This is a genomic window from Bradyrhizobium liaoningense (assembly GCF_018130825.1).
In the GTDB taxonomy this organism is placed as follows: Bacteria; Pseudomonadota; Alphaproteobacteria; order Rhizobiales; family Xanthobacteraceae; genus Bradyrhizobium; species Bradyrhizobium liaoningense_B.
Genome location: NZ_JAFCJS010000012.1, coordinates 171421 through 215621 on the forward strand (window position 1 = coordinate 171421; position 44201 = coordinate 215621).

General features: G+C 64.4%; 40 protein-coding genes and 2 pseudogenes (1 of these 42 running past the window's edge). 21 read left to right on the forward strand and 21 right to left on the reverse strand.

The genetic code is table 11. The annotated features are described in order from the left end of the window. Positions 1–73: the 3' end of an HlyC/CorC family transporter gene (locus tag JQ603_RS35530; RefSeq protein ID WP_212347470.1), read on the forward strand. The gene continues 1232 nt to the left of window position 1, outside the view; only the last 73 of its 1305 coding nucleotides appear in the window; its start codon lies off the left edge, out of view; its stop codon occupies positions 71–73. Between the two features lie 30 nt (positions 74–103). Here the strand turns inward: JQ603_RS35530 and JQ603_RS35535 are convergent, their stop codons facing one another. Then, complete coding sequence (locus tag JQ603_RS35535) at positions 104–373, reverse strand: BolA family protein (RefSeq protein WP_433996671.1); 270 nt, start codon at positions 371–373, stop codon at positions 104–106. A 105-nt stretch (positions 374–478) separates the two neighbouring features. On the opposite strand from JQ603_RS35535, the gene JQ603_RS35540 reads away from it, so the two are divergent. Continuing rightward, the gene (locus JQ603_RS35540; RefSeq protein WP_018643492.1) at positions 479–1111 is read left to right on the forward strand and encodes a J domain-containing protein; all 633 of its coding nucleotides are present in this window, start codon (positions 479–481) and stop codon (positions 1109–1111) included. 168 nt (positions 1112–1279) lie between these two features. Here JQ603_RS35540 and JQ603_RS35545 read toward each other — a convergent pair whose 3' ends face one another. Continuing rightward, entirely contained in the window at positions 1280–2374 is a 1095-nt protein-coding gene (locus JQ603_RS35545; protein ID WP_212347476.1) for a citrate synthase/methylcitrate synthase, read from the reverse strand. Between the two features lie 83 nt (positions 2375–2457). Between JQ603_RS35545 and JQ603_RS35550 the strand changes: the two genes are divergently transcribed. Next, a complete protein-coding gene (locus JQ603_RS35550; RefSeq protein WP_212347479.1) occupies positions 2458–3675 on the forward strand; it encodes a citrate/2-methylcitrate synthase in 1218 nt (405 codons plus the stop codon). Between the two features lie 180 nt (positions 3676–3855). Here JQ603_RS35550 and JQ603_RS35555 read toward each other — a convergent pair whose 3' ends face one another. Next, positions 3856–4509 carry a DedA family protein gene (locus JQ603_RS35555; protein WP_212347482.1) on the reverse strand — a complete coding sequence of 218 codons (654 nt, stop codon included), beginning with the start codon at positions 4507–4509 and terminating at the stop codon, positions 3856–3858. Between the two features lie 295 nt (positions 4510–4804). Here JQ603_RS35555 and cobS point away from each other — a divergent pair, with 295 nt between their 5' ends. From cobS to JQ603_RS35590, 7 genes are all read left to right on the forward strand, one after another. Continuing rightward, positions 4805–5803, forward strand: a complete 999-nt coding sequence (gene cobS / locus JQ603_RS35560; RefSeq protein WP_172786549.1) for a cobaltochelatase subunit CobS — start codon at positions 4805–4807, stop codon at positions 5801–5803. Between the two features lie 3 nt (positions 5804–5806). Further along, positions 5807–6217, forward strand: a complete 411-nt coding sequence (locus JQ603_RS35565; protein ID WP_212347485.1) for a GNAT family N-acetyltransferase — start codon at positions 5807–5809, stop codon at positions 6215–6217. After that, positions 6214–8121 (forward strand): cobaltochelatase subunit CobT, encoded by a 1908-nt coding sequence (gene cobT, locus JQ603_RS35570; protein ID WP_212347488.1) that lies wholly within the window; start codon positions 6214–6216, stop codon positions 8119–8121. The genes JQ603_RS35565 and cobT overlap by 4 nt, the downstream gene beginning before the upstream one ends. Continuing rightward, a complete protein-coding gene (locus JQ603_RS35575; protein ID WP_212347491.1) occupies positions 8118–9188 on the forward strand; it encodes an esterase-like activity of phytase family protein in 1071 nt (356 codons plus the stop codon). Before cobT ends, JQ603_RS35575 begins: the two co-directional genes overlap by 4 nt. Before the next feature lie 73 nt (positions 9189–9261). Then, positions 9262–9951 carry a hypothetical protein gene (locus JQ603_RS35580; RefSeq protein ID WP_212347494.1) on the forward strand — a complete coding sequence of 230 codons (690 nt, stop codon included), beginning with the start codon at positions 9262–9264 and terminating at the stop codon, positions 9949–9951. Between the two features lie 142 nt (positions 9952–10093). Further along, positions 10094–11206: an NADH:flavin oxidoreductase/NADH oxidase gene (locus JQ603_RS35585; RefSeq protein WP_212347497.1), complete on the forward strand. Its 1113-nt coding sequence runs from the start codon at positions 10094–10096 to the stop codon at positions 11204–11206. A gap of 215 nt (positions 11207–11421) precedes the next feature. Then, entirely contained in the window at positions 11422–11829 is a 408-nt protein-coding gene (locus JQ603_RS35590; RefSeq protein ID WP_212347500.1) for a hypothetical protein, read from the forward strand. A 48-nt stretch (positions 11830–11877) separates the two neighbouring features. Here the strand turns inward: JQ603_RS35590 and JQ603_RS35595 are convergent, their stop codons facing one another. The 3 genes from JQ603_RS35595 to JQ603_RS38375 form a co-directional block, all read right to left on the reverse strand. Beyond that, positions 11878–12123: a PilZ domain-containing protein gene (locus JQ603_RS35595; RefSeq protein ID WP_026312067.1), complete on the reverse strand. Its 246-nt coding sequence runs from the start codon at positions 12121–12123 to the stop codon at positions 11878–11880. A 337-nt stretch (positions 12124–12460) separates the two neighbouring features. Continuing rightward, the gene (locus JQ603_RS35600; RefSeq protein ID WP_212347503.1) at positions 12461–13807 is read right to left on the reverse strand and encodes a DUF2235 domain-containing protein; all 1347 of its coding nucleotides are present in this window, start codon (positions 13805–13807) and stop codon (positions 12461–12463) included. 120 nt (positions 13808–13927) lie between these two features. After that, positions 13928–14062: a hypothetical protein gene (locus JQ603_RS38375; protein WP_260387632.1), complete on the reverse strand. Its 135-nt coding sequence runs from the start codon at positions 14060–14062 to the stop codon at positions 13928–13930. A 374-nt stretch (positions 14063–14436) separates the two neighbouring features. Here JQ603_RS38375 and JQ603_RS35605 point away from each other — a divergent pair, with 374 nt between their 5' ends. After that, positions 14437–14715 (forward strand): DUF1488 domain-containing protein, encoded by a 279-nt coding sequence (locus tag JQ603_RS35605; protein ID WP_212347505.1) that lies wholly within the window; start codon positions 14437–14439, stop codon positions 14713–14715. Positions 14716–14981: 266 nt separating this feature from the next. Then, positions 14982–15530 carry a hypothetical protein gene (locus tag JQ603_RS35610; RefSeq protein ID WP_245004073.1) on the forward strand — a complete coding sequence of 183 codons (549 nt, stop codon included), beginning with the start codon at positions 14982–14984 and terminating at the stop codon, positions 15528–15530. 265 nt (positions 15531–15795) lie between these two features. Here JQ603_RS35610 and ftsZ read toward each other — a convergent pair whose 3' ends face one another. The 6 genes and pseudogenes from ftsZ to rpmB form a co-directional block, all read right to left on the reverse strand. Beyond that, entirely contained in the window at positions 15796–17052 is a 1257-nt protein-coding gene (gene ftsZ, locus JQ603_RS35615) for a cell division protein FtsZ (RefSeq protein ID WP_212347511.1), read from the reverse strand. A 55-nt stretch (positions 17053–17107) separates the two neighbouring features. Then, positions 17108–17725: a hypothetical protein gene (locus JQ603_RS35620; protein ID WP_212347514.1), complete on the reverse strand. Its 618-nt coding sequence runs from the start codon at positions 17723–17725 to the stop codon at positions 17108–17110. A 181-nt stretch (positions 17726–17906) separates the two neighbouring features. Then, positions 17907–18035: pseudogene (locus JQ603_RS35625) on the reverse strand (phospholipase effector Tle1 domain-containing protein); the annotation flags it as partial. Positions 18036–18133: 98 nt separating this feature from the next. Continuing rightward, positions 18134–20623: a S8 family peptidase gene (locus JQ603_RS35630; protein ID WP_212347516.1), complete on the reverse strand. Its 2490-nt coding sequence runs from the start codon at positions 20621–20623 to the stop codon at positions 18134–18136. Between the two features lie 15 nt (positions 20624–20638). After that, entirely contained in the window at positions 20639–21637 is a 999-nt protein-coding gene (locus JQ603_RS35635; RefSeq protein WP_212347517.1) for an AAA family ATPase, read from the reverse strand. A 275-nt stretch (positions 21638–21912) separates the two neighbouring features. After that, on the reverse strand, positions 21913–22221 hold the full coding sequence (gene rpmB, locus JQ603_RS35640) for a 50S ribosomal protein L28 (protein WP_212347519.1): 309 nt from the start codon (positions 22219–22221) through the stop codon (positions 21913–21915). Positions 22222–22704: 483 nt separating this feature from the next. Here rpmB and JQ603_RS35645 point away from each other — a divergent pair, with 483 nt between their 5' ends. The 5 genes and pseudogenes from JQ603_RS35645 (at position 22705) to JQ603_RS35665 (ending at position 29630) form a co-directional block, all read left to right on the forward strand. Continuing rightward, a complete protein-coding gene (locus JQ603_RS35645; protein ID WP_245004089.1) occupies positions 22705–23559 on the forward strand; it encodes a DUF3108 domain-containing protein in 855 nt (284 codons plus the stop codon). Between the two features lie 784 nt (positions 23560–24343). Continuing rightward, entirely contained in the window at positions 24344–27748 is a 3405-nt protein-coding gene (locus JQ603_RS35650; protein ID WP_212347523.1) for a helicase-related protein, read from the forward strand. A 10-nt stretch (positions 27749–27758) separates the two neighbouring features. Then, positions 27759–28028 (forward strand): annotated as a pseudogene (locus JQ603_RS35655) (RNA-binding S4 domain-containing protein); the annotation flags it as partial. A 132-nt stretch (positions 28029–28160) separates the two neighbouring features. Then, a complete protein-coding gene (gene fdxA, locus JQ603_RS35660; RefSeq protein WP_018643465.1) occupies positions 28161–28499 on the forward strand; it encodes a ferredoxin FdxA in 339 nt (112 codons plus the stop codon). A 345-nt stretch (positions 28500–28844) separates the two neighbouring features. Beyond that, positions 28845–29630: a CarD family transcriptional regulator gene (locus tag JQ603_RS35665; RefSeq protein ID WP_212347525.1), complete on the forward strand. Its 786-nt coding sequence runs from the start codon at positions 28845–28847 to the stop codon at positions 29628–29630. Between the two features lie 190 nt (positions 29631–29820). On the opposite strand, the gene JQ603_RS35670 is transcribed toward JQ603_RS35665, so the two are convergent. Genes JQ603_RS35670 through cyoA form a run of 7 tightly spaced genes read right to left on the reverse strand, consistent with a single transcriptional unit; the run spans position 29821 to position 36737 of the window. Then, entirely contained in the window at positions 29821–30354 is a 534-nt protein-coding gene (locus tag JQ603_RS35670) for a response regulator transcription factor (RefSeq protein WP_212347527.1), read from the reverse strand. Then, the gene (locus tag JQ603_RS35675) at positions 30344–31744 is read right to left on the reverse strand and encodes an ATP-binding protein (RefSeq protein WP_212347529.1); all 1401 of its coding nucleotides are present in this window, start codon (positions 31742–31744) and stop codon (positions 30344–30346) included. The genes JQ603_RS35670 and JQ603_RS35675 overlap by 11 nt, the downstream gene beginning before the upstream one ends. After that, positions 31716–32564 (reverse strand): SURF1 family protein, encoded by an 849-nt coding sequence (locus JQ603_RS35680; protein ID WP_212347531.1) that lies wholly within the window; start codon positions 32562–32564, stop codon positions 31716–31718. The genes JQ603_RS35675 and JQ603_RS35680 overlap by 29 nt, the downstream gene beginning before the upstream one ends. Next, positions 32561–32941, reverse strand: a complete 381-nt coding sequence (gene cyoD, locus JQ603_RS35685) for a cytochrome o ubiquinol oxidase subunit IV (RefSeq protein WP_212347532.1) — start codon at positions 32939–32941, stop codon at positions 32561–32563. Before cyoD ends, JQ603_RS35680 begins: the two co-directional genes overlap by 4 nt. Beyond that, a complete protein-coding gene (gene cyoC, locus JQ603_RS35690) occupies positions 32938–33567 on the reverse strand; it encodes a cytochrome o ubiquinol oxidase subunit III (protein ID WP_212347535.1) in 630 nt (209 codons plus the stop codon). Before cyoC ends, cyoD begins: the two co-directional genes overlap by 4 nt. Then, positions 33568–35565: a cytochrome o ubiquinol oxidase subunit I gene (cyoB, locus tag JQ603_RS35695; protein WP_212347538.1), complete on the reverse strand. Its 1998-nt coding sequence runs from the start codon at positions 35563–35565 to the stop codon at positions 33568–33570. 11 nt (positions 35566–35576) lie between these two features. Further along, complete coding sequence (gene cyoA / locus JQ603_RS35700; RefSeq protein WP_212347541.1) at positions 35577–36737, reverse strand: ubiquinol oxidase subunit II; 1161 nt, start codon at positions 36735–36737, stop codon at positions 35577–35579. Between the two features lie 181 nt (positions 36738–36918). Between cyoA and JQ603_RS35705 the strand changes: the two genes are divergently transcribed. Then, positions 36919–38247 carry an MFS transporter gene (locus tag JQ603_RS35705; RefSeq protein WP_212347544.1) on the forward strand — a complete coding sequence of 443 codons (1329 nt, stop codon included), beginning with the start codon at positions 36919–36921 and terminating at the stop codon, positions 38245–38247. A gap of 181 nt (positions 38248–38428) precedes the next feature. Here JQ603_RS35705 and JQ603_RS35710 read toward each other — a convergent pair whose 3' ends face one another. Then, on the reverse strand, positions 38429–39820 hold the full coding sequence (locus tag JQ603_RS35710; RefSeq protein WP_245004074.1) for a M48 family metalloprotease: 1392 nt from the start codon (positions 39818–39820) through the stop codon (positions 38429–38431). Positions 39821–39953: 133 nt separating this feature from the next. After that, positions 39954–40724, reverse strand: coding sequence for a thermonuclease family protein (locus tag JQ603_RS35715; protein ID WP_433996670.1), 771 nt, complete (start codon positions 40722–40724; stop codon positions 39954–39956). A 400-nt stretch (positions 40725–41124) separates the two neighbouring features. On the opposite strand from JQ603_RS35715, the gene JQ603_RS35720 reads away from it, so the two are divergent. The 3 genes from JQ603_RS35720 (at position 41125) to JQ603_RS35730 (ending at position 43989) form a co-directional block, all read left to right on the forward strand. Beyond that, positions 41125–42330, forward strand: coding sequence for an ABC transporter substrate-binding protein (locus tag JQ603_RS35720; RefSeq protein WP_212347549.1), 1206 nt, complete (start codon positions 41125–41127; stop codon positions 42328–42330). Between the two features lie 115 nt (positions 42331–42445). Beyond that, positions 42446–43234 (forward strand): enoyl-CoA hydratase, encoded by a 789-nt coding sequence (locus tag JQ603_RS35725; RefSeq protein WP_130365957.1) that lies wholly within the window; start codon positions 42446–42448, stop codon positions 43232–43234. A 2-nt stretch (positions 43235–43236) separates the two neighbouring features. Beyond that, entirely contained in the window at positions 43237–43989 is a 753-nt protein-coding gene (locus JQ603_RS35730; protein ID WP_212347551.1) for a hypothetical protein, read from the forward strand. Positions 43990–44201: the final 212 nt, after the last annotated feature.

Genomic DNA, 44201 nt, shown 5'->3' on the forward strand with positions numbered 1-44201 from the left:
CCGTATTTCACCGGTGCCGCGCGAGGCGGAGCTGGAAGAACCCAGGCCGAGAAGGGCCGGAACGTCGTTTTGATTTCCCCCCTCCAGGGGAGGGTGAAGAGCTTCAACCTTCCCCCGGCGCCTGCGCGTGGATCGCGAGCGCATGCACGCTGCCGGAAAGTTCCGCGGCCAGCGCCGAATTTATCATGCGATGGCGCTCGACCCGGGTCTTCCCTTTGAAGGCATCAGACACGATATAAACACGAAAGTGCGTCTCGCCGCTCGGTCGATGACCGGCGTGGCCCTCATGCAAATGTGACTCGTCGACGACTTTGAGGCTTTCCGGGGTGAAAGCTTCCTGCAACTTGTTGCTGATAGTATCTTTCATAACCATGAGCGCCATTAAAGCGCGTCATCGTGCCCCGTCAATCTCCGGGGTGTCATGCTAATTGCAATGTCAAGACTTGAAGGTTTTTGCATTGCGTAGTCAAAGTCAGCCATGCCGATCGATTCATCAAAGTTCTTCGACTCCATCCGCGTGAAGCCGCGAGGCAAGCAGCCGGAAGTGAAGCCGCGCGACACCGTGGTCAACTGCGAGTGGGCGGGTTGTGCGAACAAGGGCGCGCATCGCGCGCCGAAGGGCCGCGAGAACCAGCGCGAGTACTGGCACTTCTGCCTCGACCATGTGCGCGAGTACAACCAGAACTACAATTTCTTCTCCGGCATGAATGCCGACGCCGTCGCGCGCTACCAGAAGGACGCGCTGACCGGCCACCGCCCGACCTGGAAGATGGGCGCCAATGGCGGCAAGAAGGGTGCGGAAGCCGAGATCGACATGGCGTCCGATCCATTCAGCATGTTCTCCGAGATCAACGGCCGTGCCAACTGGCGCAAGGGCCCGGACGCCCAGCCCAAGGCCGAGACGCGCAAGGTGATGAACGCCGAGCGCAAGGCGCTCCAGGTCATGGGCCTCGGCCCCGACGCCACGCTCGCCGACGTCAAGAGCAAGTACAAGGCGCTGGTCAAGCAGCACCACCCCGACGCCAACGGCGGCGACCGCTCCACCGAGGATCGCCTGATCGAGATCATCAAGGCGTATAATTATCTGAAGACGGTGGTGCGGGAGGCCTGAGGTCTCCTTCGGCATTCTCTGGTGTCGTCCCGGACAAGCGCAGTATCGTAGGGTGGGCAAAGCGAAGCGTGCCCACGCATTTTTGCGATCGAGAGAGATGGTGGGCACGGCGCAAGTGCGCCTTTGCCCACCCTACAATTCCGTGCTCGCGGAGACATCCGCGATCCCTCACATCTCCGGCATCGCCCCGACATAGGACGAGCTCGGCCGGATCAATCGCCCCGTCCGCTGCTGCTCGCGCGCATGCGCGGTCCATCCCGCTGAACGTGCCACCGCGAAGATCGGCGTGAACGCCTGCCGCGGAATCGCCAGCGCATCGAGCAGGATCGCGGTGAAGAACTCGACATTGGTCTCCAGCGGCCGGTCCGGATTCTTCTTGCGCAGCGCGCTGCGGATATAGGCCTCGACCTCGCCGGCGAACGGCAGGTCGGTGCCGTTGGACGCCAGCGCCTCGACCGCGGTCTTGAGCACGTCGGCGCGCGGGTCGCGCACGCGATAGACGCGGTGGCCAAAGCCCATCATCCGCTCGCCACGCGCCAGTGCCGCATCCACCCAGGGCTGGATGCGCTCGCGCGAGCCGATCGCATCCAGCATTTCCAGCACCGGTTCCGGCGCGCCGCCATGCAGCGGACCCGTGAGCGCGCAATAACCCGCGGTGACCGCAGCAAACAGGTCAGCCTGCGTCGAGGCCACCACGCGCGCGGTGAAGGTCGAGGCGTTCATGCCGTGGTCGCTGGCGGTGACGAGGTAGGCGTCCAGCGCCGTGACCTCGCGCGCTGCGGGCGAGCGCCCGTGCAGCATGCGCAGCGTGTCGGCGGCATGGCTCACATTCGGATCGGGCGCGACCGGCTCGAGCCCCTTGGCGCGGCGGACCAGCGCGCCCGCGATCACCGGGAACGCGCCGACGATGGTCGCTTCATGTTCGAGGCCGTGCTCGGCGCGAAGGCCCGCGACCGCCGCGCGAAACCCGTCGACGATGCCCATGCCGCGCGTCGCCGGCAGCAACTCGTCCAGCCGCGCGAAGGCGCGCTCGCGCGCGGTGCCCAGGCTCGCCCGCACATTGGCTTCGCTCAAGGTCGTCTTGCTGGCGCCGTTCCAGAGCCGGGCGGTGACGCCCTCGAAGCTCGATTTGGCGGCGAGGCGGCCGACATGCTCGCCGGCGATAATCAGCTCGCCGCGCTCGCCGTCGACATGGCTCAGCACGGTCTCGGCCGCGGGAACGCCGTCCAGCCCGATCTGGCTTTTGGTGAGGTGGATGTTCATGGCCCAATCTCCCTTTTGTATTGCACGCAGGGGAAAGGTCGGGCCTCTCGACAGATTGATCAATCTTGATTACATAAATCAATATGAAAAATTCGGAAGGCCTCTACCTCTCCGCCCGGGAGGCCGCCGCCGAGCTCGCGATCTCGCCGGCCACCCTCTACGCCTATGTCAGCCGCGGCCTGATCCGCTCCGAGCCGACGCCGGACTCGCGGAAAAATCGCTACCGCGCCGAGGACGTCCGCGCCCTGAAGGAGCGCCGGGTGCCGTCGCCGGAGCCGCGCGGCCTGCGCAGCTTCGATGCCGACCTGCCGGTGATGGACACGGAGATCTCGACCATCACCGAGGACGGCGCGATCTATCGCGGCGTCAATTGCGTCGATCTCGCCGAGAACGACACGCTGGAGCACACCGCGACGCTGCTCTGGGACGTCGCCGGCGTCGATCCCTTCGCGCCGGATAATCAGCCGGAGATATCCGCGGAGATGCGCGCCATCGCAGAGGCCGCGCGCCGCGCTGCGCCGATCGACCGCGCCATCGCCGTGCTGGCGCTCGCCACCAGCGCTGATCCCCGCGCATTCACCCGCGCCCCCGACGGCCGCGCCATGGTCGGCGCGCGCATCGTTCGCCTGCTGGTGGCGACGGTGCTCAATGCCGAGCCGTCGGCCGAGCCGCTGCATCAGCAGGTCGCGCGTGCCTGGGCGCCCGATAACAAGCATGCGCCCGACCTGATCCGCCGCGCCCTGGTTCTGCTCGCCGATCATGAATTGAACGCCTCGACCTTCACCGCGCGCTGCGCGGCCTCGACCGGCCTCAACCTCTATGATTCCGTGATCGCCGGCCTCGCCGCGCTGAAGGGGCCGAAGCATGGCGGCGCCGGTGTGCTGGCCTCGCAGCTGGTCAAGACGCTGGTCGATCGCGACGTCGCGCCCGTGGTGCGCGAACGCGTCGCGCTCGGCGAGCGCTTTGCCGGCTTCGGCCACGGTGTCTACAAGCGCGGCGATCCCCGTGCGCAATCGCTGCTGAATGCCCTGTCGCGCGCCGGCGCGCCGCGCAAGTTCACCAAGGAAGTGCCGGAGCGGATCGTCGAGGCGACCGGCGAGCTCGTCAACATCGACTACGCGCTCGCAGTATTGGTGCACGCTTTACGCCTGCCGGCCGGCAGCGAGCTCGCACTGTTCGCCATGGCCCGCAGCGTCGGCTGGATCGCCCATGCCAGCGAGCAATTGCAGTTCGGCAAGCTGATCCGCCCGCGGGCAAGGTATGTGGGCCCGGCGCCGGGGCGGCGGGTGGGGACGGGATAAGTGCCGCCTGCCACCCTCCCCTGGAGGGGGAGGGTCGATCGCGCGAAGCGCGAGCGGGGTGGGGTGACGGTCTCTCCGCGATGAGCAGTGCCCGTGTGGAGAGATCACCCCACCCCGGCTCACATTTCGCTACGCTCAATCTGAGCCGACCCTCCCCCTCCAGGGGAGGGTAAGAAGAATCTACCGCGGCTTCGGTTCCGCGACACCACCGTTCCGCCGGCGATAGATCCAGACCACCACGCCCAGCACGATCGCAAACCCGACCACGCTCAACATCCAGATATGCTTGCCGACATGCTCATGGTGGTGCAGCCCGGCATATTCGTGCAGCGCCGTCACCGCCAGCACGCCCGGCAGCACATGGGCGGGGGCCCAGACCAGGATCGCCGGGATGTTCACCGCATAGAATCTTGCGGGCGCCATGCCGAGTGCGCCGGCGGTCACCGGCACGAAGGCGCGGATCGGCGGCACGAAGCGGGCGAAGAACACGGCCCAGGTGCCGAAGCGGTGGAAGAAACTCTCGCTCTCCTCGACCACGCGGGGATAGTTGGTCAGCGGCCAGGTGCTGAGGATTTCGCGCTGCCGCCGGTGCCCGATCCAGTAGGCCGAGCCGTCGCCGAGCACCGCGCCGAGCGCGGCCGCCAGCAGCACCCATGGCAATTTCAGTTCGCCGCCCGGAATCAGGGCGCTGAGCGCCAGGATGATGGTCGAGCCGGGGATCACCGATCCCACCACCGGCACGGCCTCCAGAAGGGCCGCCAGGAACAGGGTCAGATAGGCCAGCCACGCATGGGCCGAGACGAAGGCGATGAGGGGATCGAGGAAGGACGTCACGTCGTCTCTGTGGCGGGCTAGGGCTTTTCGGTTTGGACCCTACATAAGTCAGGAGAGGCGGTGAAAGTGCCATTTGCGTGGGCAGCCCCGTTACCCCGCCCGAAATTCGAGCGTGATTCGCAAGGCAGCCCTCCAAAAACTGCGTTCCTCACCTATCTAAATGAAAAGACAACGGAACTTTGATTGAGGGGCGGGCTTCTGCCGGCACGTTGTCTCTGATAGGTTCGCACCCGCACCCAGCCGCAGCCAACGTGCAATAACTGGTCTCGGGATCGCCCGGGACCTCGGAGGATTGATGACGACCGCCGCCCTGTCCAAAGTTGAGGAAGTTTCCGGTCAGCCCGACATGAAAGTGTCGGTCCGCCAGGTGTTCGGGATCGACAGCGATCTCGAAGTGCCGGCCTATTCCGAAGTCGATCCTCACGTGCCCGAAGTCGATTCCGATTATCGCTTCGACCGCGCCACCACGCTCGCCATTCTCGCCGGCTTCGCCCGCAACCGCCGCGTGATGGTGACCGGCTATCACGGCACCGGCAAATCCACCCATATCGAGCAGGTCGCCGCCCGCCTGAACTGGCCCTGCGTGCGCGTCAACCTCGACAGCCACATCAGCCGTATCGACCTCGTCGGCAAGGACTCGATCGTGGTCCGCGACGGCAAGCAGGTCACCGAATTCCGCGACGGCATTTTGCCCTGGGCGCTGCAGAACAACGTCGCGCTGGTGTTCGACGAATACGACGCCGGCCGCCCGGACGTGATGTTCGTGATTCAGCGCGTGCTCGAAGTCTCGGGGCGCCTGACGCTGCTCGACCAGAACAAGGTGATCAAGCCGCACCCGGCGTTCCGGCTTTTCGCCACGGCGAATACGGTTGGCCTCGGCGACACCTCCGGCCTCTATCACGGCACCCAGCAGATCAACCAGGGCCAGATGGACCGCTGGTCGATCGTCACCACGCTGAACTATCTCAGCCATGACGAGGAAGTCGAGATCGTGCTGGCCAAGGCCAAGCACTATCGCACCCAGGAAGGCCGCGACATCGTCAACAAGATGGTCCGCCTTGCCGATCTCACCCGTAACGCCTTCGCCAATGGCGATCTGTCGACGGTGATGAGCCCGCGCACGGTGATCACCTGGGCGGAAAACTCCGACATCTTCGGCGATATCGGCTTCGCCTTCCGCGTCACCTTCCTCAACAAGTGCGACGAGCTCGAGCGTCCGCTGGTCGCCGAGTTCTACCAGCGCTGCTTCAACGCGGAGCTGCCGGAATCGGCAGTCAACGTGGCGCTCAGCTAGGCCATGCCAACCATCTCCGTCGAGCGCACCATTGGTACCACCAAGAAGGCTGTGCTCGCCGGGCTCGGCGCTTACAACGACGAGAAGTTTGGCAAGCAGAAGGTCAAGAGCATCGCGGTGTCGTTGAAGGACGGCCGCAAGATCGTCGGCGGCATCGTCGGGCACCTCTGGTCCACGGTTCTGTTCATCCAGTATTTCTGGATCGACCAGAAGCAGCGCGGCAAGGGGCATGGCACGAAGCTGATCGCGGCGATCGAGGACGAGGCAAGACGGCTCGGCGCGATCCGGGTCCATGTCGATACGATGAGTTTCCAGGCGCCGGGCTTCTATCGTACCTGCGGGTACGATGAATTCGGCACCATCGACGGCTATCCCGGCGGCGTGACGCGCCATTCGTTTACGAAGTCGCTATGAGCACATCATCATCCAACTCCAAATTCCGTAACAGCAAGGAAGCGCCGACCGAGCCGTTCAAGCGCTCGGTCGCCTCCTGCCTCAAGGCGATCGCCAAGTCGCCCGAGCTCGATGTCAGCTTCGCGGCCGAGCGGCCGGGCCTTGCGCCCGGCAAGGCGCGGCTGCCGGAGCCCGCGCGCAAGATGACCAAGCGCGATGCTGCCATCGTGCGCGGCCACGCCGATTCCATCGCGCTCAAGATCGCCTGTCACGATCCCAAGGTTCACCGCAAGCTGATGCCCGGCAATCCGCAGGCGCGCGGCGTGTTCGAGGCGGTGGAGCAGGCTCGCGTCGAGGCGATCGGCGCGCGCCGCATGGCGGGCGTTGCGAAAAACCTCACCGCGATGCTCGACGACCATTTCCATCGCGGCAAGTTCGACGAGATCACCGACCGCGCCGATGCGCCGCTGGCCGATGCGCTGGCGATGCTGGTGCGCGAGCGCCTCACCGGCATGGCGCCGCCGACGGCGGCGAAGAAGATGGTCGATCTCTGGCGGCCCATTCTCGAAGACAAGATCGGCAGGCGGCTCGACCGGCTCGACGGCGTGGTCGAGGACCAGGCCAGGTTCGGCGATGCCGTGCATGATCTGTTGTCGGCGCTCGAGCTCGGCGACGAGCGCAACGCCGACAGCGAGGACAATGAGGACAACGACGAGAACCAGGACGGCGACAACGACCAGTCCGGCGCCGAGGGCTCGCCTGATTCCGATGCCGCGCAGGAGATGAGCGCCGACCAGGCGCAGGCGACCTCGGAGGAGATGAGCGAGAGCGCGATGGAAAGCGCGCAGGCCTCGACCTCCGATACCTTCGACGACGGCGAGCTCGGCGACGACGAGACGCCGGGCGAGGCGACGCGTCCGAACGCGCATGGCAGGAACGAGCCGCGTGGGCCGGAATATCACGCCTTCGCGCCGAAATTCGACGAGGTCATCGCCGCCGAGGACCTCTGCGACCATGACGAGCTGGAGCGCCTGCGCGCCTATCTCGACAAGCAGCTCGCGCATCTTCAAGGCATCGTCGCCCGGCTCGCCAACCGGCTGCAGCGCCGCCTGATGGCGCAGCAGAACCGCGCCTGGGAGTTCGATCTCGAAGAGGGCATTCTGGACCCCGCGCGCCTGTCGCGCGTCGTCACCGATCCCTATCATCCGCTGTCCTTCATGCACGAGAAGGAGGCGACGTTCCGCGACACCGTCGTGACGCTGTTGCTCGACAATTCCGGCTCGATGCGCGGACGCCCGATCACGGTCGCCGCGACCTGCGCCGACATCCTCGCGCGCACGCTGGAGCGTTGCGGCGTCAAGGTCGAGATTCTGGGCTTCACCACGCGCGCCTGGAAGGGTGGGCAATCGCGTGAGGCGTGGCTTGCCGCCGGCAAGCCGGCCAATCCCGGCCGTCTCAACGATCTCCGTCACATCATCTACAAGTCCGCCGATGCCCCGTGGCGTCGTGCGCGGAAAAACCTTGGCCTGATGATGCGCGAGGGTCTCCTCAAGGAGAACATCGACGGCGAGGCGCTGGACTGGGCGCACAAGCGCCTGCTGGCGAGGGCCGAGCAGCGCAAGATCCTGATGATGATCTCGGACGGTGCGCCGGTCGACGATTCCACGCTGTCGGTCAATCCCGGCAACTATCTCGAGCGGCACCTGCGCCACATCATCGAGGAGATCGAGACCCGCTCGCCGGTCGAGCTGATCGCGATCGGCATCGGCCATGACGTCACGCGCTACTACCGCCGTGCGGTGACGATCGTGGACGCGGAAGAACTCGGCGGCGCCATCACCGAAAAGCTCGCCGAGCTGTTCAGCGAGACCAACACTGTACCAACCCAGCCGGCCGGTCGCCCGCGACGCAAACTGCATTCGTGAGCACGCATCCATCCCGCCGCAGCTTTCTTGGCCACGCGGCGGCGGGATTTTCCACTCTTGCACTATCGCGCCTTGCGCAGGCGCAAGCCACGACCGAGCCGCCCCCGCGCCCGCTCCAGGTCGAGCATGCCGTCGCTGAGCCCGTCAGCCTCGAGGTCAATGCGCGCCCCATCCCGAATTTCGAGCCGCGCGACCGCTCGCGCACGCGCTTCGGCTCGCTGGACTACCGCAGCGGCCTGGTGCTGACCTCGTCCTATCGCGGTTTTGGCGGCCTGTCCGGCATCCGGCTCGATGCGAAAGGTGAGCGCTTCCTCGCGATCTCCGACCAGGGCGGCTGGTTCACCGGCCGCATCCGTTATTCCGGCGGCAAGATGGCCGGGCTCGACGATGTCGAGGCCGCGCCGCTGCTGGGCGCGGAGGGACGGCCGATCACCGAAAAGCGCATGTGGTGGGATTCGGAATCGCTGACGCGCGACGGCAATCTGGTCTATGTCGGGCTCGAGCGCGTCAACCAGATCCTGCGCTATGATTTTGCCAAAGGCGGCATCCGCGCCCGCGGCGAGCCGATCGCGGTGCCGCCAGGCGTTCGCAAGCTGCCGCACAACAAGGGCCTGGAAGCGCTGGTCCTGGTCCCGAAGGGCCAGCCTCTCGCCGGCAGCCTGATCGCGTTCTCCGAACGCGGGCTCGACGCCGACGGCAATCTGGTCGCGTTCCTGATCGGCGGCCCCACGCCCGGCCAGTTCAGCGTGCGCCGTACCGAGAAATTCGACATCAGCGACGCGGTGCTGTTGCCCTCCGGCGAGCTGTTGATCCTCGAACGCAAATTCTCCTGGTTCACCGGCGTCGACATCCGCATCCGCTCGATCCCGCTGAAATCGATCGCGCCGGGCGCGGTGGTCGACGGCCCCGCGCTGTTCAAGGCCGATCTCGGCCAGGAGATCGACAACATGGAAGGCATCGACGCCCACGTCACGCCGGAAGGCGAGACCGTGCTGACGCTGGTGTCGGACGATAATTTCTCGATGCTCCAGCGCACGCTGCTGCTGCAGTTCACGCTGGTGGAGTAGACGCAGGGTATCTCCCTTCGCCTGGACGACAGCGGAGATTGAACTCGCGTGCGTGAGCCTGCGACACACCCTCATGTCCCTCCGCGTCCTCCTCGCCCTCATCCTCATGCTTGCCGCGACCCCGCCGGCCCTTGCCACCGCCGAGCACACCTATGCGAAGGGCGAGTACGGCATCATCGCGGGCGGGTGGGCGCCGAACAAGCGGCTCGCCATCGCCGTCCATGGCGAAGGCGAGGGCGCGCATGACAAGTTTCACGCCTATCTGATGGCGGAGCCGAAGCATCGCAGGCTGGCCGTGCTTGATAACATCAGCCACGAGAACAATCTCGACACCGCGTCCGATGCCTATTACGCGGAGTGGTCGCCCGACTCCCGCTATGTCGCGGTCTCCTTCCGCACCGAGCGTCACATCATGACGCTGAACATCTATGCGATCGAAGGCCATCGCGCGCGGCTGATCGAGACGCCGGACCTGTTCCGCAAGGCGGCGGGCCGCACCGTCGTGGTCAAGACCGACGGCGACATGCGCACCTATTTCCCCACCGTGAAGTGGCGGGGACCGCGCAGCTACGATCTCAACGACTACCGTCTGTTCGTCGAGGACGACAAGGCGCTGGCCGACAAGCTCGGCGAACTCGGCAGCCTGACCAAAATGGAGGACGGCCGCTATTCGATCGAGTTCGCCGCCCACGCCACCGTGACGATCGGGCGCGGCAATCGCAACCGCATCGGCAAGCTCAAGCTCGGGGTTTTCGAGCGGTAACGGGCCGGCCTGCGACCGGGACTTTTGCGCAAATGCACGGCGCGCGGGCCGCCATGCCGCCTGCGCAACTGGCAATTCGCGTTTCCGCCACTAAACTTCATGCAATCGCTTCCATCCCTCTCATCCCCCGGGACCCCCCCGCATGAGCGCCCTGTTTTCCCCGATCAAGCTGCGCGGCCTGACGTTGAAGAACCGCGTCGTGGTGTCGCCGATGTGCCAGTATTCGGCCGACGACGGCGTCGCCACCGACTGGCACTTCACCCACATCAACAATCTCAGCCTGTCGGGCGCGTCGATGTTCTGCATCGAGGCGACCCATGTCGAGGCGATCGGCCGCATCACGCCGGGCTGCCTCGGGCTCTACAGCGATGCCTGCGAGGCTGCGCTGAAGCAGATCCTCACCTCGGTGCGCAAGCATTCCTCCACCGCGGTCGCGATGCAGCTCGCCCATGCGGGGCGGAAAGCGTCGAGCGCGCGGCCCTGGGACGGCGGCCAGCTGATCCCGGCGAGCGCAGGCGGCTGGCAGACGGTCGCGCCCTCCGCGCTGCCGCACAAGGAGGGCGAGGCCGCCCCGCTCGCGCTGGATAGCGCGGGCCTGAAGCGCATCCGCGACGCTTTCGTCGACTGCGCCAGGCGCGCCGACCGGCTCGGCATCGACGCCATCGAGCTGCATGGCGCGCACGGCTATCTCATGCATCAGTTCCTGTCGCCGATCTCGAACCGGCGCACCGACGAATATGGCGGCAGCTTGCAGAACCGCATGCGCTTCCCGCTCGAAATCTACGACGCCGTGCGCGCCGTGTTCCCGCACGACAAGCCGATCGGCATGCGGGTGTCGTCCACCGACTGGGTCGAGGGCGGCTGGGATCTGGCGCAGACCATCGAATTTGCGAAAGCGCTGAAGGCGCGCGGCATCGACTGGATCGATGCCTCCTCCGGCGGCGTCTCGCCGCTGCAGAAGATTCCGCTCGGCCCCGGCTATCAGGTGCAGTTCGCAGAGGCGATCCGCCGCGAGACGGGAGCGACCACCATCGCCGTCGGCCTGATCTCCGAGGCAAAGCACGCCGAGGAGATCGTCGCCTCCGGCAAGGCCGACATGGTCGCGCTCGCCCGCGGCATGCTCTACGATCCGCGCTGGGGCTGGCACGCCGCCGCCGAGCTCGGCGGCGAAGTCGAAGCCCCGCCGCAATACTGGCGCTCGCAGCCCTCGACGCAAAAGGCGCTGTTCGGCAAGACCACGTTCGGAGCGCGGTGAGTCTCTTCACCTCTCCCCGCTTGCGGGGAGAGGTCGGATTGCGCGCAAGCGCAATCCGGGTGAGGGGGTACAGGTGCGGCGACAATCTCATGCGCGAGCGAAGCTCGCTCGCGGCCCCGTAAGAGTTACTCCTCACGCATCCGTAACTCTCCTCACCTTCCACGCCTCCCCAAACTGGCCTAACCTGTGCACCCAACGCCTCACGGAGGCCGGCCATGCGGTTTGGTGTTCGCAAGACTGCCCACGTGTTCGAGCGCGTGGGCCTCGCGATGGCGGGGGCCGCGTGCGGGTTGTTCGTCGGCGCCTATGTCGGATCGGCGATCGCGCCGCTGACCACGCAGGGGTTCCTGCTGCTGATGATGCTGCTCGGGGCGGTCGGCTTCTATCTCGGCATCGACACGCCGCAGATGCCCTTCGACGACGCGCACAGCGCCATCGACGCCGCCGAATTTCTGAGCTCGGCCGGCACGCTCTGCGCCACGCTCACCGCGCTCGCCTCCGTCGCCGTCATCGTGCTCCGCCTCGACCCGCACATGGTCTGGAGCTGGCTCGTCCTGTTCGGCTGGACCGCCGGCGTCGCCATGCAGATCGTCGCGGGGACAAAGGCCAGGATGCGGAAGTAGCTTCCTTACCCTCCCCCTCCAGGGGAGGGTAAGCAGCGCACCGCTTGCCTAAAACACCACGCCCACCCGCGTGCCGCGCTTCCACGCGATGCGGCAGCGCTTCTTGGTGTTCACATGCAGCAGCTCGAACCTGTCGGGGATCTGCACCTGGCCGCCGAGATCGACGCAGGCGCCGCCCGGCGAATAGTCGATCAGCGTGCAGGGAATCACCGGCGCGCGCGGGTCGGTGATGATCTTGGCCTGGCGGGACACCAGTCCCGCCGGTTTCACGCGGGCATATTTACGCGGATGCATTGGCACATCTCCTCCAACTCCGCAGCTCGCGGCGGACTCTATGCAGGATGATGCGGAGGAGTTGATGCGATCCGGCTAAGGTGGGCGCGAGAATTTTAATGAAAAGTGGTGGCGGCTGGAGAAAGCAGCGGTAGCGGGGTGCGGTGGTGATGAGTTGTTCAGCCGCCGCCTCAATCTCCGCCTTCGCCGGGACGACACTGATCGTGTTGCGCGAGCCTCCCACCACCACCGTCGTTGCGAGCGCAGCGAAGCAATCCAGAATCTTTCCTCGGGCGCAGTCTGGATTGCTTCGTCGCAAGGGCTCCTCGCAATGACGCGCGGAGAGGCCGCAGCCACCTCACCCCGTCACCCCCTCCTCCACCCCAGTCCCCGCCGCCACATCCACCCCCGGCGGCACCGGCATCGGCACGGTCACGTACTCCTTCGGCATGTTCACCGGCCGGTAGTCCGGCTCCACCGCCATGCGCTTCAACACGCTCTCATGCACGTGCGCGCCTTCGGGGATGACGCGCGGCTCGCAGTCGGGGATGTAGAAGCCGAAATAGACCTTCCGCTCCGGCCATTCCCGGTACTTCGCGCGCTTCGGCAAATACTCCAGCACGCGCCAGGCCGCATTCATGGAATCGTGCAATTCGCCCGTCTTCCCCTCGTAGGCGGGCGGCACATATCTGAACGGCGAGTTCTTGCGCTGGACGCCCCAGGCGAGCTGGTTCACGGTGCGCGGGTTGAAGTTCAGCCCGGCCTTCTCGGCCTCCTCGATCATCCAGATCAGCGGATATTTCGATTCCCCGCTCTCCGCCTCCGCATAGCCGCCGCCGACGTCGCAATGCACGCCGGCGAACCACACCTGCAGAATGTCCTGCGCCACCTTCTTCTCGTCGGGCACGTAGCGGTTGCTCCAATAGTCCTGCGGCTCCCAGTACTTGTTGAGGCGGAACATGCGGCGCCGCTCGTCGATCGCGATCGCCTGCCGGAAGATGTTGACGCTCGGATTGCGCCGCGTGAAGGCGAGCTCCTCCAGGCTGAACACGAAGAAGAAATTGTCGCGCCGCGGCACGATCACGCTCGCCACCGTGTCCCAGACGCCGATGAAGTGGATGGTCGGCCAGCGCGTCGAGGTGATGCGCGCGAACTGCGCGGCGAGGTCGAACGCGTCCTTCGGCAGCGGCCCCTGGTCGTCCACAGTGACGTCCTTGAGGTCCTCGACGTCGTTGCCGCGCCCGGTGCCGGAATATTGCTTGTAGGCGACCATGCCGCTTCCTGCGAGGTTCACCTGCTCCGGCGAGATCAGCCCGATCTTGTGAATGAGCCCCGCCAGCACCCGCACCGTGTAAGCGCCGCGCGAAAAACCGAACAGGTAGATCCTGTCGCCCGGCGCATAATGCTCGACCAGGAAGCAATAGGCCGAGAGCACGTTGTCATCGAGCCCGTAGCCGGTGGCGAGCCCCAGCACCAGGTTGACGTCGGCCTTGATCCGGTGCCACGTCGTCGGCTCCGTCACCGTGCCGACCCCGGGATCGTAGAACACCAGCTGCCGCGGATGCGTCTTGTCGGTCTTGCGCAGGCAGCGATAGAGCTTCAGGACGTTGGAGATGTTCTCCGATATCTCGTTGCCGGTCCCGTCACAGCAGATAACGAGGTTTTTCGGCTCGGGCTTGCGGTCGATGTCGCGCGCGTGCTCCACGGGATGTGCCTCCGGGTGATGCTACCGGGGCGAGTATAGCGGAAAACCGCGACGGAGAAGAGACGATGGTGCTTCTTACCCTCCCCCTCCAGGGGAGGGTAAGAGCGCCGCGCTCGCCGCCTACTTCTTCTTCGCCGGCCCGAAATCCGGCTGCCAGGCCGCCTCCTTGCGGCTCGGCGCCGCGGCGATCACCTTGGCTTTGTCCTTCTTCGGTTTCTTGGCTTCGCGATTGCTGCGTTGCTGTCCCTTGGCCATGACGTCCGTCTCCTGTGCCATTGAACGCGCGATAATGCGACAGCGTACGCCTGCGGTCCGGCGATAGCGAGCGCTAAAGCGGACGCCTGCGCGGGGAGGGCTGAGGGGCGGCCGCGGCCGTCTGCGGCAGCGACGGTGCCCGCATCGAAAACAGGTGTCGTCCCGGCCTAGTGCGCAATTGCGCACGGGGGCCGGGACCCATAACCACCGAAGCGAGTTGTTGCGGATACCGTGGCGACAGCGTGCTCCGACAACGCTGACCGGGGTAATGGGTCCCGGCCTTCGCCGGGACGACGTTGGAGAAGTTTGCTGGCCCGAAGCACGTTGCAGTCAACCGGCGTTCGCCAGGACGACGCACAGTCAAGGAGCAACCCGTGACCCTCACCAGCGGCCGCTACATCGGCCACGAACAGGACCGGGGGATCGTCCAGTTCTCGATGCAGGACGGCGCGAAGGAGATCCCCTGCGCGATATCGACCTCCGCGATGGACGACCTCGAGCGCGGCCCGCGCGCCAGACCCGCCGAGCGCGAAGCCCAGTTCACCCGCCTGCGCGACCGCATCGAGGCCTGCGCCGCCGGCAAATACCGCGCCTGCGAGTTCGAAGGCACCCCGCCCGGCATCGTGCTGCGGAGCATTGATTTTCGAGGGTAGGGGAGGGCCTTGCGAAGCCGCGAACATCTCATCACTGGGCCCGTTGCCGGCACCCGGCCCCATGGGCATCGTCTGTTGACATTAACGGTCTGTTAACCATGCGGTTGCCTAATGCTGACGATGGGGGGATCACCATGTCGGCCCATGTGACGCGACCGAGGTTGATGCCTGTTTCGGCCGATCCGGCCATCCGGTCGGTGGCGAGGCTGGCGGTTCGCGCCAGGGCCGTCCTACAGGGCAAAGCGCCTGTCCTACGGAGCAAAGCCATGTTCGGAAAGGACGACTTAGTGGACAATCTCAGCCGCGATCTCGATCGCGCGCGCGGAAGACGAGATGCGCTCGCATCCGAAGCCACGACCCTGACGGCCCAGATCGCCGAAATTGAAGCCCGTCTTTCGGAGGAAAAGAAAAGGCGGGAGCGTGAGCGCGTCTTGAGCGAGGTCGAAGCGATCAAGACGCGAATCAAGCAAGCCGCCGGCGCGTTTACGCCTGTCGTCGATGGTCTCTCGAGGGCGATCGAGCAGGCTGCGGCGGTTGTGCCCGAGGCGCGCGAGCTCAATAGTTTCCTGGTGTCGGTGGCGACCGAGATCGACAGCGTGCTCGATCCCCTGCTCCGCGAACTGGATCAGCGCGCGGATGCGGTGCGAACCGGACAGGCCGCGCTGGACCTGCCGAGTTCGGCCATTGAAGCGCCGCCCGTCGAGCTGCCAAAGGACACCAACGAGCGCCTGCTTCGTTTTCCGGCGTGGCTGTCCCGCGACAGGGAGGCGGACAAGAAGGACACCGCCGAGAGCCCGCGCAGCACGGCGGCTTGAAGCCTCGGCGCAGATGGCTTCTTGGTGACGCCCAGAGCAAGCGCCTCGTCCTTCGAGGCGCCCGCTTCCAGCGGTCTCCTCAGGATGAGGCTAAGCAGCATTGGCTCCGTTGAAATTGCCGCCGCGCACTCCGCCCTCATCCTGAGGGCCCGCCATCGGCGGGCGTCTCGAAGGATGGGCTGCGGGCGATCTATCCGCCTCGCTTCTTCATATGCGATAGCCCTCCCCGCAAGCGGGAGAGGAAGCGCACCTCCTTCGCCACCGCTCAGTTGGCGGCGCGGCGCAGGAAGGCCGGGATATCGAGAGCGGCCTCGTCGGGCGCATTGCGCGCAGGGGCGCGGCGTTGAGGATCGAGCGGCTGAAGCGCCGCCTGCGGCGCATAGTCCAGACCCGGCCTTGCCGGTGGCCCCACGGGGTGGTGCGGCTGCGGGCGCAGCGGCGGGCTTCCCGCGTGCGGAAGGGGGGCACTGCGCTCGATGCGATCGGCGATGCGACGGCCGTCGTTGCGCAGCCTGCCGGCGAGCTGCGTGAGGGCGGTTTCCACCGGCGCCAGCTGCGCCGGATCGACATTATCGATTCCGGTCGCCACCACCGAGACGCGGACGATGCCTTCGAGGCTTTCGTCAAACGACGCACCGACGATGATGTTGGCGTCCGGGTCGGCCTCGTCGCGAATGCGGGTCGCGGCTTCGTCGACCTCGTACAGCATCAGATCCTTGCCGCCGGTGATGGAGATGATGAGGCCACTGGCACGCTTGATCGAGGGATTCTCGATCAGCGGATTGGAGATCGCGGCCACGGCGGCGGCGAGCACGCGCTTCTCGCCGGAAGCCTCGCCCCGTCCCATCATCGCCTTGCCCTTCTCCTTCATGACGGAGAGGACGTCGGCAAAATCGAGATTGATCAGGCCTTCCTTGACGATGAGGTCGCTGATGCAGGCCACGCCCGAATAAAGCACCTGGTCGGCAAGGGCGAAGGCATCGGCGAACGTGGTCTTCTCGCTGGCCACCCGGAACAGGTTCTGGTTCGGGATGATCAGGAGGGTGTCGACCGTCTTCAGCAGCTCCTCGATGCCGGCTTCGGCAAAGCGCATGCGGCGCTGGCCCTCGAAGTAGAACGGCTTGGTGACCACGCCGATGGTGAGAATGCCGAGCTCGCGCGCGGTTCTGGCGACGATGGGTGCAGCCCCGGTGCCGGTGCCGCCGCCCATGCCGGCCGTCACGAACACCATGTGCGCGCCGGTCAGGTGATCGCGGATCGTGTCGATCGCCTCTTCGGCCGCGGCGCGTCCCAGTTCGGGCTGCGAGCCGGCGCCGAGGCCTGCGGTGACCGTTGTGCCGAGCTGGATGAGGCGCGTCGCCTTCGACATCGCCAGCGCCTGCGCGTCGGTGTTGGCGACGACGAATTCGACCCCCTGCAGCCCGGCCGTGATCATGTTGTTGACGGCATTGCCGCCGGCGCCGCCGACGCCAAAGACGACGATGCGGGCCTTCATTTCATGGATATCGGTGCTGCCAGTCATTCTTCCCTCGCGATTGCTCCGGCAAGCCGGGGATTAAAGAAAGTCTCGAGTGATCTCATCGCGTTCCAGCCGCGCGGTCTGCTTGCACGATGGAGGCGGCCAGATGTCCCAATCGACGCGCGGCGTATCCCGCGATCGTCCCGCCATCGCGGCGATCGTTCCGCAGCGCCGTCACTTCGTCTTCCAGTCGCGCCGCCCACGCATTGGCGGCCGTCGTCTCGGCGGCCGCCTGCGTCAGCTCGACGGCGAGGCGATCGGCACGCTCGCGCTCGCGCTCGAACACGACCCTGTAGGCGGTTGCGACCTCTTCGAGCCGCGCGATCTCCGCCTTGAAGGCCGCGATCTCAGAAGCGTTTTCGAGCGAAGTGGATGCCGGTTCGCGTGAAGAAAACGCGTCAGAACAAGAATCTGGAGCCCCGTTCCGACTCCGTCGGAACGGAAATGGCTCCATTGCCTCGATCCTTGCCATGGAGGCATCGACGGGGTCTGCCCGGCGGCCCTTTCGTGGGCGGGGCGTGTACCGGAGCGTGGAGAGATCAACGCTCACCAGGGCTTTGCCGTCCTCCGAGCGCGAGCGCGGCAGGCGGCGACGTCTCGCCAGCGACCGCGCGGCCTCGCGCGAGATATCGAGGCGGGCACTGAGGTCGGCATACGTCAACAACGCAACGCACATCGGCGCTTCTCCTGGAGCGAACCGGGAAGGCATTTCGAGCTAATGATGGCTGGACGATTACCGCAGGCTAGGGTGCGTTGGTTAACGGAGGGTTAACGCGCGCGCGGTGCTGTTTACGGGTGGCGTCGCCGTGCCGGCCTTGGGATCGGAGGCCGACCCCGGGATCGCAAGGCACCATCTACCGCGGCTGCGTCTTGTCGGTCTTGCGCAGGCAGCGATAGAGCTTCAGGGCGCTGGAGATGTTCTCCGAGATCTCGTTGCCGGTCCCGTCACAGCAGATGACGAGGTTTTTTGGTGAGGGGTTTTGGATTCGGTCTTGTGCTCGGACTCCACGGCATGCCTCTCCCGAAGATGCTATCGGGGCGAGTATAACGCAACATCAAGAGACACGGCAGTCGATCTAGCGGATCAGATCGAGATCGGTACAGGGACCTCAATGCCGACCGACACAGCTACCGGCGTATAGATGTCTACCTCAACATCTGGTGTAAGGATTGATACGATGAGCGAGTATCGCACTTTGCGCTCAAAACGCTTCTCCTTCCTGCGGGTTCGCCACCAGCCCATCGTCGGATGTACAGCTATGTAGCCGCGATTGGCTAACTCGGCTGCGGTCCCTTGCCAGGTATCGGAGTGGATTGATCCATTGCTCCGTTTGAACGAGCCTAAGTCCCAAACGCCCGGCTCCTCAGCGTGATCCTCATCGTAATCTTCATCCCGATCATGAGCATTAATTCTGAGCTTAAACTGATCCAGTGTTTCAGTAGGGCGAATAACGTTGAAGCGTAAACCGTGCGAAGGATAGCCGTATTTGCGATCCCATCCGCGTTCGCCGGGACTTGGCTCGATAAAATATGAAAGCGTAACACGCATTCGTATCTCAATATCCAGCGGAAGAGCTAACAGCGCGTCCCGCGGCCAAGGTAATGCATGCAGATTAATGTCACACGTCTTAACTTCACTGCTGCCCTGTGGGCTAAAGAACGGCTGAATAGCATCTTCGGCGATCAACGTAAGATTGTTCTGAGCGCTATAAAAAAGAAGCTCTGGATCTGGCGTGCCATAACCAAAGGTTCTTAGGAGTCGATTGGTGTCTAGCTTGCCGTTTTCGTCCCGCGCGCGAGTCCGCATCGCATCAGTCCAATAAGCGCTGTGGATCATCAGCCCGCGTACGGTCTCCGGCGTAAAATCGGGGTATCGCGCAACCAACTTTGTTGCCAATTGCGATGCCAGCGCCGTGGCTGCGCTCGTGTCATGGAAATCGACAAAGGGGGCTGCGCCAAGCGAAAACTTGCTGTTTGTTGTCAGTAAGTGCAATTCGGGCAAGAAATCGGGAGTTCCCCCACCGGGGGGGACGCCCATGTTGCCCGCCTCTAGAACTATATCCGGTTTGAAGGGCTTCTTCATTTCGGGAGGCCAAGTCATCGACGTAGTGCTGGATGGAGCCAGATCTCCTTCAATGGCTAGCGGTGTGAATCCTGGATTTTGCTCGCCATTGATCAATACGCGGTCAGTGTATCCGCCGACTGCGATTGCGTTCCAGGCTTGGGCGGGGTCCTGTACGGATGATGATTCGTTATCTGCTGGATAGAATGCTCGATTTCCTGGCTCGGTATTGCCGGCCGATATAAGGAATAGTCGCGGCGTGTCATTGATCGTTCCGAAGGCGAGATTGTCGATGGCCGCTGACCATGAGGAAGGACGTCCCATGTCTCGGGCATCTGCTGTAATAGCCAAGCAGTAGTTCCGCCTACGACTCGCATCTATTTCGAGGCGAGAAACTCCTTCGATCGTTACTTGCCCATAAAGGTCTGGTCGATGAGGGTCGGGTGCATGGATTAGTTTCAGCGATTGGACGCCGTGTGTTGCCTCAATTGGCCCTTCACTGGAAAGAATCTCTGCGAGATCGCCATAGATCGCGAGGCCTGCCATTTGAGTGCCGTGCCCGCTGATATGGGAGTCATGCGTTCCCCAAGCTTCCTTGAGTGCATGAATGTCGGTGCTTTTAATGAAGCTCTCCAGCAGCGGGTGCGCTCGATTGACGCCTGTGTCAAGTAGTCCGACGGCTGGTGCGTTTATGTTCAGCGGACCGAGTCTCGCGATTATCGTGTCTGCCAGGACATGCTGCTGAGCGCTCTCTAGGGTCGAATAGAGGTCGGCTGTAATTTTAGCTTTACGGACCTCGGCTATCAGCCCGAGGACTTCGGCGTTGCGTGACAATTGCTCGCGCGTGCCTCTCACCAGCAGTACAGTCCGATCTATAAAGATGAGATCGTCTGAGATTACTTCCAATCCGAAGTCGATCGCCGCATCTCTGAATATCGAGCTTGGTGATTCTTCTTCGTTCTCAGGGCGACGTAGCCATACTTCCCAAGCAATTTCGGTATTGGCGGCCGGATACAACTGCTTCGCGTCGGTCCACAGTTCATAAAGGGTCGCGAGTTTTATATTGGATATACTTTCGGCAAGTTTTCTATTGTCGTGAGGTCGCCGAGCGTCTGGGCTTGTATCTCGATATTTTTCTAGCTTTCTCAGAAGGATTTGGACTTTGTCGTCGGGTACATGAACTGTTGCGATAGTCCGATTTTGGGAATCTGTCGTAACTGAAAGAAGCTGAATTTTGCTTCCCTGTAAGTCTAGGCTTTCGAAGGCCAATGGAAAGTTGGGGTCGCTCTCAAATGCGAGTGTAAACCCCGGTGATTGGTAGAAGCCGTTTCCGATGGCCTGAGGGAATGTGGCTCTTTGCGTTTGCGCGCTCTTTAATGCTCTAATTAGATGAGCGGCGTGACTCGCGCGGTCTCGGTCGGGTAGATGAAATTCTTTTGAGTGGCCTCTTGTGGCCGTATAACGCGCAGAGTTAGCTTCATTTACGAAATGCAAATGCGAGTAGCGTGGCATAATTGTCTCGAGAATTTAGGATTGTCGCTGAGGTCTCCCGTGGGTGAGCGCTTCCTTTCGCTCTGCAATCGAGGAAAGTAAATCTGCACCAGACAACGGACGGCCTTCGATCAAGGCGTGCTTTAGCGCGTCCCCCGTCGCTCGCGTAAGGTCAGCGTAGCTGAGTCCCTTAGCTGCAGCTGAGAGCTTGGCCCAATTGATCTTGTTGGAAACTCGTGCGCCCGCAAGCTTGGCCTTGAGAGCAACCTCTATCTCTCGTGTTGTTGGGAGGTTGTATTTTACGATATCGTCGAAACGTCTGAACAATGCGCTATCAAGAATCGTAGGATGGTTCGTGGCAGCAATGATAATGCTGTCTGACGCGTCCTGTTCAACCATTTGCAGAAAGCTATTAACGACGCGACGTATCTCGCCTACGTCGTTCTCGAGTGCGCGCGCAGAGCCGATACTGTCGAACTCGTCAAATAGATATACGGCGCGAGTTTGAGCTATAGCATCAAAAATCAATCGAAGTTTGGCAGAAGTCTCGCCCATAAATCGCGTAATGAGACGATCGAGCCGAACCACGAATAAAGGTAGAGATAGCTCGCCTGCAATTGCTGACGCTGTCATCGTCTTGCCCGTGCCTGGTGGTCCTACGAGCAAAAGCTTCTTTCGCGGCACTAAGCCATGCGCACGGATTTCGCGGATGATTTTGTGCTCGCGGATAACCCGAGCTAGAATGTCTTTGGTCTTGCTGGCCAGGACGAGGTCCTGCATGCGAATGCGAGGATACGAGATCGTTAGAAGATCGGCGATCTCACCTCGTGGCTTTGCTAGCGGAATTGGCGATGGGCCAGGCCCAGGTAAACGACTGCGAGATTTGTCGATTAGTTCGCGAAGTTCTTCAGCGAGCTTGCCGTGCCCGCCGCGCGCTTCTGCTGCTGCGATCTGCATTGCCACCGAGTAGAATTGTGCCTCGTCGCCCTGCGAGTAGGCCTTCAAGAGCGCTTTGATTTGGTCCGCGCTAGCCATGGGCGTACTTCGTTGATCGCGTTAGGCGAGTTGAAGATTTGTAGAGTCCGATAAGTCTAACTCGGCAGTGTCTACAATTTAGACGGCATTGGTTAATGGTTGCAACCAGATCGCCAAATTTCGCCCAGGATTTATCGGGCGTTCTTCCGAGCTATGCTTGAGCTCATCAGGCAAGAAAACGGCCGGATCTTTCGATCCGGCCGTCACGCAAAACTCTACTGGCTAAGCTTACGCCACGCGACGCGACTTAGCCCCCGCCCTAACAGGGAATCTTATTAGCTGGCCTTCTTGACCGGCGCGGTGGTGCCGACCTTCTTCTGGATGGCGCGCTTCAGCTCGAGGGCGCGCGGCGACAGGGCGTCGGCGTTGGCCTTGAGCAGGAAGGCGTCGAGGCCGCCATTGTGGTCGACGCTCTTCACCGCGTTGGTGGAGACGCGCAGGCGCACGTTGCGCTCCAGGGCTTCCGAGATGAACGTCACGTTGACGAGGTTCGGCAGGAAGCGGCGCTTGGTCTTGATGTTGGAGTGGCTGACCTTGTGGCCGACGAGGGGGCCCTTGGCCGTCAGTTCGCAGCGGCGAGACATGTCACAAATCCTTAAGTTCGAGCCCCAAACGAGTTGCGGCCGCCATTCGGGGCGCCACAGGGGCAAATTCTCTGTCCTTGCAGGGAGCGGGCGGACGTATAGGGGGGAAGGGGCGGGTAGTCAAGGCGACGGCCCGTTTTCTGGCCGTCGTCCCGGGGCGCGCGGAGCGCGAACCCGGGATCTCGCGCGGCAGAGCAGGTACCATCAGCGGCACGGCTGGAACAGAGGGGGCGCGGCGTACTGGATGTCCTGGTCAAGCCGGGGCATGACAGCGGAGGTAGCGGGGAGAGGTGCGCCCCAGCGTCACACCCCGATCACTAAAACGGCAATGATTGAAACGCCTTACCATCACATAAAGGGCGCATTCGCGACCGAGATATCCGGTGGAGTTCCCGGTGTTTTGCACCCGGACCGATTGCTTGCCGCGATTTTTGGCTTAACTAACAAGGCCTGACGGCCCCATTGGATGGCTTCGTGGATACCCTGACCCCTTACCTGCCCCGGCTGCGTGCAGCCGGCCGGCCGGTCTTCGCGGCCCTTTGCGGGCTCGTCCTGGCGTGGGGGGCGAGACCTGCGGCCGCGCAGGGCAAGCTCGAGGCGCAATATGAGGCGACGCTATCGGGCATTCCCGTCGGCAAGGGCGCCTGGAACATCGACATCCAGGACGACGTGTTCGCGGCCGCGGCTTCGGGCGGCACCACGGGCCTCTTGAAGTCGTTCACGGGCGGGTCCGGCACGGGCGCCAGCCAGGGGCGCGTCGTCAACGGCGCGCTGGTTGCGACCGGCTACCAGGCCTCCACCACCACCCAGAAGAAGACCGAAGAGATCCACATCACCCTCGACAAGGGCAATGTGAAGGAGTTCGGCATCGTGCCGGAGCCGCCGGTCGATCCGGACCGTATCGTCGTCACCGATGCGCATCGCCGCGGCGTCTGGGACCCGATGACGGCCTCGCTGCTGCGCGTGCCCGGCACCGGCGATCCCGTCGCGCCGGAAGCCTGCCACAACGCCGCGCCCGTGTTCGACGGCCGCATGCGCTACGACCTAAAACTCGATTTCAAGCGCATGGAGACGGTGAAGGCGGAAAAGGGGTACAGGGGCCCGGTCGTGGTCTGCGCGCTCTATTTCGTGCCCGTCGCCGGCTACATCCCCGACCGCCCCGTGATCAAATACCTCGCCGCCCAGCGCAACATCGAGATCGCCTTTGCCCCGGTCGCGGGCACGCGCATCCTGGTTCCATTCTGGCTGAAAGTGCCGACGCCGCTGGGGCCAGCGATGCTGGAAGCGACGAGCTTCATCACGTCCCCCCAGCCGCCAAGAGTGGCGAAGACGCAGTAAGCCGTGCTGCCCACCCTCCCCTGGAGGGGGAGGGTCGATCGCGCAAAGCGCGAGCGGGGTGGGGTGATCTCTCCCCGCGAACGGTCCCCGTGTGGAGAGATCACCCCACCCCGCGCCGCATTTCGCTGCGCTCCATGCGCCGCGACCCTCCCCCTCCAGGGGAGGGTAAGAAAGACTGCCGCTTCAATGTCTTACAGGTCATCAGCCCACTCAGCGCCGCATCCCCCTTCCTACTGTGCATGGGGTTGTTTTCGCAGTTTTGTTTTGGCGCCCCGATCCCGGAATCCATTTGACTCCTCCCCGATTCTGATTCGACTCCGCGCCGTCCCCAATTTTAAGGAACCCGCCATCGAAACGTCGCTTGTGCGGCAGGACAAAACTCCATCTAGTGCGCGACCAAGACGAGTCCCGCGACATGTTGCGTGAACGGAACAGGACTCTGGCGGGAGTCAGCGATTCGGCCGCGATTCGTTCTAGAGTCGTTCCGAAGCTTAAAGAGAACGGAAAAAGCGTCGCAAAGTGAAACAGTTGCGCGAGATTTGGGGAGCGGCTCCTACACGCTCCGCTGTCATGCCCCGGCTTGACCGGGGCATCCAGTACGCCGCGGCTTCTCGGTTCCGTCACGACCGCCTCGGCGTACTGGATCGCCCGGTCAAGCCGGGCGATGACAGCAGTGGGGGCGGCCGCCGCTCCGCGTTCGGAGACATGGTCGGCACCCCGGTCGCCTCACCGCCCCAAACAGCACTGACATTCGCCCAAATCGGCACTACCTAATCCCCCAGACATGGCTCTCTCTCCCTCCCCCTTCGCCTCCGAGCGCGCACCCGGCGCGGGCGTCACTGCGGTGCTCGGGCCGACCAACACCGGCAAGACCCATCTCGCCATCGAGCGGATGCTGGCGCATCCTTCGGGCGTGATCGGGCTGCCGCTGCGCCTGCTCGCGCGCGAGGTCTACAACAAGATCGCCGACCGCGCGGGCGTCGAGAGCGTCGCGCTGGTCACCGGTGAGGAGAAGATCAAGCCGAAGAACCCGCGCTACTGGGTCTCCACCGTCGAGGCGATGCCGCGCGACCTCGATGTCTCCTTCCTCGCCGTCGACGAGGTCCAGATCGCCTCCGATCTCGAGCGCGGCCACGTCTTCACCGACCGCATCCTCAACCGCCGCGGCCGCGACGAGACGCTGCTGCTGGGCGCTGCGACCATGCGCCCGATCATCGAGCGCCTGCTGCCCGGCGTGTCCATGATCACGCGGCCGCGCCTGTCCACCCTCGAATTCGCCGGCGACCGCAAGATCACGCGCCAGCCGCGCCGCACTGCCATCGTCGCGTTCTCGGCCGACGAGGTCTATGCCATCGCCGAGCTGATCCGCCGCCAGCACGGCGGCGCTGCCGTTGTTCTCGGCTCGCTCTCGCCGCGCACGCGCAATGCGCAAGTGGCGATGTTCCAGAATGGCGACGTCGATTATCTCGTTGCCACCGATGCCGTCGGCATGGGCCTCAATCTCGACGTCGACCACGTCGCGTTTGCCTCCGACCGCAAGTTCGACGGCTACCAGTTCCGCCGCCTGACGCCGTCCGAATTCGCGCAGATCGCCGGCCGCGCCGGCCGTGCCACGCGCAACGGCACCTTCGGCACCACGGGCCGCTGCGCGCCGTTCGAGCCCGAGCTCGTCAATGCGCTGCAGAACCACACCTTCGACGCCGTGAAGATGCTGCAATGGCGCAACGCGAAGCTGGATTTCTCCTCGCTCGGCGCACTCCAGGTGTCGCTGAACCTGGCTCCCGGGCATGAGGCGCTGACGCGCGCGCCGATCGCCGAGGACATGCGCGTGCTCGACCACGCCGCCCGCGACGTCGAGGTGCGCGATATCGCGCATGGCAAGGCGGCGGTGGAGCGCCTCTGGGAGGCCTGCCAGGTCCCCGATTACCGGAAACTGTCACCGGCCGCCCATGCCGAGCTGGTGACCACGCTGTACGGCTTCCTGATGCGGAAGGGATGCATTCCCGATGCCTGGTTCGCCGCCCAGGTCGAGCAGGCCGACCGCATCGACGGCGACATCGACACGCTGTCGGCCCGGATCGCGCAGATCCGCACCTGGACCTTCGTCGCCAACCGCCCGGACTGGCTGAAAGACCCCGAACGCTGGCAGGGGATCACGCGGGAGGTCGAAAATAAATTATCGGATGCGCTCCATGAACGCTTGACTGAGCGTTTCGTTGATCGTCGGACCAGTGTATTGATGCGCCGCCTGCGGGAGAACACGAGCTTGAATACTGAAATCGGCAAGACCGGCGAAGTCATCGTCGAAGGCCATGTCATCGGCCGCCTCGACGGCTTCACCTTTGCACCGGATGCGGCGGAGGCCGGCTCCGATGCGAAAGCCTTGCAGGCTGCAGCGCAAGCGGTGCTCGCCGGCGAGATCAACACGCGCGCCGAAAAACTGGGCAATGCGCCGGACGACCAGTTCGTGCTGACCTCGGAAGGCATCATCCGCTGGACCGGCGACGCCGTGGCGCGGCTGTCCGCCGCAGAGGACGCGCTGCATCCGCGCATCCGCATCATCTCCGACGAGCGCCTCACCGGCGGCCCCCGCGAGAAGGTGCAGGCGCGGCTCGAGCTCTGGGTCAAGACGCATATCGAGAAGCTGCTCGGGCCGATGTTCGAGCTCTCGAAGGCCGAGGACGTCACCGGTATTGCCCGCGGCATCGCCTATCAGCTGGTCGAGGCGCTCGGTGTGCTCGAGCGTCCGAAGATCGCCAACGAGCTGAAGGATCTCGACCAGCCCTCGCGTGCGACGCTGCGCAAATACGGCGTCCGCTTCGGCGCCTATCACATCTATTTCCCCGGCCTGCTCAAGCCTGCTGCGCGTGCGCTCGCCGCACTGCTGTGGGCGCTGAAGCAGGACAATGTCGATCTGTCCTCGCTTTCGGGTGCGCAGCATCTGGCATCATCCGGCCGCACCTCGTTCCCGGTCGACAAGGCTCTGCCGCGCGATGCCTATCGCGTGCTCGGCTACAAGCAGGCCGGCGAGCGCGCCGTGCGCGTCGACATCCTGGAGCGTCTTGCCGATCTGATCCGCCCGGCGCTGGCCTGGCGCGAGAACTCGTCCGGCGAAAAGCCCGCCGGCGCCTTCGACGGCCGCAGCTTCGTGGTGACGCAGGCGATGACCTCGCTCACGGGCTCGGCCGGCGAGGACTTTGCCTCCGTGCTGCGCGCGCTCGGCTATCGCATGGAGAAGCGCCCGCCGCTGCCGGTGAAGCCCGCAGCGCCTGCTGCCGAGACGGTCGCGACCGAGACGCCGCCCGCCGAGGGCAGTGCGGAGACGTCAACCGAGACCGCCGCGGAGGCCGTTGCAGGCTTGCCGGAAGAGGCGGCTGTGTCCGCCGAAGCCGTCACCGTCGAAGACGCGCCCGGCATGGAGCAGCATGACGAGCCCGCTCCTGAGGAGCCGGCGCTCGAAGCTTCTCCCGAAGTGCCCGTGACGCCGGAAGATGCCCCGGGCATCGCGCCGCCGGCCGAAGAGGCCGCTGCACCAACGGAAGCTGCTGGCCTGGAAGCCGCACCTGCCGAGACGGCCGCGACCGAAGCCGCTGCATCGCCCGATGCTGCCGCACCGGTCGAGGCAGCAGCGACGCCCGCCGAGCCCGAGCTGGTCGAGGTCTGGCGTCCCGGCGGCCGCCACGAGGATCGCAAGCCGCGCCACGAGCGCCATCGCCACCAGCGTCACCACAACAACCAGCGTCCACAGGCCGGTGCTGAGGCGGGCGCTGCGCCCGCCGAGGGCGAGGCCGCGCAGTCGGCCGACGGCGAGAAGCGTGGTGAGCGTCATCGTCACGGCGGTGGCCATCGCCGCGATGGTGGCAAAGACTTCCGCAAGCCGCGTGAAGGCGGCGAGGGCGGTGAGCGCCGCGACGACCGCAATCGCAGCTTCCAAGGCAAGGACCGCGACAAGGATCGTGATCGCAACCGCGACAACAAGAAGTTCGGCGGAGATCGCGATAAGGGCCGCGATAATCGTGGCCGCGACCGCGACAAGGGCCGCGATCGTCGCGACCGCGAGTCGGGTCCCTCGCTGCGTCCCTACGCCTCGAGCGCGAACCCGCGCGAGCGCGATCGTCCCATCGATCCCAACTCGCCCTTCGCCAAGCTTGCCGCGCTGAAGGAGCAGCTGTCCGGCCGGAAGGAGTGATCCCACGACCGAGCGGCAGCGCCTCGATAAATGGCTGTGGCACGCGCGGGTGGTGAAGGCGCGCACCTCGGCGGCTGAGCTCGTCGAGAGCGGCCATGTCCGCGTCAACGGCGCACGTGAGACCTCGCCGGGACATGCGATCAAGCTCGGCGACGTCCTCACCATCGCGCTCGATCGCACCGTGCGCGTGCTGAAGGTCACCGGCTTCAACGAGCGCCGCGGCGATGCCGCCTCGGCGCGCGTGCTCTATGAGGAGCTGAGTGAAGCGAAGCGCAATTAATTGCGCTTCGAATTCATTTCTTGGTCGATCAAACACACAAAGCCGTCATGATCGGGCCTTCCCGACCTTGCGGCGCCGGGCCATCCGCGCTACGCAAGCCGCGACTTCTAAAAGAGCTTTTCGGAGCGTTGGATGACTTACGTCGTCACTGAAAACTGCATCAAGTGCAAGTACACCGACTGCGTCGAGGTCTGCCCGGTCGACTGCTTCTACGAGGGTGACAACATGCTCGTCATCCATCCCGACGAGTGCATCGATTGCGGCGTGTGCGAGCCGGAATGCCCCGCCGACGCCATCAAGCCGGACACGGAACCGGGGCTGGAAAAGTGGCTCCAGGTCAACGCCGATTACGCCAAAAGCTGGCCGAACATCACCCAGAAGAAAGAATCACCCGCCGACGCGAAGGAATTCGACGGCATGGAAGGCAAGTTCGAGAAATATTTTTCTCCGAACCCGGGCTCGGGGGACTAATTCCCGCCCAAACTTAACCCTAATACCTTCGTCAGCGCCGAAAACCAGGCCTCAAGACCCCTAAATCATTGATTTTTGCGGGAAATGTGCTATATTGGGCACATTAAGCTGAACCCCCGTCAGCCCAGTTGGCCCCGTTGGGTTCCCGTGAAACCAAATGTCGAACAGGGGCGTGGCAGTTTCCGCGCGCAGGCTGTGTCACAGAAAACGCGTAAAAAGAGTACTTCAGCGAGGGCTTCCCATAAGGAGGCCAAAAAAGTCGCCGCGGCCAGCCGTAGCGCATCCAAGGGTCGGACCGCGACGAAGGCGCCGGCTGCAAAGTCCTCGAAGAACAAAAGAAGCGCAATGCCTAACAAGTCTGCCAAGCCGGCCGCGAAAGCGACCGTTTCCAAGCCTGCTGCTGCCAAGGCTCCCGCTGCCAAGCCCGCGCCGAAGGCCCCTGTTGCTGCTGCTCCTGCCAAGGCTCCCGTTGCTGCCAAGCCGGCCGCCAAGCCCGCTGCTGCGCCGAAGGTCGAGGAAAAGAAGGTCGTGACCCAGCGTCAGGGCTTCAAGGCCAACGAATTCGTCGTCTATCCCGCCCACGGCGTCGGCCAGATCCTGGCCATCGAGGAGCAGGAGATCGCCGGCGCGAAGCTCGAGCTGTTCGTCATCAACTTCATCAAGGACAAGATGACGCTGCGCGTTCCGACCGCCAAGGTCGCCAACGTCGGCATGCGCAAGCTGTCCGAGCCCGCCCTCGTCAAGAAGGCGCTGGAGACCCTCAAGGGCCGCGCCCGCGTCAAGCGCACCATGTGGTCGCGCCGCGCCCAGGAATACGAAGCGAAGATCAATTCGGGCGACATCGTCGCGATCGCGGAAGTCGTGCGCGATCTCTACCGCTCGGAGTCGCAGCCGGAGCAGTCGTACTCCGAACGCCAGCTCTATGAAGCGGCGCTCGATCGTCTGTCCCGCGAGATCGCGGTGGTGCAGCACTCGACCGAGACCGAAGCAGTCAAGGAGATCGAGGCCCAGCTCGCCAAGAGCCCGCGCCGCAACGCCAAGGCGGAAGCCGCCGAGGGCGAGGCGGATGCCGAGGGCGATGCCGACGATACGGATGGCGACGACACCACCGTCGCCGACGAGGCCGCGTAAGCGTATCGGCGATCGTAGGAGATCAAAAGCCCGGCCGTTCGGCCGGGCTTTTTGTTTGGGGGCGTACTTCGTAGGGTGGGTTAGCTCGCGGCTGCGCGAAGCGCGGTCCGCTAGCGTAACCCACCGCTTCTGCCTCAACGGATAGGAAAGTGGTGGGTTGCGGCTTTGCCTAACCCACCCTACGTTTGCATCACTTCACCGGCCGCTTCTCGAGCTTCCTTGCCAGCGTCCTGCGGTGCATCCCCAATCGTCGCGCCGCTTCAGAGATGTTGAAATCCGTCTCGATCAGGGTCTGGTGGATGCGTTCCCATTCCAGCGTCTTGATCGAGGTTGGCCGTGCGTCGAGCGCGACCTCGGCGTTGCCTTCGGCCTTGTGGAAGGCGGCCTCGATGTCGTCGGTGTTGGAGGGTTTTGCCAAGTAGTGGCAGGCGCCCAGCTTGATCGCCTCGACGGCGGTGGAGATGCTGGCAAAGCCTGTCAGCACCACGATCAGCATGTCCTCATCGTGCGTGTGCAGCAGCTCGACGCAGGCGAGCCCCGAGGCGCCGCCGAGCTTGAGGTCGACCACGGCATGGCCGAAGGTGCGCTGCTCCAGCACCTTGCGCACCTCCTCGATCGAGGCGGCGAGCACGACCTCGTAGCCGCGGCGCTCGAATGAGCGCTTCAGCGTGCGCGCAAAACCTTCGTCGTCCTCGACGACGATGAGCGAACGGTCAGGCGTCAAAGCGGCCTCCGATCGCGAGCGTTGCGAGAGGCAGCGTCAGGCGGACGGTGGCGCCGCGCTTCCTGTGGTTCTCGGCGGTCACGCTGCCGCCCAGCTTGCGCACCACGTTGACCACCAGGAACAGGCCGAGCCCGCCGCCGGCGCGGCCCTTGCTTGACTGGTAGGGCTTTCCGAGCTGCGCCAGCATCTCCGGCGCAAAGCCCGGGCCGCGGTCGGAGATCGACAGCACGAGATTATCGCCCTCGCGCTCGGCCACAAGCTCGACCCAGTCGCGAGAGACCTCGTAGGCGTTGTCGAGTACGTTGAAGATGACCTGCTTCAGCGCGACATCCGAGACGATGGCGACGTCCTCACCAAAAGTGTTGACGAAATAGAGCGTGCGCGCCGAACGGGCGTTGCGCCATTCGTCGACCAGGGCGGTGACGAACGCCGTCACCGTCGTCGGCGAGGAGCCTTCGCCGCGGGCTTCGCCGGCCGACACCAGAATCCCTGTCACGATCGACTTGCAGCGCTGCAGTGAGGTTTCCATCTCCGCGAGGTCCTCGGCGAGCTCCTGCTTGGCGGCCAGATCCGGCATGCGGCGCCAGTCGCTCAGGATGACCGAGAGCGAGGCCAGCGGCGTGCCGAGCTCATGCGCGGCACCGGAGGCCAGGAGGCCCATGCGGACGATGTGATCCTGCTCGGCCGCATGCTGGCGCAGCGCCGCCAGATGCGCGTCGCGTTCGCGCAGGTTCCTGTTGATGCGGGTGACGAACACGACCAGCAGAATGGCATTGAGCATGAAGCCGAGCAGCATGCCTGTTACGGTGAGGCTGTAGGTCTCGCTGATCGGGTTCGGCGGCAGCTCGAGCGGGCGGTACGCCAGCGTCAGCCAGACGAAGCTCGCGCAGGTCAACGCTACCAGCGACCAAGTCGAGCGGGCATCGAGCAGCACGGCAGCCAGCGTCACCTGAAGCAGGAACAGCGAGGTGAAGGGATTGGTCGCGCCGCCGCTGAGGTAAAGCTGCGCGGTCAGCGCGGCGACGTCGAGCATCAGGGCGACCAGCAGCTCGTTGCTGGAGATCGCGGCGCGATGGCGGACCCAGACCAGACTCGAGACGTTGAGCAGCACCAGCGCGCCGATCACCGCGCCCATCCGCTCCAGCGGCAGCGGGATGCCGAGCCAGAAATGCACGCCGCCGATGGTCACGATCTGGCCGACCACCGCAGTCCAGCGCAGCTGGATCAGCAGCGCCATGTTCTTGCGGTTGGTCTCGTCGTCGGTGGGCGCAGCGCCGATCAGCTCGCTGCGCGTATCCGCCTGCGATTGCAGTGTGACGGCCAGTCCGCCGCCATGGGCGAGCGTCTGCGTTCTTCCGTCGTCAGGCCTGTTCGACGATCGTTCCAGCATCTGATCCCGTCCTGCGGGCGGCGGCATCTGGGCCGCCGGCCGGTTCGTGGACGAAGCGCCTGCGGCGGAACAGCCCGCCGCCGAATGTGACGAAAAGCTTACCGGCCAGCATGAAAGCCAGGGCAAACCACGTCAGCGCATAGATCAGGTGGTTATTGGGAAAGCGGATCACGGTCAATCCGCCGATCGGCCCGCTGGCGCTTTGTGATCCGGCGTCGGCATCGACGAAAAAGGGTGCGACCTCGTGGAGGCCGCGTGCCGCCGCGATCGCGTCGACGTCCCGCGAGTACCAGCGGTTGTGCTGGGGAACGTTGTTGCGGAGGAAGCCGCCCTTCGGCTCCGTGATGCGCAGGAGGCCGGTGATTTCGACCTGGCCCTCGGGATTGCCGGCCTGTCGCGTCGTTGCGTCGCGCCGCTCGGTCGGCACGAAGCCGCGGTTGACAAGAACCAGCGTGCCGTCGCCGCGCTGAAGCGGCGTCAGCACCCAATAGCCGCCGCCTTCCTCCGTCACGGCCTGGACCAGCGTCTCGCGGTCGTGGAGGAAGCGGCCGGTGACGCTGACGTGCCTGTATTCGTCGTTTGCGGCGGTGATGGTGGGCCACGCCGCGGGCGCGGGGGCGGGCTGGACCGGGGCATGGACGCGCTGCTCGACGCGGTCGATCAGCGCCAGCTTCCAGGCGCGGCGCTCGATCTGCCAGACGCCCAGCGCGATCAGAAGTGCAAAGGCCGTGAGCGAGAGGACCGTGAGCCACAGGCTTGGACGCGCAGCTTTGCCGCGCGTCCGGTCTGCCTTGCTCGTCACGGTCCCGGTATCGCTCACTTCATTCCGCTCATCTGGTGGATGGGCATCATGTTGCTGTTGAGGTGGTTCATCACCCACAGCGAACCGGACAGCGCGATCACCACCATGACGATGGTGAAGATCAGCGCCATCATGGTCCAGCCATTCTCGGACTTGGCGTTCATGTGCAGGAAGTAGATCATGTGCACGACGATCTGCACGATCGCGAAGGCCATGATGACCAGCGCGGTGATCTGCTTGCTCGGCAGCGCGCCGCTCATGACCAGCCAGAACGGGATCGCAGTGAGCACCACCGAGAGCACGAAGCCGAGCATGTAGCCCGAGAACGTGCTGTGGGCGTGGCCGTCGTCGTGGTGATGGTCGCCTGCGTGGGCGGCGTGGGTATCGGTGCTCATCGCAGAACTCCCAGAAGATAGACGAAGGTGAAGACGCCGATCCAGACCACGTCGAGGAAGTGCCAGAACATAGACAGGCACATCAGGCGGCGGCGGTTGGCCTCGATCAGGCCGAATTTCCCGACCTGCACCATCAGGGTCACCAGCCAGATCAGGCCGCAGGTGACGTGCAGGCCGTGGGTGCCGACCAGGGTGAAGAACGCGGACAGGAAGGCGCTGCGCTGGGGCGTGGCACCTTCATGGATCATGTGGGCGAACTCGGTGAGCTCGATGCCGATGAAGGCGGCGCCGAACAGGCCGGTGATCGCCAGCCAGATCTGCGTCTGGCCGATCTTGTTCTGCTGCATTGTCAGCATCGCAAAGCCGTACGTGATCGACGACAGCAGCAGCATCGAGGTGTTCACCGCGACCAGGTCCAGGTCGAACAGGTCCTTCGGCGCAGGGCCGGCGGCGTAGTTGGCGCCGAGCACGCCGAAGGCGGCGAACAGCATCGCGAAGATGAGACAATCGCTCATCAGGTAGATCCAGAAGCCCAGCGAGGTGCTGTAGCCTTCCGGATGCGGGTGTTCGTCGGCGAGGTAGAACAGCGGCTCGCCGGTTTGCGTGGGATTGACGGCAACAGTCATTTACTTGGCTCCGGCGAGCAGTTTGGTGCGCGCGTCCTCGGTCCGGATGACGTCTTCAGCCGGAATGTCGAAGTCGCGGTGATAGTTGAAGGTGTGGCCGATCCCGACGACGAGCATCGCGAGGAAGCTCGCAGCCGCCAGCCACCACATGTACCAGATCAGGCCGAATCCCATCGCAGTGGCGAGGCCGGCGAGGATGACGCCGGTGCCGGTGCTGCTGGGCATGTGGATCGGCTTGAACCCGGTGAGCGGCCGCTGGTAGCCGCGCTTCTTCATGTCCCACCACGCGTCATTGTCGTGAACGACGGGGGTGAAGGCGAAGTTGTAGTCCGGCGGGGGCGAGGAGGTCGCCCATTCCAGCGTGCGCGCATCCCAGGGATCGCCCGTGACGTCCTTGAGCTGTTCGCGCTTGAGCAGGCTGACGGCGAACTGCATCAGCATCGAGAGGATGCCGAGGAAGACGAGGAAGGCACCGATCGCGGCGATGACGAACCAGATCTGCAGGGAAGGATCATCGAACACGCGCAGGCGGCGGGTCACGCCCATCAGGCCGAGCACATAGAGCGGCATGAAGGCGAGGTAGAAGCCGACGACCCAGAACCAGAACGACAGCTTGCCCCAGAACACATCGAGCTTGAAGCCGAACGCCTTCGGGAACCAGTAGTTGATGCCGGCGAACGCGCCGAACACCACGCCGCCGATGATCACGTTGTGGAAATGCGCGATCAGGAACAGGCTGTTGTGCAGCACGAAGTCGGCCGGCGGCACCGCGAGCAGCACGCCGGTCATGCCGCCGAGCACGAAGGTCAGCATGAAGGCGATCGTCCACATCATCGGCAGCTCGTAGCGGATGCGGCCGCGATACATCGTGAACAGCCAGTTGAACATCTTCGCGCCCGTCGGGATCGAGATGATCATCGTGGTGATGCCGAAGAACGAGTTGACGCTGGCGCCCGAACCCATCGTGAAGAAGTGGTGCAGCCACACCAGGTACGACAGGATGGTGATGACGACCGTGGCGTAGACCATCGAGGTGTAGCCGAACAGCCGCTTGCCGGAGAAGGTCGAGGTGACTTCCGAGAAGATGCCGAAGGCCGGGAGAACCAGGATGTAGACCTCGGGATGGCCCCAGATCCAGATCAGGTTCACGTACATCATCGGACTGCCGCCGAAATCGTTCGTGAAGAAGTTGGTGCCGACGTAGCGGTCGAGCGAGAGCAGCGCGAGCACGACGGTCAGGACGGGGAAGGAGGCGACGATCAGGATGTTGGTGCAGAGCGAGGTCCAGGTGAACACCGGCATCTTCATCATGGTCATGCCGGGGCAGCGCAGCTTGACGATGGTGCAGATCAGGTTGATGCCGGATAACGTGGTTCCGACGCCGGCGACCTGCAGCGCCCAGATGTAGTAGTCGACGCCGACGTCAGGACTGTAGCCGATGTTCGAGAGCGGCGGATAAGCCAACCAGCCGGTGCGGGCGAACTCGCCGATGAACAGCGAGGCCATCACCAGCACCGCGCCGCCGACCGTCATCCAGAAGCTGAAATTGTTCAGGAACGGGAACGACACGTCGCGTGCGCCGATCTGCAGCGGCACGACGTAGTTCATCAGGCCGGTGACCAGCGGCATCGCCACGAAGAAGATCATGATCACGCCGTGGGCGGTGAAGACCTGGTCGTAGTGATGGGCGTTGAGATAGCCTTCGGAGCCGTTGAACGCGAGCATCTGCTGCCCGCGCATCATCAGCGCGTCGGCGAAGCCGCGCAGCAGCATCACGATGCCGAGGATCATGTACATGATGCCGATGCGCTTGTGGTCCACCGTGGTGAACCACTCACGCCAGAGGTAGCCCCAGAGGCGGAAATAGGTGAGGCCGCCGAGCAGCGCGGCGCCGCCGAGTGCGACCACCGCGAAGGTGCCGACGACGATCGGCTCGTGCAGCGGCAGCGATTCGAAGCCGAGCCGGCCGAAGATGAGCTTGAGAAGATCAGGAGACATGCGCGTTCTCTTTAGGAGTCTGACTTCGGACGCTGTCCGAGGAAGAAGGACGAGGACTTCAGCGGCGTGAAGGTCGGCCGCTTCAGGCCGGCGCCGGTGAGCGGCGCAATGTCGATCGGGGCCTTGATCGACGCGGTGGTCTGACCCTGCGGCGCATCCGGCGTGCAGGTGCCGGCGACGAAGGTCGGCTCCGGCCCGAGCGGGGTGCCGCGGCGGGCGTACTTGTCGTAGGTGAGCGGCAGGGTGTTGTTCAGGCCCTCATGGCCGCGGCCGCCCTTGGCGTCGATCGCCATCATCTCGCTCTGGCACATCTTGCCGGTCTCGACACACATGTTGAGGATCAGGCGGTAGAGATCGGAATCGACCGTGCCGTAGCGGCGCACCGGCTCGTTCTCGCTGGGCTTTTCGAGCTGGAGATATTCGGCGCGGCCGAGCGAGCCACCGGCGGATTTGGCCTGCGCGACCCAGGCGTCAAAGCCCTTGTCGTCGAGGCCCTGGAAGTTGAAGCGCATGCCGGAGAATCCGGCGCCGCTGTAGTTGGCCGAGAAGCCCTTGTAGGTGCCGGCGTGGTTCACGACGGCGTGGAGCTTCGTCTCCATGCCCGGCATCGCATAGATCTGGCCGGCGAGCGCGGGGATGTAGAACGAGTTCATCACCGAGGAGGCGGTGATGCGGAAGGTGATCGGACGATCGACGGGAGCGGCGAGGTCGTTGACGGTGGCGATGCCGTAGTCCGGATAGATAAAGAGCCACTTCCAGTCGAGCGCGACGACGTCGACCTCGAGCGGGGCCTTGGACCGGTCCACGGCCTGCTCCGCCTTGATGCGGCCGAGCGTGCGATAGGGGTCGAGCAGATGCGTGCCCATCCAGGTCAGCGCCCCCAGGCAGACGATGATCAAGAGCGGCGCCGACCAGATCACCAGCTCGAGCTTGGTCGAGTGGTCCCATTCCGGCTCGTAGCGGGCCGAGGTGTTGGACTGGCGGTAGCGCCAGGCGAACAGCACCGTCAGCGCCATCACGGGGACGACGATCAGGAGCATCAGGACGGTGGAGATGATGACGAGGTCGCGCTGCTGGGCAGCGATGTCGCCGGCTGGCGCCAGCACGACGTAGTCGCAGCCGCTGAGTGCGGCAGCCAGAGGTAGTAGCGCCAGGATCTTGAGACGAGACACGGGCCGAGCCTTTGAGAATGAGTTTCCTTTGCGGAGCCAACGGGTAGCTGCGACGCAGCAATCCGGACATTGGACAATTTGTCCAATGTTGCAGTGCGGAATGTTGGGCCAGACAGGGCCGGATTGCCCGGCTCCCCGCCGGGCGGTCAGCTTTGGTTTTCAGGACGTTAAGGGCGCACGAATGGCGACGGCACAGACCCCCGCAATGGCAGACCTCCACTCGGGCGAGCACGGCCACGACCAGGCCAGTCCCGGCGAGATCGCCATCGGCGTCATCATCGGGCGCACCTCGGAATTCTTCGACTTCTTCGTCTTCGCGATCGCCTCGGTGATCGTGTTCCCGCGCCTGGTGTTCCCGTTCACCAGCGAACTGACCGGAACGCTCTATTCCTTCATGATCTTCGCGCTGGCGTTCCTGGCCCGGCCGATCGGCACCGTCATTTTCATGACGGTCGACCGGGAGTACGGCAAGACGGCCAAGCTGGTCTCGGCGCTGTTCCTGCTCGGCACCGCCACCGTCGCGCTCGCCTTCCTGCCCGGCTATCACGACATCGGCGTTGCCGCGATCTGGCTGCTGGCACTGGCGCGCATCGCGCAGGGTCTGGCCTGGGGCGGCGCCTGGGACGGCATGGCTTCGCTGCTGGCGCTAAATGCGCCGGCCTCCAAGCGCGGCTGGTACGCGATGGTGCCGCAGCTCGGGGCTCCGCTCGGCCTGATCGTGGCGAGCGCGCTGTTCGCCTATTTCGCCGGCAACCTCTCGGCCGACGATTTCTTCGACTGGGGCTGGCGCTATCCGTTCTTCGTCGCGTTCGCCATCAACGTCGTGGCGCTGTTCGCGCGCCTGCGCATGGTGACGACGGAAGAATATGCCTCGCTGTTCGAGACCCGCGAATTGCAGCCCTCGCGCATTTCCGACACTGTCGCGCGCGAAGGCCACAACATCATGCTGGGCGCATTCGCGCCGCTGGCAAGCTTCGCGCTGTTCCACATGGTCACGGTGTTTCCGCTGTCCTGGGTGTTCCTGTTCACCCGCGAAAGCCCGGTGCGCTTCCTGATCATCGAGATCGTTGCCGCCGTGTTCGGCGTCGCCGCGATCGTGGCTTCCGGCGTCATCGCCGACCGCGTCGGCCGCAAGTCGCTCTTGATGGGATCGGCGATCGCGATCGCGATCTACAGCGGTTTCGCGCCGCAGCTGCTCGATGCCGGCGCGTTCGGCGAGACCATCTACATGGTGATCGGCTTCATCCTGCTGGGTCTCTCGTTCGGCCAGTCCTCGGGCGCGATCGCCTCGAACTTCAAGCAGATGTATCGCTACACGGCCTCCGCGCTGACCTCTGACATGGCCTGGCTGTTCGGCGCCGGCTTCGCCCCGCTGGTGGCGCTGCTGCTCGCCACCAATCTCGGCGTCATCGCCTCGGGTGCGTATCTGCTGTCCGGCGCGTTCTGGACCCTGCTCGCGCTCTGGCTCAGCGGCCAGCGCGAGGCCGGCGACATGGACGCGGGCGCATAATCAAGCGCGAATCTTGTAGGGTGGGCAAAGGCGCGTAGCGCCGTGCCCACCACCTTTCAGCGATTGTGGATGGGAATGGTGGGCACGCTTCGCTTTGCCCACCCTACGGCAGCGGATTTGTAGCACCAGATCCCGGGTTCGCGCCAAGCGCGCCCCGGGATGACGTGCGCTTAGCGCAGCCTCAATCCGCCACGATCTTCACGCGATCCCGCACCTTCACCTGCGCGGTGCGGTCGAGGCCGTTGAGCACGCGGAAGCGTTCGGCGGGGTGATCGACGCCGGCCATGCGGTGGGAGAGCGATTCCACGGTGTCGCCGGGCTGCACGGTGATGACCTTGATGCGCAGCGGGCGCGCGGCCTGGATCTCGTCGAGCGTCAGGCGGCGGAATGAGTTGACGGTCTCGCGTGCGTTGCGCTCGCTCTCGGTCGATTTCTGCCGTGCGGCGAAGATGAAGCGGTAGACGTCGCTGCCGAAGCGCAGCGCATAGACCTTGAACTGCCACTGGTCGCCCTTGGCGGTGGCGGACGCGCCCGGGAAACCGTTGATAGTGAGATCCTCGGTCGAGGCCTTCTCGACGCCTTCCATCCAGCCCGAATTCAGGTAGTCGCCGAGCGACTGCTCGGCCGGCACGCGCACGACGTCGAAGCGCATCGCCTGCGAGCCGCCGTCGCGCACGCCGATCACCGCCTGCGCGGTGTTGTCGAGCGTGAAATTATCAGGCGCCTGGAAGGTGAAGCCGAGCTTCGGATGCAGGAAACGCCGGCCGCGGACAAAACCTTCGCTGGGATCTTCGCCATAGACGAGGTTGTCGATCGCGGCGAGATAGCTCTCGCGGTCGCGTTCGGCGCCTTCGGGGGCCGAATATTGCCGCGCGATGTTCTGCGCGTTCTGCACGCGCTCCGGCGTTGCCGGATGCGACGAGGTGAAATCCTGGGCGCGTGGATCGAGCGAGCTCTTGCCGGCCTTCAGTTCGGCATTGCGCTCCATCGCCGAGAGGAAGCGCGCGGCGCCATAGGGGTCGAAATGCGCTTTCGCAGAGATGCCGACGCCGATGCCGTCAGCCTCGAACTCCTGGTTGCGCGAAAAACTCGCCATGGTGAGCTTGGTCTTGGCGAGCGCGAGCGCGGTGAGGTCGGGGTCGTTGCTCATGTCGGTGACGACACGAGTGACGATCGCGGCCTGGCGCGCCTGGTCCTCGCGCATGGCGGCGTGCTTGGACAGCACATGCGCCATCTCGTGGCTGAGCACGGAGGACAATTCCGAGGTGTCGCTCGCAAGCGCAAGCAGTCCGCGCGTGACATAGAGCTGGCCGTTCGGCAGCGCGAAGGCATTCACCGCGCCGGAATTGAGAATGGTGACCTTGTAGCCCTGGTCGGGACGGTCGGACGCCGCGACCAGCCGGTCGACGGTCTTGCTGACGAGCGATTCGAGCCTGGGGTCGTCATAGGTGCCGCCATAGCTCGCCAGGATGCGCTCGTGCTCCTTCTCGGTGGCAGGGGTCTGCGCGACGGCCGGCTTGGGCTTGGGCATCGCAACGGTGGGCGGGGCGGCGGCGGTCTGGAACCGGTTCATGTCGCCGCAGCCCGCGAGGAGCCCGCCCAGCGCAAGGCAAAGCGCGGCCGGCGCAGCCCGCAGGCGGCGGCAATCGCCCAGTCCGTGCCGTTCTAGCACCCCATTCACGTCGCTTAACCCGTGCCTGGCCCTGTTAGGGCCTTACCCCTGTCAGCTCGTTTGCGCCTAGCAACTCGACCTGTCCCACGAGCCGCACATCGATCCGCGGCCCCAAAGTCCCCTCAACCCAGCCCCTGACTCGAATACGTCGATACTCCAATGACTTAGGGGGAATCCCGGCGCTTTCGAATGCCGGTAACGCGCGCCTTGAAATAGTCACGGCAAAGCCGCGTGTCCAGTTTCGTCCGAAGTTGAGGTAGGTCATTACCCCAGCTTGCCGGACCGACAGGACTTTGCCCTCGACCACCATAAAGCGCCCGATCCCCGCCAAAATATCGTCCGGACTTTCCGCGTTTTTTATGGCCGATGGGTCAGCCCAGTTGCCCATTTTTTGGCGCCTGGCCTGCGCCTCCGACGTCATCAGGGCGGCCGCGCAGTCCTTGTCGGCGATTTCGGCGGAGGCGATGGCTTCGCCCTGGGCCAGCAGCGTGGCCTGAACCGGGGTGTCGCTTTCACCGATAAAGACCAGCGCGCCGTGGCGGCCGTAACGGTCCGGCGTGTCGTCGGCGCTTCGCAGCGTTACGTCGCGGCCGGCGAGCAGTGATGTGAGCGCCTGCCTCGTCGTCGCCGTCGGCTCGATGCCGGCGAGACGAATCTCGCGACCGTCATTGAGGCGCATGCTGCGCGCGTCGACGATGGCGGCGACGCGGGCCTCGCCCAGGGATTCGAATTGGCACGGTGCCGCGAACGCGGTGTGACCTGCGACGAGAAGAATTGCTGCGATGAGGTGAAACAGTCGCGTCACGTTGCCCGGAGAGGTTGCGTTACGCCGCGACCTTAACCCAAACGGTGCCAACGACGAAGGGGCACTCGTAGGGTGGGCAAAGCGAAGCGTGCCCACGTCTTCGGTTCGTCGCTCCGGCTGGTGGGCACGGCGCGAAGAGCGCGCCTTTGCCCACCCTACGGCAGTTCGCGTGACGCTTCGTCATTGCCTCACGCATCGTGATTGCTTCACGGCGCTCGCAATGACGATGTGGAAGCATTTCGCCGCATCTCACCATTCCGCTTTGCGGAAAACACCCGCGGCAATCGCGCGCTCTCAACGCCCCCGTGCTTGCTGCCCTCCCGCGCATGCGGCATGATTGCGGCAACAACGATAACCAAGCCGCCATCAGAGTACGGCGCGATAAAGGGAGATATTTTCGATGAAGAATATTTTGTCCGGCATTTTTGCTGCCGCGTTTGCTCTGAGTGCGAGCGCCGCGCAGGCCCAGGACAAGCCGCCGCTCAAGATCGGCGGCATCCTCGACATGTCGAGCCTGTATGCCGACATCACCGGTCCCGGCAGCGAGACCGCGGCGAAGATGGCCGTCGAGGATTTCGGCGGCGAGGTGCTGGGACGCAAGATCCAGGTGCTGGCGGCCGACCATCTCAACAAGGCCGATCTCTCCGGCAACATCGCCCGCGACATGCTCGACAACCAGGGCGTCGAGATGATCTACGACGTCGCGGCCTCCGCCACCGCGCTCGCCGCTGGTGAGATCGCGAAAGCGCGCAACAAGATCATCATGTTCAACGGCCCGGGCTCGATCCGTCTCTCCAACGAGGCCTGCGGTCCCTACACCATCCACTATGTGTTCGATACGTTCGGACAGGCCAACGTCACCGGCCTTGCGGCCGTGAAGTCGGGCCTCGACACCTGGTTCTTCCTCACCGCCGATTACGCCTTCGGCCAGGATCTGGAGAAGGACACCAGCAACGTCGTGACCAAGACCGGCGGCAAGGTGCTCGGCAACGTCCGCCATCCGCTCAACACGTCGGATTTCTCCTCGTTCCTGCTCCAGGCCCAGGCCTCGAAGGCCAAGGTGATCGGGCTCGCCAACGCCGGCGGCGACACCGTCAACGCCATCAAGCAGGCAGCCGAGTTCGGCATCATGAAGGGCGGTCAGAAGGTCTCGCCGCTGCTCGCCTTCGTCACCGATATCGACTCGATCGGGTTGGAGACCGCGCAGGGCCTTCTGCTGGCGGAAGCCTTCTACTGGGACATGAACGACGAGACGCGCGCCTTCTCGAAGCGCTTCCAGGAGCGTGTGAAGCGGCCGCCGACCTCGGCGCAGGCCGGTGTCTATTCCTCCGTGACGCATTACCTCAAGGCCGTGAAGGCGGCCGGCACGACCGATGCTGCAGCTGTGATGAAGGTGATGAAGGAGACGCCGATCAACGACTTCTTCGCCAAGAATGGCAAGATCCGCGAGGATGGCCGCATGATCCACGACATGTACCTGTTCGAGGTGAAGAAGCCGTCGGAGTCCAAGGGCCGCTGGGACGACTACAAGCTGCTCGCGACCGTGCCCGGCAGCGAAGCATTCCAGTCGCTGGAGCAGTCGCGCTGCCCGCTGGTGAAGAAGTGACGCGAAGCGTCATCCCGGGGCGCGCGTAAGCGTGAACCCGGGATCTCGAGGTTCCGGGTTCTCGCTTCGCGAACCCCGGAACGACGGAGGTACATAACAACAAGGAAGGCGTCCCATGAACGACATGGTCCTGCAGAAGCTCGAAGGCGGGCTGCTCACCATCACCATGAACCGCCCGGAGCGGAAGAACGCGCTCAACCCCGACATGGTGCGCGGGCTGGTCGAGGCGGCGCGCCGCGCCGCTGATGATCCGGAAGTCCGTGCGGTGCTGTTCAAGGGCGCGGGTGGCAGCTTCTGCGTCGGCGGTGACGTCAAGTCGATGGCGGAGGGCCGCGCGCCGCTGCCGTTCGAGCAGAAGCTGGCGAATCTGCGCCGCGGCATGGAGGTCTCGCGCATCCTGCACCAGATGCCGAAACCGGTGGTGGCGCAGCTCGACGGTGCGGCGGCCGGCGCTGGCCTCTCAATGGCGCTGTCTTGCGACCTGCGCATCGCCTCTGAATCCTGCAAGATCACGACGGCCTTCGCCAAGGTCGGCTTCTCCGGCGATTACGGCGGCACCTATTTCCTCACCCAGCTGCTCGGCAGCGCGCGGGCGCGCGAGCTGTATCTCATGTCGCCGGTGCTGACCGCGAAGGAAGCGCACGCCATCGGCATGGTGACGAAGGTCGTGCCCGACGCCGAGATCGACGCTGCTGCGCACGAACTCGCGCTGTCGCTCGCACAGGGGCCCTCGATCGCGCTCGGCTTCATCAAGCGCAACATCAACAATGCCGAGCATCTGGCGCTGGAGGATTGCTTCGACGGCGAAGCCATCCACCACACCCGCTGCGGCGACACCGCCGATCACAAGGAGGCCGCAAAAGCCTTCGTCGAGAAGCGCAAACCTGCCTTCAGGGGCGAGTGACGATGTCGTCGTATCTGCGCCTGCGCCAAATCTGCCTGGTCGCGCCACAGCTCGAGCCGGTGATCTCCGACATCGCCCGGGTCATGGGGCTCGCCGTCTGCTACCGCGATGGCAATGTCGCGAAATACGGCCTGGAGAACGCGCTGCTCCCGGTCGACACGATCCTGCTGGAGGTGGTGGCGCCGTTCAAGGACGGCACCACGGCCGGCCGCTTCATCGCGAAGACCGGCGGCCGCGGCGGCTACATGGCGATCTTCTGCTGCGATGATCCCGAGGAGCGCGGCCGCAACGCCAACGCCATGGGTGTGCGGACCGCCAACGTGATCGACCACGCGCCCTATCACGGCGTGCAGCTCCACCCCCGCGACTGCCGCGCCGCCTTCATCGAGTTCAACCATACCGAAGGCAGCGACGACATTCTGGGCCCGTATCCGCCGGCGGGGCCGGACTGGCAAAAATTCATTCGCACGGATGTGACGCAGGCGCTGACGGGTGTGGAGATGCAGAGCCCGGATCCGGCGGGGCTCGCGGAGCATTGGGGCAAGATCATCGGCGTTGCGCCGAGTGGCGATGCCGAATTGAAGCTGCCCAATGCGACCTTCCGCTTTGTGAAGGGCGCCAGCGAGATCATGAGCGCGCTGGAGTTTCGCGTGGCCGACGTGGCGCAGGTGCTGCATACCGCCAAGGCAAAAGGGCTCGCGGTAGCGGGCAATGAGTTTCTGCTGGGCGGTGTGACGTTCCGGCTTGGCGTGTGACAATCGTCGATACGACGATGACCGCGAGGATAGCGCGTCAACAAATTGTTGTCGTCCCGGCGAAGGTCGGGACCCATACGCCGCAGCAATAGTTCTGCGAAGACTCGGAGTTACCGGCTCGTCCTGCAACCGCTCCCTGTGGTTATGGGTCCCCTGAGTTCACAAACGAAGTGCAACACTTCCTGGAGGAGGTGTTGCCATGGGGCGGAGTT

Coding starts and splice junctions, on each gene's coding strand:
- cyoD (WP_212347532.1), bottom strand. CDS start 32,941: ATGAGCACCGATACCCACGCCGCCCACGCAGGCGACCATCACCACGAC.
- JQ603_RS35595 (WP_026312067.1), bottom strand. CDS start 12,123: ATGCATCCGCGTAAATATGCCCGCGTGAAACCGGCGGGACTGGTGTCC.
- JQ603_RS35675 (WP_212347529.1), bottom strand. CDS start 31,744: ATGCTGGAACGATCGTCGAACAGGCCTGACGACGGAAGAACGCAGACG.
- ftsZ (WP_212347511.1), bottom strand. CDS start 17,052: ATGACTGGCAGCACCGATATCCATGAAATGAAGGCCCGCATCGTCGTC.
- cyoC (WP_212347535.1), bottom strand. CDS start 33,567: ATGACTGTTGCCGTCAATCCCACGCAAACCGGCGAGCCGCTGTTCTAC.
- JQ603_RS35665 (WP_212347525.1), top strand. CDS start 28,845: ATGCCTAACAAGTCTGCCAAGCCGGCCGCGAAAGCGACCGTTTCCAAG.
- JQ603_RS35705 (WP_212347544.1), top strand. CDS start 36,919: ATGGCGACGGCACAGACCCCCGCAATGGCAGACCTCCACTCGGGCGAG.
- JQ603_RS35585 (WP_212347497.1), top strand. CDS start 10,094: ATGAGCGCCCTGTTTTCCCCGATCAAGCTGCGCGGCCTGACGTTGAAG.
- JQ603_RS35550 (WP_212347479.1), top strand. CDS start 2,458: ATGAAAAATTCGGAAGGCCTCTACCTCTCCGCCCGGGAGGCCGCCGCC.
- cyoB (WP_212347538.1), bottom strand. CDS start 35,565: ATGTCTCCTGATCTTCTCAAGCTCATCTTCGGCCGGCTCGGCTTCGAA.
- JQ603_RS35650 (WP_212347523.1), top strand. CDS start 24,344: ATGGCTCTCTCTCCCTCCCCCTTCGCCTCCGAGCGCGCACCCGGCGCG.
- JQ603_RS35610 (WP_245004073.1), top strand. CDS start 14,982: ATGTTCGGAAAGGACGACTTAGTGGACAATCTCAGCCGCGATCTCGAT.
- JQ603_RS35580 (WP_212347494.1), top strand. CDS start 9,262: ATGTCCCTCCGCGTCCTCCTCGCCCTCATCCTCATGCTTGCCGCGACC.
- JQ603_RS35635 (WP_212347517.1), bottom strand. CDS start 21,637: ATGGCTAGCGCGGACCAAATCAAAGCGCTCTTGAAGGCCTACTCGCAG.
- JQ603_RS35730 (WP_212347551.1), top strand. CDS start 43,237: ATGTCGTCGTATCTGCGCCTGCGCCAAATCTGCCTGGTCGCGCCACAG.
- rpmB (WP_212347519.1), bottom strand. CDS start 22,221: ATGTCTCGCCGCTGCGAACTGACGGCCAAGGGCCCCCTCGTCGGCCAC.
- cobT (WP_212347488.1), top strand. CDS start 6,214: ATGAGCACATCATCATCCAACTCCAAATTCCGTAACAGCAAGGAAGCG.
- JQ603_RS35725 (WP_130365957.1), top strand. CDS start 42,446: ATGAACGACATGGTCCTGCAGAAGCTCGAAGGCGGGCTGCTCACCATC.
- JQ603_RS35620 (WP_212347514.1), bottom strand. CDS start 17,725: ATGTGCGTTGCGTTGTTGACGTATGCCGACCTCAGTGCCCGCCTCGAT.
- JQ603_RS35710 (WP_245004074.1), bottom strand. CDS start 39,820: ATGAACCGGTTCCAGACCGCCGCCGCCCCGCCCACCGTTGCGATGCCC.
- JQ603_RS35590 (WP_212347500.1), top strand. CDS start 11,422: ATGCGGTTTGGTGTTCGCAAGACTGCCCACGTGTTCGAGCGCGTGGGC.
- JQ603_RS35630 (WP_212347516.1), bottom strand. CDS start 20,623: ATGCCACGCTACTCGCATTTGCATTTCGTAAATGAAGCTAACTCTGCG.
- JQ603_RS35565 (WP_212347485.1), top strand. CDS start 5,807: ATGCCAACCATCTCCGTCGAGCGCACCATTGGTACCACCAAGAAGGCT.
- cobS (WP_172786549.1), top strand. CDS start 4,805: ATGACGACCGCCGCCCTGTCCAAAGTTGAGGAAGTTTCCGGTCAGCCC.
- JQ603_RS35540 (WP_018643492.1), top strand. CDS start 479: ATGCCGATCGATTCATCAAAGTTCTTCGACTCCATCCGCGTGAAGCCG.
- JQ603_RS35720 (WP_212347549.1), top strand. CDS start 41,125: ATGAAGAATATTTTGTCCGGCATTTTTGCTGCCGCGTTTGCTCTGAGT.
- JQ603_RS38375 (WP_260387632.1), bottom strand. CDS start 14,062: ATGGCCAAGGGACAGCAACGCAGCAATCGCGAAGCCAAGAAACCGAAG.
- fdxA (WP_018643465.1), top strand. CDS start 28,161: ATGACTTACGTCGTCACTGAAAACTGCATCAAGTGCAAGTACACCGAC.
- JQ603_RS35545 (WP_212347476.1), bottom strand. CDS start 2,374: ATGAACATCCACCTCACCAAAAGCCAGATCGGGCTGGACGGCGTTCCC.
- JQ603_RS35535 (WP_433996671.1), bottom strand. CDS start 373: ATGGTTATGAAAGATACTATCAGCAACAAGTTGCAGGAAGCTTTCACC.